Genomic DNA, 57,671 nt, shown 5'->3' with positions numbered 1-57,671 from the left:
CGCGGCGTCGACATCGGCGGTGGAGCCGGCCGGAACGGTGTCGATGACCTGCTCGGTCGCAGGGTTGATCACGTCCAAGGCCTCGTCGGAGGTGGAGTCGCGCCAGGCGCCATCGATGTAGAGGGATCGCATGACACCACCTTCGCAGAACCGGATTCGGGTTGGCCAGGCCCGGGAGTGCGAACGACCCGGTATCCGTGGTTCCACGGATACCGGGCCCTATCTTTTCGCGCCTCCGCCGGCGCTTCGGCGCGTGTCGGGAGCGCCGGGGTCAGCCCCAGTGCGGGGGCCGATCGGCGATCAGTCGCGCCGTGGAGTCCTCCTCGGTGTCGCCCCACCCCTCGGCGCGTTCGTCACCGGTGATGTCGGGCAGGATCTCCAGGTCGTCGAAGAAGTCGACGCGACGGTCGTCATCTGGCCCGGGCATGGGTTCCTCCAGGGTGGCTCAGTCGAAGATGGGGTCGCGGGTACGGGTGCGCTTGAGCTCGAAGAACCCGTCGGTCCCGGCGACCAGACGCACGCCGTCCCACAGCTTCCCGGCGTCCTCACCACGCGGGGTGGGAGAGACGACGGGGCCGAAGAACGAGACGCCCTCGACCTGGACGACGGGGGTGCCGACGTCCTCGCCGACCAGCTTCATCGCCTCGGCGTGCGAAGCGCGCAGGGCCTCATCGTATTCGGTGGAGTCCGCGGCGTCGGCCAGGTCGGCCGGCAGGTCGGCGTCGGCCAGCGCGGCGCGGATCGTCTCGATGGTCTGGGGCTCGCCCTTGTTGTGGAAACGGGTGCCCAGCGCCGTGTACAGGCGATCCAAGACCTCGGGGCCGAAGCGCTGTTCGGCGGCGATGCACACGCGCACGGATCCCCAAGCCCGGGTCATCGCCTCCCGGTACTGCTCGGGCAGGTCCCGGCCCTCGTTGAGGACTCCCAGGCTCATCACGTGCCAACGCACCCGCACCGGGCGGACCTTCTCCACCTCCAGCAGCCAGCGGGAGGACATCCAGGCCCACGGGCACGCGGGGTCGAACCACATGTCGGCCCAAGCGACCTGATCGCCCTGCTGTTCGGGGGTCTGCGTCATTTTCCGGTACTCCTCGTCGAGTGGATCGAGAACTTTCGCCGCGTAGATCCTCAACCACGCGCATCGGTTGCGCATTCCGCACCCGCGCGTGGCAGGATCGAAGCCGAAGGACGACCTCCGGCCCGACGAGGCCCACCCCCGGCTCATCCGCTGGTCGGCGGGCTCACCGTGGCCGACAACGAAACTCCGGCCGGCGATGACGGCGGCCGCGAAGGGAGCTTTGCGTGGCAGGGAACCTCACAAGGGACGAGGCCCGGGAGCGGGCGCGCATCCTCAGCGTCGACTCCTACGACGTGGAGCTGGACCTGACCACCGGGGGCGAGACCTTCCGGTCCACCACCACGGTGCGTTTCTCCTCCTCCGAACCGGGTGCCCGGACCTTCATCGACCTCGTCGCCCCCACGACGCGGGAGGCCACCCTCAACGGTGTGAAGCTCGACGTGGCCGCGCTGTTCGACGGTGAACGGCTGACCCTGCCCGAGCTCGCGGCCGACAACGAGCTGACCGTGGTCGCCGACGCCGCCTACATGCGCACCGGCGAGGGCCTGCACCGATTCGTCGACCCGGTCGACGAGGCGGTGTACCTGTACTCCCAGTTCGAGACCGCCGACGCGCACCGCATGTTCACGTGCTTCGACCAGCCCGACTTGAAGGCCGCGTTCGAGCTGACCGTGTACGCGCCGCCGTCCTGGGAGGTCATCTCCAACAGCGCCCCCGACACCGAGCGCGAGGCGGCCGGGGACGAGCGCGTGCGCTGGCACTTCCCCGCCACCCCGGTGATGTCCACCTACATCACCGCGCTCATCGCCGGCCCCTACCACGTGGTCCGCGACGAGCACGACGGCATCCCGCTGGGCCTGTACTGCCGCGCGTCCCTGGCGGAGCACCTGGACTCCGACGCCCTGTTCGAGGTCACCAAGCAGGGCTTCGACTTCTTCCACGACCTGTTCGACGTGCGCTACGCCTTCGGCAAGTACGACCAGCTGTTCGTCCCGGAGTTCAACGCCGGGGCCATGGAGAACGCCGGCGCCGTCACCTTCCTGGAGGACTACGTCTTCCGGTCCCGGGTCACCGACGCCCGCTACGAGCGTCGCGCCGAGACGATCCTGCACGAGATGGCGCACATGTGGTTCGGTGACCTGGTCACCATGCGCTGGTGGGACGACCTGTGGCTGAACGAGTCCTTCGCGACCTACGCCAGCGTCTACTGCCAGTCCAACGCCACCAAGTGGACCGACGCCTGGACCACCTTCGCCAACATCGAGAAGGCGTGGGCGCTGCGCCAGGACCAGCTGCCCTCCACCCACCCGATCGCCGCCGACATGGTCGACATCCAGGCGGTCGAGGTGAACTTCGACGGCATCACCTACGCCAAGGGCGCTTCGGTTCTCAAGCAGCTCGCGGCGTACGTGGGCGTGGACGCGTTCTTCACGGGCGTGCGCGCCTACTTCAAGGAGAACGCGTTCGGCAACACCGAGCTGAAGGACCTCCTCAAGCACCTGGAGGCCGCCTCCGGCCGTGACCTGGCCGGCTGGTCGCGCGAGTGGCTGGAGACCACCGGCGTCAACACCATGCGCCCGGAATACGAGGTGGACGCCAACGGCGACTTCACCTCCTTCGCGGTCCTGCAGGAGGCCCCCGCCGAGCACCCGACCCTGCGCTCGCACCGTCTGGCCGTAGGCCTGTACGACCGCACCGAGAACGGCATCGTGCGCCGTGAGCGGGTGGAGCTGGACGTGAGCGGCGAGCGCACCGAGGTGACCGAGCTGATCGGCAAGGCCCGACCCGACCTGGTGCTGATCAACGACGACGACCTCACCTTCACCAAGATCCGTCTGGACGAGCGTTCGCTGCGCACCGTGGTGGAGGGTGTCGGCGAGATCCGTGAGTCCCTGCCGCGGGCCCTGGCCTTCGGTGCCGCCTGGGACATGACCCGCGACGGCGAGATGGCCGCCCGCGACTACGTCGAACTGGTCATCTCCGGGATCAGCGGCGTGAGCGACGTCATGGTCGCCCAGACCCTGCTGCGGCAGGCCGCCGGCGCCATCGTCAACTACGCCGACCCGGCCTGGCGTCCCGTCGGCTTCGAGAAGCTGGGGACCCGCCTGCGCGAACTGCTGTCCTCCGCCGAGTCCGGCAGCGACCTGCAGCTGGCCTACGTCAACGCGCTCGCGTCGGTGGCGGTCACCGAGGCCGACCTGTCGCTGCTGCGCGGGCTGCTGGACGGCGCGCTCACCGTGGACGGATTGACCGTCGACACCGACCTGCGCTGGACCCTGCTGCACCGACTGGTCGCCGCCGGTGAGGCGGGCGAGACCGAGATCGCCGCCGAGCTGGAGGCCGACCCCACCGCGGCCGGTCAGCGCAACGCCGCCGGCGCCCGGGCCTCCGTGCCCACGTCGGAGGCCAAGGAGGCCGCCTGGGAGCGGATCGTCGGCGGTGACCTGGCCAACGCCGAGTTCCGCTCGGTGCTGCTGGGCTTCACCGACCCGCTGCAGTCCGACCTGTACCGGGCCTTCCTCGACCGGTACTTCGCTCAGCTGGCCCCCGCTTGGGACAAGTGGACCGGTGAGTTCGCGCAGACCTTCGCCGAGGTCGCCTACCCGAGCCACGTGGTGGAGGAGGGGACGCTGGAGCGCACGGACGCCTACGTCGCCGAACACTCCCCCGCCCCGGCGCTGCGCCGGCTGCTGATCGAGGGCAAGGCCGGGGTGGAGCGCGCGCTGCGCGCCCGCGCCACGGACATCGCCGCCGGTCAGGCCTGACCCCGGTTCGAACACCCACGGCCCCGGAAGGGATCTTCCCCTTCCGGGGCCGAGACCGGGACTACTAGAGGACGTGCCCGGGGCCGCCCAGCGGTCCCAGGGTGCGCCGGATCCGGCCCACCGTGCGCGGATCGGCGAGCAGCTCGTCCACCAGCACCGGTTCGCCCTCGCCACTGGTCAGCGGAATCCGCCAGTTGGGGTATTCGGTGCTGGTGCCCGGCTGATTCTGCATGCGCCGCTCCCCGACCACGTCGGTGAGCGCCACCCCGATCATGCGGGCCGGGGTGGCCTCCAGATAGGTGTGCATGGCCGCGACCACCGCCGACGGGTCGGCCAACGGGTCGACGTCGACATCCAGGAACCCCAGTTCCACGAGCAGGTCACGCCACCGGCCCACGCGTTCCTCGGAATCCGCCCGTTCCTCGGTCACGGGGCGGTCGAGCAACCCCAGGCGGTCGCGCAGTTCGACGTGTTCGGCGGACAGGAACGACGCCACCGGTGGCAGGTCGTGAGTGGCGACGGTGGCCAGGCAGTCGGAGCGCCAACGGTCGGGGGTGCGCGGCCGCCCTTCCTCGTCGTTCTCGAACCACAGCACGGAGGTTCCGAGGATGCCTCGATCGGACAGGTGTTCGCGCACCCACGGCTCCACCGTGCCCAGGTCCTCACCGATGATGACGGCGTCCGCCATGTGCGCGGCCAGGGTCAGGACGCCCACCATGCCCTCGTGGTCGTACTTGAGGTAGGTGCCCTGGTCCGCGGATGCGCCCTCCGGTACACACCACAGCCGGAAGAGTCCCATGACGTGGTCCATCCGCAGGCCACCCGCGTGTCGCAGGTTGTGCGAGAGGATCTCGTGCAGTGGACCGTACCCCTGCCGGGCCAGGGCGGTGGGGTGCCAGGGCGGCTGTCCCCAGTCCTGTCCGCGTCGGTTGAACTCGTCCGGGGGCGCACCCACGTGCAGCCCCCGCACCAGCGCGTCCCGGTACATCCACGCGTCGGCGCCGCCCGCCTGCACCCCGATGGCCAGGTCGTGCACGATGCCCAGGCTCATCCCGGCGTTGAGGGCACCGTCCTGGGTAAGGGCGAGTTGTTCGTCGAGGATCCACTGCAACCACCGGTGGAACTCCACTCGCGGCCAGCGTCGGAGCGCTTCCTTGCCGACGGCGAGCGCGTTGACGTCGCGCAGGTGCGCGGGCCAGAGGCGATGGTCGGAACCGTGCTCCTCGGCCAGGGTGGACCAAGTGGCGAACTCGACCAGTGAGGGGCCCTCGCTCTCCAGGTACCGGCGCAGCGCCTCCTCCCGCCCGGGTGCGCGCGGCACCTGGAAGAGCACCTCCAGGGCGGACTTCTTGGCCTCCCAGACGGCGTCCCGGTCGAGGAGGTCGGCGGTACGTCCGCGTTCGCGCAACGGTCGGGCCAGGCGTTGGACACCCTCGCGTTGGGCCGGGTCGAGCCGCGCGTACTCGGGCACGTCCTCGATCCTGATGTACAGCGGACTCGCGTAGCGACGGCTCACCGGCAGGTACGGCGAGGGTTCGACGGGGGTCACGGGTTCGGTGGCGTGCAGGGGGTTGATCAGGGTGAAGTCGGCGCCGAGATCGCGGGCGCTCCAGTCGGTGAGTTCGGTGAGGTCGCGCAGGTCGCCGATGCCCCAGGAGGCGCGCGAGCGCACGCTGTAGACCTGTGCCATCAGCCCCCACAGGCGCGGGTGGTCGCGCAGCGCACCGGGTTCGATCCGATCGGGGACCACCAGCAGTGGCGCGGCGTGGTCGACACCGTTGTCGGTGACCCTCAGGGTGTGCACGCCCAGTGGCAGGCCGGGGTCGAAGGGCAGCAACGCCCCGTCGGCGGTCTCCACGACGCCGCGCGCCCCGGCGGGCAGCACCAGGTCGGGCGCCTTCCCCTCCCGGACCACCACGGCCGGCGGCAGCGGCCCTCTTTCCGTACCGGGGCCGGGATCGGACGGATCCACCCCCATCGTCGTCAGGACATGACGGATCGTGTCGAGACCGACGGGCACCCGTCGTCCCCGCCAGTCCTCGTAGGTGGTCGCGATCCCGTGCTGCTCGGCGACTCGGGCCAGCTGAACATCCCTCACAGACACCGATCATGCCCCACCAGGGCGTGTGTACACCGGAGGTCGCCCCGGCGTGGGAGCGAAAGGTCGTCGGTGGACCCCTATCCGGTCGGCACGTGACCCCGGCTTTTCGGCGACTTTCCGGTACGAACGGTGGCCGGGACCGTACATTCCGTTCACTCCGTCGCCGTACTCCCCGGTGGACTGCATAATCGAGAGCGTGCTCGCCAACTACCGACGGCTCTTCGCCGTGCCCCACGTCAAGTCCCTGCTCGTGTGGTCGCTGATCGCGCGGTTCTACACCCCGGGGCTGATGATCGCGGTCACCTTCCTGGTGCAGGGGTGGACCGGTTCCTACACCCTGGCGGGGCTGGTCGCGGGCGCCTTCACCCTGGGAATGGCACTGGTGGGGCCACTGCGCGGGCGCATGGCGGACCGTGGCGGCGGTGATCGGCTGGTGCTGGTGTGCGGTGTGGTGTTCACCGTGGGGCTGACGGCCCTGGCGCTGCTACCGGCGTCGCTGTGGTGGCTGTCGATGCCGTTGGCGTTGGGGACCGGGTTGTTCGGCACCCCGGCCAACCAGATCGTGCGAGCGTTGTGGCCGCGGTTGACCCGCGGCCCCGAGCGTCAGGCCATCTACGCGGCCGAGGCCACCACCCAGGAGCTGCTGTTCGTCTTCTCCCCGATCCTCACCGCCGCCGTGGTCGCGTTGGCCGGTCCGCGGTACGCCCTGTTGATGTTGGGTCTCCTGGGGTTGGCGGGCGCGTTGGGGTTCGCGTGGGCGCTGCGGCGGGCCGGTGTCACCGGCCCGGCGTCGGTCGAGCACGAGTCACCCGACACGACCGGAACGGACGCGTCCATCACCCGCCCGACGGCGCGGCGACGGAGCCTGCTGACGTCCCCCGCGATGGGCCTGTTGTTCGTGATGTGCCTGCTCATCGTCTCCGGTGTGGTGGGCATGGACCTGGTGATCGTGGCGTGGGCCAACGAGCTGAACGCGCCCCAGTACGTGATGGTGCTGGCTTCGGTGTGGGCCCTGGGTTCGTTGGTGGGCGGAGCGGTCGCCGGCGGTCTGAAGGGCGCACCGCGCCTGCCGCTGCGGGCGTTCGGCGCCGCGGCCGGCCTCGCGCTCCTGGTTCCGTTCGTGCCGCCCATCACGCACCTGCCCACACCCCTGCTCATCACCCCGCTGCTGTTCGTGTCCGGACTGGCGCTGGCGCCGACCCTGGCCGCGGTGATGGGACGGCTCGGCGACACCGCGCCCTCGCACCGGCGGGCGGAGGCGTTCGGGTGGATGGCCACGGCCATGAGCACGGGTGGCGCCCTGGCCGGACCGCTCACCGGCGCGCTGGTGGACTCCAACGGGATCGCCGGCGGGGTGCTGGGCGCGGTCGGTCTGGTGACCCTGGCCGCGGTGCTCACCCTGTTCCTGCGGCGCCCGCCCACCGATGAGGGGACCTCCCCGGTCGAGGGGGCCCCGGCCGGCACGGCTCCCACCGAGGAGGCTCCGATCGACGGTTCCGTGGTCAGTCCCGCCAACCCGGCGGGAACCGGTGCGCCCATGGACGTGCCTTCTCCAACTGGGCCGACAGGGACAACAGAGTCCCCTCCCCGCCCATGCGGCCCGTGAGCATCACACCGATCGGCAGCCCCTGCTCGGACCAGTGCAGTGGCACGTTCACGGATGGCTGTCCGGTCACGTTGTAGACCGAGGCGAACGGTGTGAACTCCATCATTCGCCGGAACTCGACCTCGGGGCCGTCACCGGTGAAGTGGCCGACGGGGACCGGGGGCGAGGCCAGGGTGGGGCTCAGGATCGCGTCGTAGGGCCGGGTGGCGGCCAGCAGGGAACGCACGCCGCGTTGGAGTCGGGCCCAGGCCGCGACGAGGTCGGGACCGGAGGTGGCCCTGGCTCGTTCGCGCAGCCAACGGTTGATGGGGGTCAGTTCGCCCTCGCGGGCGGGGTCCACCGGGGTCGCCGCGCTCATCGCCTCCCACAGGTATTGGAAGTCGTCGCCGTAGGCGCCGGCGAAGTGGGCGTCGACGGGGGCGTCGACCTCCACCACCTCGTGTCCCAGGTCCACGAGCAGCCTGGTCGTCTCCTCGTAGGCGGTCAGTACGTCGGGGTGGACGGGGATCCCGGTGGAACCGGTGTCGGCGTAACGGCCGATCCGCAGCCGTCCCGGTTCGCGTCGGGCGTGGTCGGCGAAGGTCGCACCGGGTGCCAAGGGTGGGGCCGTGTAGACGTCGCCGGGGTGATCTGCCGTGATGACGTCCAGGAGCAGGGCCGCGTCCAGGACGGTGCGGGTGATCGGCCCGGAGGTGGACAGACCGAACAAATCCACCCGGTCGGGGCCGACGGAGATCCGCCCCCGTGTGGGCTTGAGTCCGAACAGGCCGCAGACCGAGGCGGGGATGCGGATCGAGCCGCCGCCGTCACTGCCCTGCGCCGCCGGGGCGAGTCCGGCGGCCACCGCGGCCGCGGCGCCTCCGCTGGAGCCACCGGCCGACAGCCGGGTGTCCCAGGGGTTGCGGGTGGGCGGGGCGATGTCGTTCTCGGTGTAACAGGTCGACCCGAACTCGGGGGTGTTGGTCTTGCCGAGGAAGACAGCGCCGGCCTCGCGGAGCCGGGCGACCACAGCGGAGTCGGTCGAGGCGGTGAGACCCGGGTACAGGCGTGAGCCGAAGGTGACGGGCGCCCCGGCCAGGGTGTCCAGGTCCTTGACGGGCAGGGGGATCCCCAACAGGGGTGGGAGTGCGGCCGGCGTGTCGGAAACGACCCGTTTCTCCGCTTTTCGGGCCTGACCGAGCGCGCTTTCTTCCAAGACCGAAATATAGGCGCCGGAACGTTCGTCGAACCTGCGAATCCGTGCCAGATAGTGCTCAGTGATCTCAACAGGCGACAGTTCACGACTGCGGATCGACGCTATGAGCCGATGAAGGGGAAGTTCGTACATTCGGGTCATACGGCCCGAGGTTAACGGGGTAGGGCAACGGGCACCACGCGAATGAGGTGAGTTTCTCTAGAGAGACGACGAAAAGTCAATCCTTCCCCGGCTTCAACATCCGAAAACGCGCGGGTGCAAGGGCGCAAGGTAAGAAAATTGTGAGAAGTAATGCACTAGGACTCGGATATGGATGGAACTAACCTGTCCGACGTGGAATCGGCAACCAGAGTGAACAGTCGCAACCCATCGTCCGGAAGGTCCGAACCCGAAGGACACCAAGCCCTCTTCTTCCCCAACCAACGCAAGACCGACGGGATCGGCGGCAAGGCCCTGTACGGGGCCCTCAAGTCCAACGACGCCCTCCGCAGGTGGATCATCCGGAGTTCGATCGCCGCGCTCGTCGCCGGCGGCATCGGCATGCTCACCGGAGAATGGCGGGTCGGCGTCACCTTCGGACTGGTCGCCCTGGTCTCCGTCATGGTGTGGAGCTCGCGACGGGAGTCCGAGATCCCGCGCTGGCGCAAACCCTCGGCGGCACAGCGTCGCACCGAGGTCCAGCTCAAGGTCATGAAGCAGCTCGGCTACCGCGTCCTGCACGCGCGCGCCGTGCCCGGCGGCAACGGACAGATCGACCACTTCATCGTCGGTCGCCGCGGCGCCTTCGCCATCGACTCGGAGTCCTGGGACAAGCGTCTCCCACTGCGCAACAAGCTGGAGAAGCTGTACCACGGTCGGTTCAGCAAGAACGAACGGATCGACGAGGCCCTGGAAGAGGCCGAGCGCGCGGCGGAGCTCGTGAGCAAGGAGCTCGGCCGCGACATCAAGGTCCGCGCCTCACTGGCCATCTACGGGCCCGGTATGCCCTGGGACAGCCACCGACTGCGCGGAGTGGACATCATCACCGGCACCAAGGTCCGCAAGTGGCTGCGCACCGGCCGCGACCGGCTCAGCGAATCCGAGATCGAGGAGATCCACCAAGCCGCGAAGAAGGCACTGCCGCCCCGCTACTGAAAACCCCGCCCCCGCCGCCGATCGGCCCGGAAAAGCGCCACAGCGTCGTGGTTCCGGGCCTTCCGTATGCCCGAGGCCCAGGGCCCCGGGATCGCCGAGGAAGAGCCGTCCGGCGCACGAACAGGAGCGTGCCCGGACGGAACACCAGGGCCCTGACCGGGGCGAATCCATCTCGATGTCTCACTATCCGGAACACCCGTCTTTCGGGGCGAGACCAAAGCGGCCTCCGATGGGGACTACCATCGCAGGGAAACACCCGTAACGATGGGAGTCCACCCATGCCGCCCCTACGCTCACGTACGGTCACCCACGGCAGGAACATGGCCGGTGCGCGCGCTCTCATGCGCGCGACCGGCGTGGAGCGCGAGGACTTCGGTAAGCCCATCGTGGCCGTTGCCAACAGCTTCACCGAGTTCGTTCCCGGCCACATTCACCTGCGTGAGGTCGCCGAGGTCGTCGCCGACGCCATCCGCGAGGCCGGTGGCGTGCCGCGCGAGTTCAACTCCATCGCCGTCGACGACGGCATCGCCATGGGTCACGGCGGGATGCTGTACTCACTGCCCAGCCGCGAACTCATCGCGGACTCGCTGGAGTACATGGTCAACGCGCACTGCGCCGACGCCCTCGTCTGTATCTCCAACTGCGACAAGATCACCCCGGGCATGCTGCTCGCGGCGATGCGCCTGAACGTTCCCACCGTGTTCGTCTCCGGTGGTCCCATGGAGGCCGGCAAGGTCACGGTGGTCGACGGCACCGCCGTCACCGTCAAGAAGCTCGACCTGATCAACCCGATGATCGCCGCGGCGGACGAGAGCGTCTCCCAGGAAGAACTGGACGAGATGGAGGAGAACGCCTGCCCGACCTGCGGCTCCTGCTCGGGCATGTTCACCGCCAACTCCATGAACTGCCTCACCGAGGTGATGGGCCTGGCCCTGCCCGGCAACGGCACCGTCCTGGCCACGCACACCGCCCGCCGCGCCCTGTACGAGGACGCCGGACGCCTGGTCGTCGAGGCCGCGAAGCGTTACTACGAGGACGACGACGACTCGGTGCTGCCGCTGTCCATCGCCACCCCGGCCGCCTTCGGTAACGCCATGGCCCTGGACGTGGCCATGGGCGGCTCCACCAACACGATCCTGCACCTGCTGGCCACCGCCACCGAAGCGGGCGTGGACTTCGGGCTCCCCGAGATCGACGAGGTGTCCCGACGCGTCCCCTGTCTGTGCAAGGTCGCGCCGAACACCGAGAAGTACCACATCGAGGACGTGCACCGGGCGGGAGGCATCCCCGCCATCATGGGCTCGCTGGCCCGCGGCGGACTGCTGGACACCTCGCTGCCGACCGTGCACGGCAAGACCATCGGTGAGTTCATCTCCGAGTGGGACATCACCACCGACACCGCGAGCGACGTGGCCGTGGAGCTCTTCCACGCCGCCCCCGGTGGCCGCCGCACCACCAAGGCCTACTCGCAGAGCACCCGCTGGGAGACCCTGGACACCGACCGGGAGAAGGGCTGCATCCGCTCGGTGGAGCACGCCTACACCAAGGACGGTGGCCTGGCCGTGCTGTTCGGCAACCTCTCCCCCGACGGCGCGATCGTCAAGACCGCCGGCGTGGAGGAGGAACTGTGGACCTTCTCCGGACCCGCCAAGGTGTTCGAGTCCCAAGAGGACGCCGTCGACGGCATCCTCAATAAGCAGATCGAGCCCGGCGACGTGGTCGTCATCCGCTACGAGGGGCCTCGGGGCGGTCCGGGCATGCAGGAGATGCTGTACCCGACGAGCTTCCTCAAGGGGCGTGGCCTGGGCAAGGCGTGCGCCCTCATCACCGACGGGCGGTTCTCCGGCGGTACCTCGGGCCTGTCCATCGGCCACGCCTCACCCGAGGCCGCGGCCGGCGGCGACATCGCCCTGGTGGAGGACGGCGACACCATCAGCATCGACATCCCTGGCCGGGGTCTGGTGCTGGAGGTCCCCCAGGACGAACTGGACACCCGACGCGAGCGGCTGCTCAAGGAGCTGGGCCGGTTCAAGCCGCGCGACCGGCAGCGTCCGGTGACGGCGGCGCTGCGCGCCTACGCCGCGATGGCCACGTCGGCGTCCACCGGGGCGGCGCGCGACGTCAGCCAGATCGAGAAGTAGAGATCGACCTTTCGGGACTTCCGGGCATTTCGCCACTTTCAGGACAGCACTGAGCCGGGCGAACGCGAAGCTCCCCCGAGAACGAGTCGATCATGGAAAGGGGCGGTCCCACCAGGGCCGCCCCTTTCGGCTGTGGACAACCCGGGCGCGGGTGAGGCGAACGGACGTGTGCCGCGGGCGGGTGAACGGTCCGGACGGATGGAGGGCCGGAGGTCAGCCGCAGCAGCCGCCTCCGCAGCAACCGCCCCCTCCGGACGGGGCCGGGGCGGCGGCGCGTCCTCCCACGGCGACGGTGGACAGAAGACGCACGGTGTCGTCGTGCCCTTCCGGGCACGCGGCGGGGGTGTCGGACTCGGCCATGGGCCGGGACAGTTCGAAGGTGTCGCCGCACTCGCGGCAGCGGAAGTCGTATCTGGGCATGCCCCCAGAATAGGACTCCGCGCACCGTCCGTGGGGGTTCCGGTGCTCCGCTTCTCCGGGAAAGCGGGTGCCCCCGGGTTCGAAGGGGGATTCGATTCCCGGGGGCACCTGAGGGGCCGGGTGTTGGGACGCCCGGTACTCCGACCCTCACGAACCCTTTCAGGCGGCCAGGTGCGCCATGTACGGCTCCCACTGTGGATCACCGTGCAGGTCACCGTTGATCAATCGCCAGTGGGGGCCCTTGGGCACCTTGGGGGTGATGTGCAGTTCCCAGCTGATCTCGTCCAGGAACTTGTCCGCCTTGCGGTGGTTGCACGGCTTGCAGGCCGCCACGACGTTCTCCCACACGTGTGGACCGCCGCGGCTGCGCGGGATGACGTGGTCGATCGTCTCAGCCTTCTTCCCGCAGTAACCGCAGGTGTGCCGGTCTCGCCGCATCAGGGCGACACGGGTGAGCGGCACCCTGCGGCTGTACGGAACCCTGATGTAACGCCGCAGCCTGATCACGGACGGCACCTCGTAAGCGCGTGTCGCCGAGTGCAGCAGCGCTCCGGCTCCGTCCCCGTGCACGACATCCGCCTTCTCTCGGAGCACGAGCAGAATCGCCCTGCGCAGTGGAAGTGTCGTCAGTGGTTCAAAACTGGCGTTGAGCAGCAGCACATGACGTCGGGCGGCGCCTGTACCGCCCTCCTTGCCGTGCCGGCCGCTCATCGCGTCACCTCGGCCGTCGCGAGCGACGACCGTGTCTCTTCCCCGGCCAGCCGTTCGGCCAGCCAGGAGACCTCCCTGTGCACCGATCCCAGGATCGGTGTCTTCTTACGCCTTGCCACACGGACCTCCCGGTGGTTCCCGCCGAGTTGCGTCCCGCATTCAGTTTGCTTGGTGGGAGTACTCCGGCGCCACCCCAATTTACGTTGGGCTGCCCAGAAAACGCCCGTTGTCGCTTTCTCGAACCCATTGTGCGGCCGACACGGCGAGTTCCATGGTGACGCCGCGCCGAACACGCAGAGTGAGATATGGGTGGATAGGGTGCAAAGCATGCGCGAACTCCGCTATCCCCCGGCCAAACGGCTGGACATCGAAGAGAACCTGCACGGCCACACGGTCCACGACCCCTACCGGTGGTTGGAGGACGCCGATTCCACTCCGACCAAGGAGTGGGCCTCGGCGCAGGACGCCCTGTACCAACGGATCGGCGTCGAACAAGACACTCGTGAGGTGTTCGCGGAACGGCTGCGTTCCCTCATGGGCGCGGGCGGCGTCGGTGTACCACTGTGGCGGGGCGAACGCCGCTTCGGCGCACGACGCGGCCCCGACCAGGAGCACGCGGTGTTGTACGTGCGCGACGGCGACGGCCCCGAACGTACGCTCATCGACCCCGGGGCCATGGACCCCTCCGGTTTGACCACCCTGGACTCCTGGCGGCCCTCCCCGGACGGTCGGCTGCTCTCCTACCAGCTCTCCGAGGGCGGTGACGAGGAGTCGCTGCTGCGGATCATCAAGGTGGACACCGGCGAACTCGTCGACGTCCCCATCCCCCGCACCCGGTACAGCCCGGTGGCATGGTTGCCCGACGGATCGGCGTTCTACTACGTGCGCCGGCTGCCCGAGAGGGAGGTCCCCGAAGGCGAGGAGGCCTACCACCGCCGCGTCTACCTGCACCGTCTGGGCACCCCGGCGGAGGACGACCCCATCATCTTCGGCGAGGGCCGGGACAAGACCGACTACTACGGTGTCTCCCTCAGCCGGGACGGGCGTTGGCTGACCCTGACCTCGGTACGGGGCACCTCGTCCGCCACCGACGCCTGGGTCGCCGACCTGAACGCGAGCCCGCTGGAGAATCCGCGCCTGGTCGCCGTCCAAGAGGGCGTGGACGCCGACCTCAGCCCCCACGTGGGCCGGGACGGCCGTCTGTACCTGCTCACCGACCGCGAAGCCCCGCGCGGACGTCTGTGCGTCGTCGACCCCACCGCTCCGGCCTACGAGAACTGGACCACGCTGGTCGCCGAGGACCCCGAGGCGGTCCTGGACGGTTACGCCCTCCTGGACGGGGCCGGGCTCGACTCCCCCGAGCTCCTCGCCACCTGGGGACGGCACGCGATCAGCGAGATCACCCGGCACGACCCGGGCGACGGCACCCTGCGGGGCTCCGTCTCCATGCCGGGGCTGGGCAGCCTCGCCGGTCTCACCTCCCGTCCCGAGGGCGGCCACGAGGTGTGGTTCGGCTACACCGACAACACCCACCCCTCGTCGGTGTACCACTACGACGCCCGCACCGGCACGGTGGAACTGTGGGAACGCGCCCCCGGTGACATCGACGTGCCGGAGGTGCGCACCGAACAGGTCGCGTTCACCTCCAAGGACGGCACCACGGTGCGGATGCTGGTGGTGTCCCCGCCCGAGGCGGCGGACGGGCCGCGACCGACCATCCTGTACGGCTACGGCGGTTTCCAGATCTCGCTGACCCCCGCCTACTCCGCGACGATCCTGTCGTGGGTGCGCGCGGGCGGCGTGTACGCGATCGCCAACCTGCGCGGTGGTCTGGAGGAGGGCGAGGCCTGGCACCGCGACGGCATGCTCGCCAACAAGCAGAACGTGTTCGACGACTGCGCCTCGGCCGCCGAGCACCTCATCGACACCGGGGTCACCGACCGCGACCGGCTGGCCGTCATGGGCGGCAGCAACGGCGGGCTGCTCGTGGGCTCGATGGTGACCCAGCGACCGGAGCTGTTCCGCGCGGCCGTGTGCTCGGCGCCCCTGCTGGACATGGTGCGCTACGAACGGTTCGGCCTGGGACAGCTGTGGAACGTCGAGTACGGCACCGCCGACGACGCCGAACAGTTGGGCTGGCTGCTGGGCTACTCGCCGTACCACAACGTGCGCGAGGGCACCCCGTACCCGGCGATCCTGTTCACCGTGTTCGACAACGACACCCGGGTGGACCCGTTGCACGCGCGCAAGCTGTGCGCGGCCCTGCAACACGCCACCTCGGCTCCGATCGCGGAACGCCCGGTGCTGCTGCGCGCGGAGGCCGAGGTCGGGCACAGCTCCCGTTCGGTGAGCCGGAGCGTGGCGCTCAGCGCCGACCAGCTGGCCTTCCTCGCCCACCACCTGGGGCTGAACGTGAGCTGATCGACCTGGTCATCGCACCGCTCGGGGCCTGGGGAGAGCAAGGACACAAGCTCACCCGGGCCCCCGCCACTCCCCCTTTGGGAGAATGGGCGGATGGCTGTCCCCGTGCGCGCCGCGCCGGGCAGGCCCGCGCACGACCCCCGTCTTCGGGGGCGACACCCCAGGGAGAGGACCCCAGACGTGACCCAGACCCAGGACGAGGCCTCCGCCGTGTCCAAACGGCACGTGCACCACCAGCAGGTGCGCTACGCCGACCTGGACCCGCAGCAACACGTCAACAACGTGCGGATGCTGACCTACCTGGAGGACGCCCGCGTCTCGTTCCTCGATTACGGCGGGAGGGACGGTGGCCACGGGTTCGGCGCCATGGTCGTGGCCCGGCAGGAGGCCGACTACGTCGCCCCACTGCTGCCCCGCAACGAACCGGTGCGCGTCGAGCTGTGGGTCACCGAGGTGCGCCACTCCAGCTGCACCCTGGCCTACGAGATCCTCGATGAGGAGAGGGTCTACCTGCGCGCGAAGACCGTTCTGGTCGGTTTCGACGTGCCGACGCAGAGCGCTCGGCGTCTGAACGACACCGAGCGCGCCCTGCTCGCCGAATACTCCTGAACCGACGTCACCGCTTCAGGGAGATGGTGATGGCCTCGCCATCGTCGCCACCGTCGTCTCGACGGGTCTCCCTACTGGCCTGACCGTCACTGCCGATGGTCGTCGAGGTGGGGCGAGCCACCGGCGGTGGCGTGGCCTCCTCCGCGACGTTGACCATGCTGTGCGCGGCCATGACCATGTACTCCCACATCTGGCGGTCCAGCACCTCGTGCAGTTCGAGGGAGTCCATGGCCACACGCATGTGCTTGAGCCACAGGTCACGCTCGGCCGCGCCGATGTGGAACGGCACGTGGCGCATGCGCAGGCGGGGGTGACCACGCCTCTCGTTGTAGGTACGGGGCCCACCCCAGTACTGGATGAGGAACAGCCGCAGGCGTTCCTCGGCGGGACCCAGGTCCTCCTCCGGATACATGGGCCGAAGCTCGGGGTCCTCGGCCACCTCCTCATAGAAACGACGAACCAGGCGGACGAAGGTGTCCTCGCCGCCCACGGCCTCGTAGAACGTCATCTGCACGGGCTCTTCGCCCGCGCCCTGGTGGTCATCACGCGCGGAAGTCATCAGCACCAGGGTATGCGACGTTCGCCGGCCCTCTCCGGGACCGAGGGCCCGAGGAGCATCCGCACAGGTCACCGGTGTACCGGGGTCGAAATTCCCCGTGGTGAGGCCGTGAGACCCACCGGGTCGCGGCGGTGCCCCGGAACGGCGAAGGCCCCGCCTTCCGGACGAATCCGGGTGGCGGGGCCTTTCGGCGTCGACTACCGCGATCAGTCGCGGGTCAGCTTGCGGTGGGTGACCGCGTGCGGACGCGCGGCGTCCGGGCCCAGACGCTCGATCTTGTTCTTCTCGTAGGACTCGAAGTTTCCCTCGAACCAGTACCAGTTGGCGCCACCCTCCCAAGCGAGGATGTGGGTGGCGACGCGGTCCAGGAACCAGCGGTCGTGGGAGGTGATCACGGCGCAACCCGGGAAGTCCAGGATGGCGTTCTCCAGCGACCCGAGGGTCTCCACGTCCAGGTCGTTGGTGGGCTCGTCCAGGAGCAGCAGGTTGCCGCCCTGCTTCAGGGTGAGCGCCAGGTTGACCCGGTTGCGCTCACCACCGGAGAGCACACCGGAGGGCTTCTGCTGGTCCGAGCCCTTGAAGCCGAAGGCGGCCACGTAGGCGCGGCTGGGGATCTCGACCTTGCCGACCTGGATGAAGGTCTCGCCGTCGGAGATGGTCTCCCAGACGTTCTTGGTGTCCTTGATCCGGCCTCGGTACTGGTCGACGTAGGAGATCTCGACGGTGTCACCGACGGTGATCTTGCCCTCGTCGGGGGTCTCCTCGCCCACGAGCATCTTGAACAGGGTGGTCTTACCGACACCGTTGGGGCCGATGATGCCGACGATGCCGTTGGGCGGCAGCGAGAAGCTGAGGTCCTCGATGAGGACACGGTCGTCGAAGCCCTTGGTGAGGTTCTTGACCTCCACCACGGTGTTGCCCAGACGCGGACCCGGCGGGATCTGGATCTCCTCGAAGTCCAGCTTGCGGGTCTTGTCGGCCTCGGCGGCCATCTCCTCGTAGCGGGCCAGACGGGACTTGCTCTTGGTCTGGCGGGCCTTGGCGTTGGAGCGGACCCACTCCAGCTCCTCCTTCAGGCGCCGGGACTTCTTGGCGTCCTTTTGCCCCTCGACCTTCAGGCGGGCCTGCTTGGTCTCCAGGTAGGTGCTGTAGTTGCCCTCGTAGGGGTAGAACTGGCCGCGGTCCAGCTCCAGGATCCAGGTGGCCACGTGGTCCAGGAAGTACCTGTCGTGAGTGATCGCGATGACGGTACCGGCGTACTTGGCCAGGTGCTGCTCCAGCCAGTTCACGCTCTCGGCGTCCAGGTGGTTGGTGGGCTCATCGAGAAGCAGCAGGTCGGGTGCTTCCAGCAGGAGCTTGCACAGCGCGACCCGGCGCTTCTCACCACCGGAGAGCTGGGTGACGTCGGCGTCCCCGGGCGGGCAGCGCAGCGCGTCCATCGCCTGTTCGAGCTGGCTGTCCAGGTCCCAGGCGTTGCGGTGGTCGAGCTGCTCCTGGAGCTTGCCCATCTCCTCGAGAAGATCGTCGGAATAGTCCGTCGCCATCTTCTCGGCGATCTCGTTGAAGCGGTTCAGCAGCGCCTTGGTCTCGGCGACGCCGTCCTCGACGTTCTCCAGGACGTTCTTGGACTCGTCCAGGCGCGGCTCTTGGGAGAGCAGGCCCACGGTGAAGCCGGGCATGAGTCGCGCCTCGCCGTTGGACGGCTGCTCGATGCCGGCCATGATCTTCAGCAGCGTCGACTTACCCGCGCCATTGGGGCCTACGACGCCGATCTTGGCTCCGGGCAGGAACGAACCCGAAACGTTGTCCAGGACGACCTTGTCGCCGTGCGCCTTGCGCACGTTTTGCATGGTGTAGATGTACTCCGGCATACCTCCCAGCCTAGGCCGTCGGGGACCGTGCCCCCGCCACTTCCGTCTCGGTGCTCGGAACACGCGCCCACACCCGGTGGGCACCGGATGTGGACACGGTGGTCAACGTGTCGGTGGGACCCGGCCGGGACCGGGTCCCACCTCACCCTCGGGCTCTCCCTCGATCTCGAACGCGTCCGCGTTCTCGGCCATGTGACGGGCCCAGCGTTCGGCCGACAACCCCCAGCCCAGCGCCCGTTCCATCAACACCGCCATCGCGTAGCCGGGCCGCGCCGCCAACGCCGTCTCGACCGCCGCCCGGGCCAGGGCCGTGTCGCCCGCCTGCCAGGCGGCCACGGCCAACAGGGACGCCGGGCCGGCCCGGTGGCGGCGAGGGACGTGCCTGGCCACCCGGGACCACAACCGCCGGTGGAGCGTGGCCTCGTCCGGGGTGATCCGAGCCCAGACCGCGTCGCGCACCCGCAGGTCGAGAACGCCGACGCCGAGCATCGCCAGGGTGGCGGGGTCGCGGACCCGCTCACTCTCCTCCCGGCGCACCACCGACCGCATCTCTCGGATCCGACCTCGGGAGGCGTCCCGGTTCCTCTCCGCACGGAAGCGTTCCTCCAGGAGCACCGCCGCCTCGGCGACGGCCTCGCTCTGGGCGCCGACCGCGGGTTCCAGGAGCGCCCGGACCCGGAGGAGTGCCGCGTCCTCGGTCTCGGGCTCGACGGCCTCGGGAACGGTCGGCCGGGGCGCCCCGGCCCGCTGTTCGGGGACGAGGTCCGGGGGTTTCCACAAGGTGGCGCGGGCGTTCGGGTCGAAGGGCAGCCCTTCGACCGGGCAACAACCCGGTTCCTCGCACAGGTAGGACCAGAACCGGCGCCCCGTCGCACGGTAGGCCGCCAGGACCGGCAGCCCCGCCGCGGCGGCCTCGATCAGGAACGCCCGCGCGTGCGGGTCCACGCGTTCGGGTGGACCGAATCCGGCCAGCAGAGCCGCGCCACCGGACAGTTCCAGGGCCGCTCGGACGGCCACCGCCCCGCTGCGCGCCGGGGTCAGGGCGTGGTCCAGGTGGTCGAGTGCTCCGTGCAGCACCCCGCGTGGGTCGCCCCGGTCGACGACCAGGACCATCACGGAATCCTCCACCGGGCGCCGTGCCATGGCGGGCAGGGCTGCCAGGAAGGCGCGCGGATCGGCCAGGTGGGAGGGCGGGAGCGCCGAGCGGGGTGGGGGGACGGCCCGCCCTGCGGGGCGGGCGTGACTGTGTCGGGAGGATGAGCCGTCGTCGGGTCCATGCTGATCACAGGGCATGTATTCACGTTCGGTCACCGAGGCCCGCACGGCAAGCGGCAACCTCCGAGCCTGTGGAAAACCCACACCGACTCGGAGGTCTCAGCAGGTCAGGGCCTGTTCTCGGCGTCTCCACCATCGTGGATCCCGCCGGCGCGCGGGCCGGGAATCCGACTGCTCACCTCGGGCCGCCCTACCGGCAGGCACACGCGGTCACGGCCGGTCTCCTTGGCCCGGTACAGCGCCAGGTCCGCGGCGGTCAGCAATTCGACGAGGTCGTCACCGTGGTCGCCGACCACCGCCACCCCGATCGAGATGGTGATCGAGACGGGGACCTCGTCCACCGCGATCTCCATCCGGCCGACCTGGGAACGCAACCGTTCCGCCGCCTGCCAGGCCTCGGTGATGTCGGAGCCCGGTAGAAGGACGACGAACTCCTCACCACCGAACCTGCCCAGCAGGTCCGACTCCCGCAACTGCTGGGAGATCGTGGTGGCCACGCCCAGCAGGACCTGATCACCGAAGAGGTGCCCGTAGGTGTCGTTGACCCGTTTGAAGCGGTCGATGTCGACGATCAGCACCGCCGCCGGACCACGGGACTCCCGCGCCCGAGCGATCTGGCTCGCCGCTTCCCGCTCCCAGGTGGGCGCGTTGAGCAACCCGGTCTTGGGGTCGGTCCGCGCCGCGGTCTGCAACTGCTGGTAGACGAGGCTGCGTTGCAGCAACAGGACCGGTGGAACGGCGATGACCAGAAGGAACAGGGAGAGCTGGGCCAGGATGGCGACGGTGACGCCGACACATAATTCGACGCAGTCCACCAGGAACGCCTCGCGGTCCCACATGCTCGGTGTCCCTCCGTCGGGGCTGAGCCGAGCCGCGAGGAACACCAGTCCCGTGTTGAAGAGGGTGAAGACGGCGCAGCACAACAGGGCGAGGAAGACGCCGTTGACGCTGGCGAGGGTGGAGTGCGCGGTGCTGGAGCCCCCGAGTCCCGCGACCGGGCCGGCCTGTGCGCCGTGCCAGAGCAGCGAGGCCACGAACCCGGAGACACCGACCGAGGCCGTGTTGAACACCTGCCGGTGCAGAATCGCGGGCCGTTTGCGGCGTTGGAGCAGGAAGACCGGGATCGGGATGAGCAAGGAGTACAGGGGTGGCAGCAGGAGCATGGCGGGGAGCCACCACGCGCCCAACAGGTCACGGCTCAGCCCCTCGGGTACACCGATACGGCGTATCGCCTCCAAGCACACCAGTGCGCACAGGACGAGGGCGACGAAAAGCACGAGATCGAAAGTCGTGATGGCCGTCTGGGCGACGGTCACGCCGATCAGGAACAGCGCGGCGACCACCAGCAGGACCAGGTAGACGATCAGCCCACGAGGCTGTTGGAAGACCGGCCAGGACCGTCGCTGTCCGGGTGGATTCTCCTCGGGGGCCATTGGCTTCTCCGAGATGCTCACCGCTCCGTCCTCCTTTCCCGCCACGCCCTCTGTCGTCCGTTCACGACTATCGACTCTGATGTGCCCACCGCCTCTCACGGTTCTCACTACGACGAACCGGACTCGCCCCCCGTTCCCCAGCGGTGCCGCTCGGTCACCGGGATCGACGGAGAACCTCCCGGTTCGAAGACCAGCGAGCACACCCCCGCACTTTACATTACTTTGGGTAATAACTTAATCGCCGATTGTATGTGGCTCGCAGGTTGTGCCTACGGTAGCCGTCACCCTGTGTCTCTGGGGCATTTACAAGCGTCACGATTTGTCCTCTACTGGCCGTGAACCTCCCCCCAGGACACACGGACGGGGACGGTGCCATCGGCATCCGTCCCCGTCCTCACAGCGTGTTTCGAGGTTTCCCCGGTCAGTCCCTGGGCCGAGCCACCTCGTAGGCGGCGCGGAAGGCGCGGTAGCGCGCCAGTTCCTCCTCCATCGGAGTCACCACACGCACCCCGGCGATCTCCCGGACCCGTTCCTGAGCGTCACGCTCCACGTCCTCGCGGCGCTGGACCGCGGCGACCTCCACGAGGTTGCCGCACCCCACCCCCGTCAGCCAGCCCACCAACAGGCTGGCCAGGGCCACCGCGCCGGCGTAGGCGATCGCGGCCGGGTCGTCGAACACCGGCAGACCGGTGATGCCACCGCCCGACCAACTGACCACCGACCCCAGGGCCCACAACAGACCGATTCCGGCCAGGGTCAACAGCGCGTACTGCACCATGCGCGCGGTCCGCCACCAGGAAGGGGTACGGTCCGGATCGCCGACCGCGGCGGTCACCGCCTCGCCCAGCTCCGCCGGCAGCTCCGGCACCCCGGTACGCGCGACGCCGCGCATCCGCCGGCGCCACACCGCGGGCATACCCTCCGAAACCTCGTCGGCCGCCTCGCCCAGGACCGTCTCCAGCTCGGCCTCGTGCGCGTCGACCGGCCCGCCCACACCGGGTGTGTCCCGACGCAGGAACTCCAGCTGCACCGCGGCGAGGGGATCCTTGCGCAACTTCAACGCACGACGGGCGACCGGCCAACCGACCCGCCGTCGCCCACGACGCACGTCGTTGGTCTCCACCACGTCCGCCACCGCGGACACACCGGCGGCGTCGGCCAGCCCCTGTTGGATCCGGGACCGCAGCTGAGCGGGCACGGTCCCGGGGGCCTCGTCCTCTCCGTGGAACTCCTCGAACGGTCGGATGACCTGGTCCAGGTCGGCGACCAGGCGGTCCACCAGAGCGTGCTTCTCGGTCACCGACTCGCTGAGGAACTCACGCAGCTCGTCGATTCCCTGGTCGGTGATGGTGGAGGTGGTGATCACCCGCGGGTGCACCCCGGACTCGGTCTCCAACAGGCGACGCAGGTCGGTGAGGAGCTCCTCCAGTTCCTCCGGCTGGACCTTGTCGACCTGGTTGAGCACGGCGACGGTGACGGCCCCGTGTCCGGCCATGTTGGCCAGGTAGCGGTGGTGCACGGCCGCGTCGGCGTATTTCTGCGGGTCCAGTACCCACACCAGCAGGTCCACCGAGCCGATGAGCCGGTCCGCCTCGGCGGTGTGCATGCTGCGCACCGAGTCGTGGTCGGGCAGGTCCAACAGGACCAGACCGGTCAGTCCCGATTCCCCACTGTCCAGGACGCTGGTGCGGGAGTGACGGTAGCGGGTGGGCACGCCCAACCAGCTCAGCAGAGCGTCGGCGCCCTCGTGCCCCCACACGCAGGCGTGCGCGTTGGAGGTGGTGGGACGGGTAACGCCGGTCTGTGACAGTTCCAGCCCGCACAAGGCGTTGAACAGGGAGGACTTGCCACTCCCGGTGCCACCGGCCAGGGCCACGACCGTGTGATCACCGGACAGGCGCAGCCGTGCCCCGGCGTGATCGAGCAACTGCCCGGCCCGGCCCAGCACCTCTTCCGGCAGGTCGTCCTTGCCGACCTCGACGAGGGTGCTCAGCGCGTCCAGGCGTTCGATGAGCTCGGCACGGCTGGTGGTGTTGGTGGACTCCCACCGGTCGTGATTGGTGGGGCGGTACTCCTCGTCGTCGGCCGAAGAGTCCTCTTCGGCCGTAGCGGGGGCGGGGGCGGGAGCCCCGACCGCCCGGAAGGCCCCGGAGACCGCGGAGGGCCCGGGGACCCGGCGGGGCAGTGGCGGGGGCGCGTCGTCGTCGACGGCCTCGCCGGTGTCGTCGTCCCGCTCGGCGGTGTCGACCGGTTCCGGGCGGGGCGGACTCGTGTCCTCGATGGGCGCCAGGACGTCACCACCGTCGGCGTGGGCGCCGGGACCCTCGGGTTCGGCGCGCCAGACCCTCGACCCCTCGGTCCGGCCCTGTTCGGCACGGGGAACGTCCCGCTCGGGGTCGTGGTCCGTGGTCTCCTGCGCCCCGGGGTCACCCGAGAGTTCCTCCTCGTCGGGGCGGATCACCGGGAAGGATCCGGTGTGACGACCGGCGATGCGGGTGTCGTCGGCGGCCTCGCTGAGGCTGCCGACCCATCCCGCGAGGTTGTCGGGATCGTCCTCGCGCTCTTCGGTGCCCGGGACACGGCGTCCGGTGCCGGGCTGTTCCGCCGAGGAACGCGAGTGCCGGCCGTGGCGCCGCTGCGCCGCCCGGTCCTGCTCGTCGGGCTCTTGGGCCTCTGGCCGCTCCGCTTCCGACGGGTTCTGCGGTCCCTCCGGGTTCTGTAGTCCACCGAGGGCGGCGCCGGCCCCGGACGGGTCCGGGTAGCCGGTGATGCCGTCGTAGGCGGCGGGTTCCTCCGCACCGCGTATCCGTTCCCGAGCGTGCTCGGGGTGTTCGGGCACCGGCATGGTGTAACCGCGCCAAGGGTTGCTCTGGTAGGGCTCCGGCGCCGGGTCGTCCGCCCACGGTCGGGGGGTCGACGCGCTCTCGCGCTCGGTGTCCTCATCGGGGGCGTGCGATTCCCCGGGGCCGCTGTCCCCCGCCTGCGCGGGGTTCCACTGAGTCGTCATCTGGCAATCTCGAGGTTGTACGTGGCCTGGTAGAGCTGGACGGCACTGTCGTCGGAGGGGATGGCGGCGGAGGCCAGGACGGTGTCGAAGGGGACCCGTTCCCGGGTGAGCAGTCCCAGCACGCGCCGGCGCAGGTTCTCCCGCGCCGACCGGCCGATGCCGCGCAACGACTGCGCGGTGAACAGCCCCTTCAACAAACGCTGTGGGGACGGGCCCGAGGTGTCAGCGGCATGGGCGCCTCCTCCGGAGTGGGAACGTTCGTATCCCAGCAGGTCGATGATCATGACCAGGGCGACGACGTCGTGGTCGAAGGTGACGAAACGGGCGACCGAACGCTTGGTGGCGCCGTCGACCGCGGTCATCTCCGCGATCTCGACCCGCCACTCGTCGATCTCCTTGCGGAGCTCTTGGGCCAGCATCCCGCTTCCGGGCACTTGGAGCGCCTTGGCGGCCAGGTCACCGCCGCCGGACACCTGGCGCCAACGCTGTTCGACCTGTTCGGAGGCGCGCTCACCGGTGGAGACCACCAGGGCCTCCAGGGCGTCGCGCACCGCGCGTTCCAGGGCTTCGATCCGCTCGCCGCGCTCCACCTGGACCTCGTGGGCCTTACGGGAGCGCTTCTTCTTGCGCGGGCGCATGCTCTTGGCGAGCTCGCCGCCCGCGGCGAGTTCCTGCCAACGGGCCAGCAGCGAGCCGCGCAGCAGCGAACCGTCGCCCAGGGAGGTGTCGATGTGCTTCTCGGCCGCCGCGTAGGCGTCGTCGACGGCGGAGGACAGGGTGCGGCCGGTCTCGATCTGCGCCTCGACCTGGCGGGCCAGTTCCGGCACCCGGGTGCGGAAGCTGTCGATGACACCGATGAAGGTGCGGCGGGAGACCCGGTCGCGCTGTTCGGCCTCACCTGCCACGTCCGCCAAGAAACCGCGGATGTGGTCGGCCACGTTCGAGGTGAAGCGTTCGCCCTCGATCTGATCGGTCTCGGGGATCGCGAACCGGGCGGCGTTGCTCAGACCGTTGGCCTCCAGCATCGCGCCGAAGTGGTCGAGCAGCTGACGGCGGCCCTTGCGCGGCACCCGAGAGAGCACCACGGCCAGGGAGGTGTCCCGGTCCCTGGCCACCTGGAGGAACTCCCATACCCGCGCGTCGGCGTAGCGGCCGCTGGTGGTGACGAACACCCACAGGTCGGCGGCGTCCAGGAACTTGGCGGCGAACTCGTGGTGGGCGGCCACCGCGGAGTCGACGTCGGGGGTGTCCAGCAGCGCCACACCCGGAGGCATGGCCTCGGTGGCGGCCAGCACCAGCATGCCGTCCTTGCCTGGCATGGCCAGACCCTGCTGGCGCACACGCGGCAGGGTGGGGATGAAGGACGCCTCACTGAACCAGTCCACGTCGGCCGGGTTGCAGGCCAGCACGGGGCTGTTGGTGGTGGGGCGGCGCACGCCCGTGGTGGTCACCTGTTCGCCGACCAGGCTGTTGACCAGTGTGGACTTACCGGCGCCGGTGGAACCGGCCACGGCGATGAGCAGAGGAATGTCGGGGCGGCGCACCCGGGGCAGGACGTAGTCGGACAGCTGGGCCAGCACGTCCGCTTGGAGTTCCTTGCCCTCGTCCGCGCCGGCCAGTCCCTCGGCGAAGCGGAGGTCGCGGATCTGCTTGCGCAGCGACTCCAGGACCTGCTCGAAACGGTTGTCCTCGTTGCTGGGCGCCCGATGTTTGGCGGGGCCCGAGGACACGGGCACGGTGGGACCCCGTCGACCATGGTCCGGGGTATCGGCCCCGTGCACGGCTGACGATTCCGCGGTGGGTCGCGTGGAGGTGGCGTCCGGTCCGGTGGCGAACCGGTCCGGGGCATCGGAACCGGAGGTGTCCGGTGCGGCCGACGGCCGGGTCATGATCGGTGTGCCCTCCTCATCGCTGCTGATGGTCCCCGTCGACGGGCCTGGAGTGCGCCGTCGTCGGAGTTCTCACTCGAGATCGCGCCCGGTCGCCAGTCGATCCAGGTCGCCCTGGGCTCCGGTGTGCAGTATGTCAAGTTCCCGCGCTGTTCGGACCACTTCTCCGATGATCACCACCGCGGGGGGCCGCATTTCGGCCGATCGGACCGTGGCTGCGATGTCCGCCAGCGTACCGGTCACGGTTCGTTGCGACGGCAGGGTCGCTTCCTGGACCACCGCGACGGGGGTGTCCTCTCCACGACCGTTCGAGGTCAACGCCTCGGCGATCGCCTCGATACGTTCCAGACCCATGAGAGCGACGATCGTACCGCCCGAACGGGCCAGGCCACCCCAATCGACGGTCGAGCGTGCGTCGCCCGGGGCGACGTGCGCGGAGACGATGTGCACGTCCTGCGAGACTCCGCGGTGGGTGGCGGGAATGCCCGCGCCGGCCGGTGCGGCCAGCGCGCTGGTGACCCCGGGGACCACGATGACCGGAATTCCGGCGGCGGCGCACGCGGCGGCCTCCTCCCCTCCGCGACCGAACAGGAAGGAGTCACCGCCCTTGAGTCGGACGACGAACCTGCCCTCCCTGGCCCGTTCGACGAGGACGGAATTGATGTCGTCCTGGGTCATGGAACGCCCGTAGGGGATCTTCGCGGCGTCCACGATCTCCACGTCCGACGGCAACCCGTCCAGTAGGGAGGTGGGGGCGAGTCGATCGACCACCACCACGTCCGCCTGGGACAGGAGCTGTCGGCCGCGGACCGTGATCAGACCCGGGTCCCCCGGGCCCCCGCCGACGAGGGCGACCCCTTTAAAGCGTTCACGTCCGCGTCTGGCGTCCAAGGTGCCCTCGGCCAGGCCGTCGATGATGGCGTCCCGAAGTCCGGCGGAACGTCTGGGGTCACCGGAGGCCACCACGCCCACGGTGATGCCGTTGGCGTTGCCACTGGCCGGGGTCCACGCGGAGGAGGCGTGCCGGTCGTCGGCGCGCACGCACCAGATCCGGGAGTCCTCGGCCTCGGTGGCCACCGCGGCGTTGACGTCGGCGGAGTCGGTGGCGGCGTGCACCAGCCAGTAGGCGGGGGCGTCGGTCCCGGCCACGTCACCGGGTTCGAAGGGGCGACGCACCCAGGTGAGTCGGCCCCCGTCGGCGAGGTCCTCCAGTGCGGCGGAGACCTCCGGGGAGACGAGGGTGACCCGGGCGCCGGCCTCCAAGAGGACGGGGACCCGCCGTTGGGCGACCCTGCCACCGCCCACGACCAGAACGTCACGGTCCCGCATGCGCAGGCCAAGGAGATAGGTCACGGATCGCACCTCTCACGGTCCTCCGCACCGGCCCCCGGCATCGGCGGCGGGGTGCGCGCGAGGCGAACGCCTCACGCGCCGCCGGCGAATTTCGGCGTTTGCTCCAAAGTACCTTGTCAAAACGGTGTTACAGCTGGGTAAAGGGGCGAACACAGAGCGGGGTGACTCACACCGCATCGACGCGGGGGACCCCGTCACCGGATCAGGTGGCGGAGCCCCGTCGTCATCGTTCCATGTCGCTGGTGATCAGGTCACTGGGCGGTGGAGACCCCGGCGGAGTCGAAGGTCGCGACGGTGCGCAGCGCCCGAGCCGAAGCCTGGAGCAGCGGCAGCGCCAACAGCGCCCCGGACCCCTCGCCCAGGCGCATCTCCAGGTCCACCAACGGGGTCAGGCCCAGGTGGTGCAGGACGATGCCGTGGCCGGGCTCGGTGGACCGGTGCCCGGCGAAGCAGGCGCTCAGCGAGTCCGGGGAGATCGCGGCGGCGGCCAGCGCGGCCGAGCCGGCGATGACCCCGTCCAACAGCACCGGCACCCCCAGCGCGGAGGCGCCCAGGATGAACCCGGCCAGCGCGGCGTGCTCCAGACCGCCCAGGGCGGCGAGGGTACCGATCGGGTCCTCGTGGTCCACCGGGTTGGCGACCAAGGCCTTGCGGACCACCTCGACCTTGTGTTCGTAGGTGGCGTCGTCCACACCGGTGCCCCGCCCGGTGGCGTCGGCCGGGTCGGCGCCGGTGAAGGCGCACACCAGGGCCGCGGCGGGGGTCGTGTTACCGATCCCCATGTCCCCGGTGACCAGGCAACGGTTGCCCGCCGACACCAGGTCTCGGGCCACCTCGATCCCACCTTCGAGGGCCTGTAGCGCCTGCTCGCGGCTCATCGCCGGACCCTGGGTGAAGTCGGCGGTCCCTCGCGCGACCTTGCGGGGCAGCAACCCGGCGGCCGAGGGCAGGTCACCGACCACGCCCACGTCCACGACGGTCACCTCGGCGCCCACCTGTTCGGCGAAGGCGTTGACCACGGCACCGCCGTCGATGAAGTTCTGCACCATCTGCGCGGTGACTTCCTGCGGCCAAGAGGTCACCCCTTGGGCGTACACACCATGGTCGCCGGCGAACACCGCGACGGCGGCCGGTTCGGGGATGGGCGGCGGGCACTCCCCCGCCAACCCGGCGAGCTGCACCGACACCTCTTCGAGCACCCCGAGGGACCCCGGCGGCTTGGTCATCCTGGCCTGCCGGTCTCTGGCCTCCTCCACGGCTCGGGCGTTCAGCGCTCCGATGGCGGTGATGGTCTCCTCCAGGAGGGTGATGGGCTCCTGGCCGGGCAGACCGCGGCGACCGTAGCGGTCACGGTGCACCGCCCAGGACAGGGGGCGTCCCTTCACCCAGCCGCTGAGGCTGAGCTCGGGTTCGGTGGGGAATTCGTCGACGTAGCCCACACACAGGTAGGCGACGACCTCCAGGTGGGAGGGGAGGGCGAGGACATCGGCGACACCGCGCTCGTCGGTGATGCCGACCCAGCCCACGCCGAGTCCCTCGGCGCGGGCGGCCAGCCACAGGTTCTCGACGGCGAGCGCGGCCGAGTAGGAGGCGGGCTTGGCGTGGCGCCCGGGCGCGTGCGCGCCCCGGGTGGGGTCGACCGTCACGGCGATGTTGAGCGGGCTGTCCAGGATCGCCTCGACCTTGAGGCCGGAGAAGGCGTGGGCACGGGTGCCGGGCCGGTCTCCGGCGTGGGAGTCGCGCTCCTGCTCGGCGAGGTGACGGACCCGGGTGCGCAGGTCCCGGTCGTCGATGACCAGGAAGTCCCAGGGCTGGGTGTGTCCGACACTGGGCGCCTGGTGGGCGGCCTCCAGGACACGGGTGAGCACGTCGGCGGGGACCGGGTCGGGCCGGAAACCCGCACGGACGTCGCGGCGTTCGCGGATGGCACGGTAGACGGCGGCGCGTTCGGCGTCGTCGAAGTCGTGGCCGGTGTGCCGCCAGGCGTCGTCGGCGGGCGCTTCGGGGACCGGGGCGGGCCGGCCGCGGGCGTCCCCGGCGGGCTCACCCGCCCGAGGCGGCCCGGTGTGCCGCGGTTCCGGGAAGGAGGCCGCTGCTTCGTGTGCGTGCACGGTGTCGCTCTGCTCTGCTGGTTCGGTGGCCTCGGGGACCTGGTCCGTGTGGCCGACGTTCATGGCTGTGTCGGGTTCGGTGGAGCCCTGCGCGGAGGGCGGCTCTTGCGCCTGTTCCGGCGGGGGATCGGTCCGGGGTGCGAGGGGTGACCGCGGCTGTGTCGCCGGGTGGGACCCGCCGCGGAAGGGGATGACGTTGGGCCGGGGGGGGCGTGCCGTCTCCGGTGCCCGTGCGGGGGCGGGTTCAGGCGCCGGTTCCGGTGCGGGTTCGGGCTCCGGCGCGGGCTCCGGCTCCGGCGCGGGTTCGGGTGCCTGCTCCGGTTCGGGTGCTGGTTCCGGTGCCATGCCTCTGGGCGGCACGGGCAATGGCGCGGGACGCACCTGCCGGGTGGGCGCCACCGGTTCCTGGAGGATCCGTCGGAAGGGGTTGTCCGGCGCGGACCGCGTCTCCTCCCCCTCCGCGGCCGGTGCGCCCGAGGTGCTCTGGGCGCCCTTGCCACTCTCCGGTAACCCGTCGAGCAGACCGCCCAGTCGTGGGCCGAGGCCCGGCGAGGTCCTGCCACGCCGTCTTTCGGAGGATTCGTCCTCCCCGTGACGGGCGTCCTCGCGGTCATCGTTGGTCATGGTCGCTCCCCGAAGGCAGAGGTCCGTGGGCTGCCCGTTCCGGCCCGGTCCGGCATGGATCCGAACCAGCGTAGTCCGCGGCGTTCGCGCCGCTCAGCGGGGGTCCCTCCGACCCCCGGGCAACCCGTTCCCGGCACACCGCCGGGCCCTCAAGTCACCATCAACTGTGCCAGAGTCCGCGTCAGCGCGTGTCGTGTACCGGAGTCCCGCACGGCCACACGGAACCACTCGGGTCCCAGTCCGGGGAAGGTGTCACCGCGCCGGACCGCGATGCCCGCGTCTCGCAACCGTAGCCGCAACGATTCACCGTTCATCGCCCTGACCAGCAGAAACGATGCCCTCGCGTGAGGGGCCACGGTGAGCCCGGAACGCACCAGGTCCTCGGTGAGCGCTCGACGTTCCTCCCCCAGACCACGGGCCCAGTCCTCCGCCTCCGCGAGGGCCTCGGAGGTGACGCACGCCTCCATCGCGACCAGGGCCGGGGTGGAGACCGACCACAAGGGCCGGGCCTCGCCCAGCCGGGCGACCAGGTCCGGTGCGGCGAGCACGTAGCCGGCCCGCAACCCCGCCAGCGACCAGGTCTTGGTGAGGCTGCGGACCACCACGAGCCCGGGCACGTCCGTGCGGTGCGCCAGGGACTCCGGTTCGCCCGGAACGCAGTCGGCGAAGGCCTCGTCCACCACCAGGATCCGCCCCGGGCGGGCCAACGCCGTGATCGACTCGGCGGGGTGCAGGACCGAGGTCGGGTTGGTGGGGTTGCCCACCATGACGAGATCGGCGTCCTCGGGGACCTCCAGCGGGTCCAGGAGGAAGTCGGGCGCCGGCAGCAACACCCGGTCCACCCGGTGGCCGGCGGCGCGCAGCGCCGCTTCGGGCTCGGTGAACTGGGGGTGGACCACCACCGCCCTGCGGGGGTTCAGCGCCCGGGCGATGAGCACGAAGGCCTCCGCCGCGCCGGCCGTCGGCAGGACCTGGTCGGGATCGCGCCGATGCCGCCGGGCCAAGGCCGCGCGGGCCCGCGCGGGGTCGGGATAGGAGCCGAGGTCGGTGAGCGAGTCGGTGATCCGACCCAGCAGCCAGGCCGGCGGGGTGCGACCACGGACGTTGACGGCCAGGTCGAGCAGGCCGGGACCGACCTCGGAGTCGCCATGGTGCCGCAGGTCGTGGTGGCCGTCGTCGATGTGCCCGCCGGTCTGTTCCAACGCCCCGCCCGTTCCCACGTACCGATGTCGCTTCTGGTGCCAGTGTGGCCGTTGTGTTCGACCGTGTGCCCACCGGACCGGCACGAACGGTGCGGAACGGGCACCGGAAATCCGTTTTCGTGCCGTACCTCACACGCTTGTGGCAGGCTGTTCCGGTCCCCGTCCCCTGACGCCCTGCCCCGCGAAGGACACAGTCGGCGAAAAGAACGGACACACATGCGACGGCGTACCTTCCTGACCACCGCCACAGCGGCGGCGGGCCTCGGCTCCTTGGCCCCCGCGCTGCTCACCCCTACGGCCGCTTCGGCACAGGGCTCCGACACCCGGGCCGTCCCCCGGGTACTCACCGAGACCACCACCTCCACCGGCTCCCCCGTACGCCCCGACCGCCGGTTCGACCTGGTCTCCGTCTCCCGGTCGCCCCAGCGGGCCTCCGGCGCCTCGGTGCGCTTCGAACTCCCCGACGGGTGGGGCTCCTGGCGGGAGCTGCACTTCCACACCGAAGGACCGGACCACCTCGACCCGAACTCCACCGCGATGGTGCGCGCCCCGGAAGGCGCGATCGGCTACCAGGTACGCGGCGCCGACGGTTCCGACCTGACCGCGGTGAACGTCCGCGACGGCGAACCGCTCGCCTTCGGTGGACCGGAGCGGACCACGCTCTCCGCCGAGGGCGGTGAGTACCGGTCGTTGTCGGGCACCTCCCTGTTGCCGGTGCGCACGCGGGCGGGCTGGGGCGCGGACGAGTCCCTGCGCTTCGGCGAGGACGGCGACGACCTCTGGCCGGCCGAGTTCCATCGGGTCCAGGCGCTGACCGTGCACCACACGGCCATGGCGACCACCGACGACCACGCCGCCGACGTGCGTGCGGTGTATCGACTCCACGCGGCCGAGCAGGCTTGGGGCGACATCGGCTACCACCTGCTCATCGACCCCGACGGCGTGGTCTACGAGGGTCGGCACTCGGGCGAGGACGGGATCCCGGTCTTCTCCGGAGTGCCGCTGCCCGGCCACGCCCGTTCGGTGACGGCCGGCCACGCGGCGGGCTTCAACCACGCCAACATCGGGGTGTGCCTGCTCGGCGACTTCACCGAGGAGGTGCCCACTCGCGCCGCCCAGGACTCACTGGTGACGGTGCTGCGGGTGCTGTGCGCGCTGACCGGCGTGGACCCGGCTCGGGAGATCGAGTACGTGAACCCGGACACCGGCGCGGTCACCCCGCAGGAGGCGGTGGCCCGGCACCGGGACTGGCTGGACACCGAGTGCCCCGGCAACGCCTTCGCCGACGTGTTCGACTCCGCCATCCGAGAGCGGGTGGCCCGCGGCCTGCTCTAGCGCCCCTGTGACGGAGGCCTCTTTTTGCAGGTCACGAGGGTGATCACCTCGATATCCGGTTGCGGCGACCCTGGCCGGCGCGGCTATCGTGAGCGCTGCCGCCGCGCCGTCGGTGCGTGACGCGTTTCGAAGAAGGAAGGGCCGAGCCCACCATGACCATCGTTCAGAGCACCCCGATCATGCCCGCGGCCATCCTGGAGACCGAGCGGCTCCGGCTGCGATCGGTACTCGAACGCGACATCGAGGACGTGTACGCCTCGTGCGTGGACCCCGACCTCCAGCGTTGGGTGCCGTTGCCGGCCCCCGGCGAGCCCTACACCCGGGAGAGTGCGGAGAGCTTCTGTCTGCACGTGGCGCCGGCCATCCGTACCTCCGGCGACGGCCAGCACTGGGCGGTACTGGAACGCGAGAGCGGCCGGTTCGTCGGTTCGGCGGCCCTGCTGCGCACCGAGTGGCCGGCGAAGGTCACCGAGGTCGGTTACTGGATCTCACCGTGGGGACGGGGCCATGGTTACGCCGCCGAGGCGGTCGTCGCGGTGTCCCGTTGGGCGATCGAACAGGGCTTCCAACGGATCGAGATCAAGGCCGCGGTGGGCAACACCGCCTCCCGTCGGGTGGCGGAGACCACCGGGTTCGTCCATGAGGGCGTGGAGCGCAACGCGATGCCGTTGAACGAGGGCCGCACCGACCTGGCCGTGTACAGCCTCCTGCCCACGGACCTGCCCACGGACCTGAAGACGACCCCGTAGACGAGGGCGGCCGGGTCGGTGGTGGCACCGGCCCGGCCGCCCCCTGATCTCCCCCGGGTCATCCCCACACCCGGGAGAGCAGCCACTCACCCGTGGTGGTGTCGTGCCGTAGTTCGTACACCCCCTGGGAGTAGGCCGAGCCGGCCTCCACCCTCCAGTGCCGGCACTCGGGCACCTGAGAGCGCTTACCCGGTGTCCAGTCCCGGCGCAGGGTCACCCACTGGTCGATGATCCTGCGCACCCCGTAGACCCGTCCGTCCCACACGAAGCGGGTAGGCCTGCCGTCGTCCTCCACGACCGTGACGTCCGCTCCGTAGTACCGCCCCACAACCGTTCCCCCCAGCATCGACCGACTCCTCCATTGGCGTCCGGCGGTGTGCGGGCACACCGCCGGGGTGCCCATTCGCGGGGAAGTACGAACAGGCATTCGAACGTGTGATCGAATACTAGCGAAGAGGAGGCCCTCGTGGAACTGTTTCCGTCTCAACGGCATCGGCGACCGGGAGGCCCTCCGTTCCACGGACGTGCGAGGATCGTGGCCTCCCGGCGCCACCCGACGACCCCCCACGAGGCACCGCACATGTTCAACGGGCACGACGGCCCCACCACCCCGTATCCCGGCGACCCCACGGAGATCGGCGGCTACCGCGTACTGCGCCGACTGGGGCGCGGCGGCATGGGCACCGTGTACCTGGCCGCGGCCCCCTCCGGACGACAGGTGGCGCTCAAGGTCGTCCATCCCGACCTCGCCGAGGACCCCTCGTTCCGGCAGCGCTTCGCCCGTGAGGTCCACACGGCCCGCAGCGTGGCCCGCTTCTCCACCGCCGGGGTCATCGACGCCCGTTTGGACGGGGACCCCCTGTTCGTCGTCTCCGAGTTCGTCCCGGGCCCCGACCTGTCCCGGGCGGTGCGCGAACACGGCCCGCTCCACGGCGGCGACCTCGAAGGACTGGCCATGGGCGTGGCGGCGGCGCTCACCGCCATCCACCGTTCCGGGGTGGTCCACCGCGACATCAAACCGGCGAACGTGCTGCTCTCCCCCGTCGGCCCGAAGGTGATCGACTTCGGCATCGCCCGCGCCTTGGAAGGAGCCGGCGGCATCACCCGTTCCAGCCGGCTCATGGGCACCCCCTCCTACATCGCGCCCGAACTCCTGCACGGCCACCAGGCCACCCCCGCCGCGGACGTGTTCGCCTGGGGCTGCCTGGTGGCGTTCTCCGGCACCGGCAGGGCGCCCTTCGACGCGGCCACGGTCCCGGCGGTCCTGCACAACATCACCACGGCCGCACCCCGGCTCGACGGGCTGGACCCGGCCGTGGTGGACCTGGTGCGCCAGGCCCTCAACAAGACCCCGGAGAACCGACCCAGCGCCCAAACGATCCTGGATCGGCTCGTGGGGCGATCCGGCGTCTCGGAGGAGGAGGCCGATCGCACCATCAGCGCCACTTGGACGCCGCCGCCGGTCACAGCCCCACCTCCGGCCCGGACCGCACAGGGCTCCGGCGGAGCCCCCTCCCTACGCCGCGGGCTCCTCATCGGGGTCGGCGCCGGCGCGGGCACCGTGGCCCTGATCACCGGTCTCACCTTCGCCTTGGCGGCGGGGAACGACGCGCCCCCGGAGAATCTCACCACCCTGTACGGCTCCGATTTCGCCATCGATCCCGGGTGGGGCGGCTCCCTCTACGACGAGGACGAGGACCCCTATGCCAGCGGCTACGCGCCGGGCGAGGGGATCATCATTGCGATGGACCCCAACGCGGAGTTGGATCCGAGCGTCGGAGGCAACTGGATGGCCCCCTACACCCAGGATGTGAACACCACCGAACGGCTCTTGGTCACCACCGACGTCCACGTGCTGGAGGGCTACGACTACCTGACCGTCGGCCTCCGCTGTATCCGCGACCTGCACCCGGCCGACGCCGAACTGGACGAGGACGACACCAACGGCTCCCCCGACCACCCGGACCAGGACTACACGGCGACCTACCGTGCCTGGCTGCGGGCGGACGGCGCGGAGGCCGTGATCGACAAGATCTCGGGCACCCTGGCCGACGATTCCTGGGATCCCGAGGAACTGGCCAAGGGCGAGGTCTCGGAGTTCCGCCCCTACCCCGCCGTCCCCACCGACGGAGCGGACCAGGCCGCGACCCGTGGGGAGGAACCGGAGCCGGTGAGCAACAACATCAAGCTCGCCTGTGAGTTCACCCCGGGCGAGGAGGGTGCGGCTCCGACCGCCGAGGTCCGGATGTGGGTCAACGACGAACTCGCGGTGAGCGCGGTGGACGAGGAGCCCTACCCGGACGACTACGCCGACCACCAATACGTCCAGCGCCAAGCCGTGCAGTACCACCGAGGTCAGAGCACGTCCCCGTTCCGAGTGCTGTACGAGAACTTCCGGGTCGAGCGGATCCTCGAAGAGTGACCGTGGATTCCTCGCCCCATGTCCCGTCCGACCCGGTGCTCCTCACCGGCAGAACCGTTTCGCCTCCAGCGGGATCACACCCCACCGAAACGCGCCGAGGTGCGGACATCGGTACGCTGATAGGCGCTTATCACACGATTTGTGAGGACCCCCGACTGTGACGTCCAACGGCAACCCCAGCGGCAAACCCCTGCGCGCGGGCGACCCGCGTGAACTAGGCGGTTACCGCCTGATCAGCCGGCTCGGACGCGGCGGTATGGGCACCGTCTACCTCGCCGAGGATTCCACCGGCCGCTCCGTCGCCGTCAAGCTCATCCACCCGGACCTGGCCGACGACGAATCGTTCCGCAAACGGTTCGCCCGCGAGGTGGACTCGGCGCGACGGGTGGCCCGGTTCTCCACCGCCGGGGTCATCGACGCCCGGTTGGAGGGCGAGCCGCTGTTCATCGTGTCGGAGTACGTGGCCGGACCGAACCTGGACGAGGCGGTGCGCGCGCAGGGGCCGATGCGCGGCGGCACCCTGGAGGGTCTGGCGATGGGCGTGGCCGCGGCGTTGACCGCCATCCACGGCTCCGGGGTGATCCACCGCGACCTCAAACCCGCCAACGTCCTGTTGTCCACCGTGGGACCGAAGGTGATCGACTTCGGCATCGCCCGCGCCTTGGACGACTCCAGCGGTGGCATCACCCGTTCCAGCCAGCTCATGGGCACGCCCTCCTACATGGCGCCGGAACTACTCCTCGGTGAGCAGGCCACACCCGCCGCCGACATCTTCGCCTGGGGATGCCTGGTGGCGTTCGCCGGCATCGGGAACGCGCCCTTCGACGCGGCGACGGTGCCCGCGGTGCTGCACAACATCTCCTCGGCCGAACCCAAGCTGGACGGGTTGGACCCGAGCCTGCTGGAGCTGGTCGGGGGCGCGCTGGACAAGAACCCCGCCAAACGCCCCTCCTCCCAGCAGCTGCTGGCCAAGCTGACCGGCCAGGAGACCCCGCAGGAGTCGGAGATCCGGCGCACCATCAGCACTTCCTGGGCGCCGCCGAGCAGCGCTCCGGTGGCGGGCGCCCCGCCCTCGGGGGAATCCGGTCCGCAGTGGACGGGTGCGGTCCCCACGGACCAGGTGCCGACCGAACACCTTCAGGGCCCCGGCCGGGAGCAGACGCCCAACGGGGGCGTCGCCCCTCCCATCGGTGGTCCGGTCATGCCGCACACTCGACCCACGCACCAGGGCGGGCCGGGCGCCCCGGGGCAGCCCGGGTTCCAGGGTCCTTCCGGCCCCCAGGGGCAGCCGGGCGTCCCCGGTGCGCCCGGGACCCAGGCCTTCCACCGGCAAGGGCACCAGCAAGGCCCCATGGGAGGTCACGGCGCCCACCCTCAGTCCGGCCCCCAACACGGCCCGGGACAGGTGGGGTGGCAAGGGCAAGCGCCCACGTACGGTCAAGCCGCCTACGGGATGCACAGCGGCCCGAACGTCCCCGGTGGTCCCGGCCTCCCGAACGGCCCCGGTGGCCCCGGCGTCCCGAACGGCCCCGGACAGCCGGCGAACGGCGCCTCCGGTGCCGGCCGGCGCAAACTCATGATCATCGGTGGTGGTGCGGTGGCGCTGGTGTTGGTCGCCACCATCGGCGGCGTCGCGCTGTTCTCCGGGTCGGACGCCCCTCCGGAGAACGTCACGAGCATCTACACGACCGACTTCGCCACGGACCCCGATTGGCCGAGCGCCTACGACTTCGACCCCGAGTACCCCGACATGAACGACGTCGGGTACTGGGACGAGCAGAACGCCATGGTGCTCTCGCTCGACTCTTCGTTCGAGGAGAGCCAAGGCGCGACCGTCCCCTCCACCGGAGAGACGCCCCCGCAGGTCCTCATCAGCGCCACCATGGCGCCGCTCTCGGGCCCGAGCGAGGCGACCACCGGCGCCTACTGCTGGGGACAGAACGACGACGAGGGCACCATGTACGAGGCGCAGATGCGCCTGGATGGTGGCGAGGCCCAGATCCGTCGGGTGACCGAGGACAGCGGCAACACCGCGCTCGCGTCGAACACCGAGATCGAAGGGTTCCAGACCTACGACCTGTTCGACGAGGAGAGCGAGGTCGGGGGCCTTCCCTACGGCGCGAAGCTGGGCGACCTGGTCACCAACAACCTCAAGTTCGCCTGCGAGTACGTGGCCGAGGAAGGCGAGGACCCGTACATGGACCTGCGCCTGTGGATCAACGACGAACTCGCGCTGAGCACCGTGGACGAGCAGCCGCTACCGGACAACCGGGACCTGGAGGACGACGAACGCCGCATGATCGGTCTGATCCAACGGGCCGCGGGTGGCAACGACCCGATCGCAGTGGCGTACACCGACTTCGCGCTGCACCGCATCGACGTCGAGTAGCGAATCCGCCCCGGCCCTTTCCGGGTCCGAGGCGGGCGTTCCCTCTTGGCGGCGGGCACGTTAGCGTCAAGGCCACGGTCACCGCGACAGGGAGGACGAGACGACATGCGCGCCATCGTGATGGAGGAGTTCGGCGGACCCGAGGTCCTGCGCCCACAGGAGATCGACGACCCCTCCCCCGGCCCGGGGCAGATCCTGCTGGACGTGGCGGCCCGCGGAGTCAACTTCATCGACGTCTACCAGCGCAGCGGCGCCTACCAGGTGGACCTGCCGTACGTTCCGGGGATGGAGGCCGCGGGTTCGATCGCGGCGGTGGGCGAGGGCGTCACCGACTTCGCGGTGGGGCAACGCGTGGGCTGGGCGATGGCGCCCGGCGGGTACGCGGACCGCGCCACCGTCGACGCGAATCTGGCGGTCCCCATCCCCGACGGGGTCTCCGACGAGCAGGCCGCCGCGCTGCTGCTCCAGGGCATGACCGCCCACTACCTCACCTACTCCGTGCACCCGGTGGCCGAGGGCGAGACCATCCTGGTGCACGCCGCCGCCGGAGGTACCGGTCTGCTCATCACCCAGCTGGCCAAGGCCCGGGGTGCCCGGGTGATCGGCACCGTCTCCACGGAGGCGAAGGAGGCCGTCGCCCGCGCCGCCGGCGCCGACGAGATCATCCGCTACACCCAGGCCCCGGTGGCCGAAGCCGTCCGTGACCTCACCGGCGGCGAAGGCGTCGCGGCGGTCTACGACGGCGTCGGCAAGGACACCTTCGACGCGAGCCTGGCCTCGCTGCGTCCGCGCGGAGTGCTGGCCCTGTTCGGGCAAGCCAGCGGCCCGGTGGAACCGGTGGACCCGCAGCGGCTCAACGGCGCCGGTTCGGTCTACCTCACCCGTCCCTCGCTCGCGCACTTCGTCGCCGGCCGCGAGGAACTGCTGGGCCGGGCCCGCGACCTGTTCGAGCTGGTCGAGCAGGGGCGTCTCGACGTGCGCGTGGGCGGACGCTTCCCGTTGGAGGAGGCGGGCCGGGCCCACGAGGCCCTCACCTCTCGCGGCACCACCGGCAAACTGCTGCTGGTCTGAGGCCCCACGAGTACGGCGGTGGTCGTCCCTGGTGTCGGGCGGCCACCGCCGTCGTCTCCTCGCGCGACCGGAACCCGTGTTCCGGTCGGGCTCACTCGCTCTTACCCGAGGACGGGGTCGAACCCATGCTGGCCCCGGCCCTGCGCACGTCGTCCCGGGCGTCGGCGACCGCCTTCTCCGCGGCCTCCGCGGCCTGCGCCGCCGCCTGCGAGGAGGTGGATCTCGCCGGATCCGGGCCGGTGATCTGCGCGGGTCCCGAGTCCCCCTCCTCCTGTTGCTGTCCCTTCTCGGTGGAGGGGGTCGACTTGGCGGCGTCGCCCGCGAAGGCGTGCGAGACGTTCTTGACCGCCTCGGTGAACTCGCCGGGAATCACCCAGAACGTGTTGCCCTCGCCCTCGGCGAGGCTCGGCAGGGTCTCCAGGTACTTGTACGCGAGCAGCTTGGCGTCGGCGTTGTTGGCGTGCACGGCCTGGAAGACCTGTTCGATCGCCTTGGCCTCACCGTCGGCCCGCAGGATCGCCGCCTGCTGGTCGCCCTGGGCCTCCAGAATGGCCTGCTGGCGGGCGCCCTCCGCCTTGAGGATGCGGGACTGGCGTTCACCCTCGGCGTGCAGGATGGCCGCGCGCTTGTCGCGGTCCGCCCGCATCTGCTTCTCCATCGCCTCCTTGATGGTGGGCGGCGGGTCGATCGCCTTGATCTCGACCCGATTGATGCGGATGCCCCACTTGCCGGTGGTCTCGTCGAGCACCCCGCGCAGCCGGGTGTTGATCTCCTCGCGGGAGGTCAACGTGCGTTCCAGGTCCATGGAACCGATGACGTTGCGCAGCGTGGTGACGGTGAGCTGGTCTATGGCCTGGATGTAGTTGGCGACCTCGTAGGCGGCGGCCCTGGGCTGGGTCACCTGGTAGTAGAGGACGGTGTCTATGTTGACCACCAGGTTGTCCTCGGTGATCACGGGTTGGGGACGCGAGGTGAAGACCTGCTCGCGCAGGTCGAACTTGGAGTTGACCCGATCCACGCCCGGGATGATGAAGTTCAGTCCGGGGTCGAGGGTACGGATGTAGCGGCCGAAGCGCTCGATGTTGTAGGCGCGGGCCTGCGGAACGATGCGGATCGCCGACAAAGCGATGGCGACCAGGAGAACGGCGATGATGATGAGCGGTATCGCAGGATCCATCTTCTGCACCTGTGCCTAGATCGGTTGGTGGCTGTACGGCTCGGTCTCGGATTGCTGTGGATTGCTGTGGATTGCCGTGGTGGCCGTGGTGGCCGTGGTCAGTCCGATTCGGGACGCTCCCGTCCCGGTCGGCTCTGGTCGGGCCGGGTCTGATCGGGGCCGTTCGGTTCGATGGGTTCGGGCAACGCCTCACGCGGATAGACCACGGCGGTCGCTCCGTCGATCTCCACGACGTCGACGTGCGCGCCCACCGGTATGACGAGGTCCTCGTCGAGGGATCGCGCCGACCATTCCTCTCCGCTGAGCTTGACGAGCCCGTGGTCGGCGTCGACCGGTTCCAGGACCAGGGCGGAGCGCCCCACGAGGGCGGCGGTTCCGGAGCGGACGTCGGGGCCGCGGGTGATCTGCCGCTCCATGATCGGTTTGACCAGCACGATCCCGGCCGCAGAAGCCGCGGCGAATCCGATGATCTGCACGACCACCGGTAGTCCCAGGGCCCCTAGGAGGCCGGCGACCAGTGCGGCGGTGGCCAGCAACCCCAGGACGAATGTCAGGGTGAAGAACTCGGCGGCACCGAGGGCAGCCGCGAGAATGATCCAGATCAGCCAAGCAGGCATGTTCCTGTCGGCCCTCCCGCTGTGGTTTCGGGTAGTTCTTACGCTACCCATACAACCCTGACGAACCACAAGAATCCGGTAATGGATACAGGATCGCGGCCCGCGGTGTCCCCCGTCACCGGGGTACCACGGGCCGCTCTCGTCCCTCTGTGCCTTGAGGCCCCTCCTACCTGAGCCTTTTCTCCTCGGTGGGGATCACCTGCCGCCGGAGAACTCGTAGACGAGCTGGTAGGTGGGCCGGTTCTGCCAGGCGATCGGCCACATGTCGATCCCGCCCACGGACTGGTGGATCACGGTGTCCGCGCACAGCTGGTCACCGGCCGAGCAGTGCTCGTCCCCGGGGTAGACCTCCTCCGCCGGGGTGGCGGCCGCCTCGGCGAGGCTGTCCAGCAGCACCGTCCGGCAGTCGCCGAGATCGCCCTCGCCGCAGTAGACCCGGTCGCCGAGCGTGCCGTCGACCTCCTGGTCCAGGACGGTGCGCAGGTCCTTGTGCACATAGGACCACCAGCCGTACTGGAACGCCGAACCACGGTGCGGCTGCCCCTGGTTCACGCTGCCCGGTTCGCCACCGCCGATGGACCCGGAAGGTGACTCGTCGGTCTGGACGGCGCGGGTCAGCTCCTCGTACAGGCCCTCGCCCAAGCCGGGCTCGAACTGGGACCGCACCAGGATCGGCCACCAGGCGTCCAGCACCCGGATGGCGTCGGCGTGCTCGTAACTCCCGGCGTCGCGTTGGGGTTCGCGACGCAGGGCGCCGGAGTCCACCCACGTGCGCAGGGACTCGACCTCCTCCGCGAGCTCGGGGTCGTCCACCTCGGCGGTGTCGATGACCTCCAGCAACAGCGGAACGACCTGTTCGGCGCGCAGATCCGCGACCCCGGCCTCCATCATCGTGCCGGTGAGCGAGGCCGTGGTGAAGCGGTGCCCGTCCTCGATCAGCCCGGAGACGCGGCCGTCCAGCAGGTCGTTGCGGTGCACCGAACCGGTCGACCAGCCCGACGTGTAGCCCTGCGCGGGCTTGTTGTTCCAGTTGACGATGTAGTCCGGGTTGATCTGCTGCGGGTGGTCGGACTGCGGGTGGTGGTCGGCCCCGTTGGTGACCGGGTCCCAACCGGACCAGCCGGCGTCGGAGTAGGCGTCGATGGGCATGTTGGGGTCGGTGCCCTCGGTCCGGACCGGGTTGTCCCCGGAGTTGATGAACGCGATGTCCTGGTCGTCGACGTAGTGCCAGTTGAACGCGTAGGCGATGTCGTAGGCGGCCTCGGTGAAGGTCTCCGCGGAGGTGATCAGATCGGGGTCGTTGAACTTCTGGAACCCGATGATGGAGTCGACCTCGCGCATATAGGTGGACCGCAGCTCGGTGAAGGCCACGGGTTCGCCGTCGACAGTGGCGAAGGAGTTCACCAGCCCGTACTCGGAGCGCAGCGAGGTGAGCGTGTAGCCGCCCTCCTCGGTTCCGTCGGCGATGGTGGGCGTCCAGTCGTTGCTGACGCTCAGGGCCTCGAAGTCCACGCAGTCACCGGCGGAGTCCACGTAGGAACGCGAGCCGGTGGTGGGCTCGGAGCCGTCGGTCTCGCACAGGTCCACGGCGAAGGTGTCGGTGATGTCCTGGCCCGCCGAGGTGGCACTCCAGGCGTAGTCGACCCCGCGGCCCATCTGGACGTAGAAGCTCACGCCCGCGAAGGAGGCACCTCGGGCGCTGATGCCCGGCCCCTGGAGTTCCTGGAGCATGAGCAGTTGCGGGGAGAAGTACCCGGTCTGGGGACCCATCACCGCGACGGGGTTGCCGCTCTCGGTGTGTTCGCCGGACACCAGCAGGGCGTTGGACATGCCGCGCGGGTCCAGGAAACCCTCGGGCAGCACACCATCGTCGAAGATGCCCTCGGCGGCGGACAGGTCGCCTTCCTCGGCCATCTTCTCCAGTTCCGCCCGCTGGTCCTCGGGGAGTTCCTCGACGGTGGGCGCGTCGGCCTCGGGTGCGTCCCGGGTCTCGGTGGTGGAGGCCTGGGAGGCCGCGTCCGGGGCCGCCGATCCGTACTCGTCGTGGACGATGTCGTAGGGCTCGACGGAGCCCGGGTCGGGAACGGCCCGGCCGATCGGGTCGTCGGGGGTCTGGGCGTAGGGGAACTCGCCATCGACGCTCACGGTGGCCTCGGGGTCGTTCTCCATGCGCCAGGCGTGCCAGAGCTCCATTCCCTCCTCGGCGCCGTAGCGGTCCTGGAAGTTGGCCAGGACGATCGCGGCCTGGATCTCACCGCCGCCACCGCCACCGAAGATGCCGCCGACCATGGCGGCGATGCCCACGACGTCCGTGGTGGTGAAGGGCTCGATCTCGCCGGAGTTGGTGATGGCGTCCTTGTGCCCGGTCAGGACGTACTCGCCGGGGAAGTAGCGCCCGCTGTCGGCCTCGTCGATGTAGGCGTTGACACCTTCGAGGTAGGCGTCGACGTCGGTGAGGGCCTGCTCGCCGCGTTCCCCGCCCTCACTCGCGACCCGCTCGATCTGGGTCTGTTTGTCCTCCTCGGTGTAGGGGGCGGTGGACCACAGGTCCTGTTCGAGCCCCCGGTTGCCCTCGGCGCCGCCGGCGAAGGAGGTGAGTTCGCCGCGGCCGACCCGGCGCAGGACGTCCATGAGGAAGAGGCGGTCCTCACCGGCCGCGTACCCGGCGCCGAACATGGTGCCGTCGCGTGTGGTGCCGGTGATGTGCGGGATGCCGTGTGCGGCGTCGCGGACGATGGTGACGTCCTCGCGCGGCTGGTACTCGCGGTCGACCTCCGCGTCGTCGACACCGTAGGAGGCGTCCTGGAAGAAGTCGTCGAGACCTTCCTCGGTGAGTCCGTCGTAGTGGTGCACGAGGTCGTCGTACATGTCGAGCTGGCTGGAGGAGTGCTCCGGGCGGGTGCCGAAGACCTGGTGGCCGAGGATCTCGACCAGGGTGGCGTTGCCGTTCTGGCCTGGAGGAAGGATGTCGTGGCAACCGGAGGGCGCGCAGTAGTCCTCGTAGGCGACGGGCTCGGCCATGACCGGGGTGGCCGGCAGAGCGGCGGCGAGGGAGGCCGTGACGGCCAGGGCCGTTCCCATGGCGCCGGCACGGAATCGGGTCCTGCGCGAGGGAGATCGAAGGGTCGGGGGTGCGGGAGACATGTACGTCACCACCTGGGGGTTCGGGCGATGGATCAGCGGCATGTTACGCACGGGTAAGGAAATCGCGAAAGACTTTCATGTTTTTCGGGAGGGTCCACCACACACCGGGCCGGAGCCCCACGTTTGCAGTGACCTGTGCCACACCAGGAGAAACGATCGCGTACGCCCCGTACGGACAGCGCCACGCACTGTCGATAATTGGCCACAACCGGCCACAACCCGACCTCGCCCGACCGCCGAGCATCGACGACGACGGGGGCTTTGACACAATCCCCACATGAACGAGTACCCCGATCAAGGCCGCCCCTGGCAACAGCCGGACGCTCAGCCCCCCGGCTGGGGCCTTCCCCCGGAGCAGCACACCGGCGGGCAGCTGGAGCCCTACGGAACCCCCACCGGCGGCTACACACCGGCCGAGGCCGGCAACCCTTATCCCCACCCCGCCCCCGAACCCACCCTGGTCACCATCGGGGACATCGCCGTCACCCAGACCAGCGTCATCACCCCCGCGGGCCGCTTCCCCATCAAGGGCAGCGTGTGGACCATGTCGGATATGAGCCGTACCGAGCAGTCCACCCCCACCTGGGCGATCATCGTGGCCATCCTCATCTTCTGGTGGACCTGCCTGCTGGGTCTGCTGATCCTCCTGGTGAAGGAGAGCAAGACCTCCGGGCACGTGCAGGTCACCGTGCAGGCCGACGGCAAGTACCACTCCACGCAGCTCCCGGTGAACAGCCCCGTCCTCGTGCGGCAGATCAACCAGCAGGTCAACTACGCCCGTTCCCTGGCGGCCTGATCCCTCGTCCGTTCCGGGGCGCCCTCGGTGTTCCGGGGCGCCCTCGACACGGGCGGCCCCGGACATGAGGGCACCTTTCTGCGCGGGGGGTACCCCCCGAATTGGGGGGTACCGCCCAAGGCCGGGGTACGGTTCGAGACCAGGGGTACCGCCCGAGACCGGAGGTACCGCCCCGGTTCACGCCGGCGGCGCTCCGGGCGGAACGAAGGGCAACCCCTTCGGTGCACCCTCTCGCAGCAGCCGCCACACCGTGTCGGTGTCCAGGTGTTCCGCCACCAGATCCCCCAACGCGTCCAGCCGTTCCCCACGAGCGGCCGCGAAGTCCGTACCCGGCGCCACCACGAAGTCCCGACCCGCCACGCGCGCCACCTCGGTCAGGAAGGCGCGGCGGAACCCGTCGTTCTCCAGAGCGCCGTGCCACGTGGTCCCCCATACGCGGCCACGCCGGCAACCGTCCAGGAACGGCTCTCCTCCGTGCACCGTTACTCGGCCCTGGTGGATCTCGTAGGCCTCCACACGCTGCCCGTAGGCCTCCCCCACCGGACGCCCCAACGTCTTCTCCGCCGCGAACTCCACCGTCGTGGGCAGCAGACCCAACCCCGGCACCGAACCGGCGTCCGACTCCACCTCATCCCGGATGGACTCCGCCAACATCTGGTAGCCGCCACAGATCCCCAACACGGGCCGATCCGACAACACACGATCGATGCCGCGCTCACGTACCCAGGCGAGATCCCGCACGGTCGCCCGGCTGCCCGGCAGCACCACCAGGTCGGCATCGGCGGCCTCCGCCGCGGAGGTCACGAACCGCACGTCCACCCCCGGCTCCACCGCCAAGGCATCGATGTCGGTGAAGTTGCTGATCCGGGGCAGCCGCACCACCGCGACCCGCAGAGTGCGGGCGAGCGGCGGCGCCATGGGGCCCCTGTCCACGCTCAGCGCCAGGGAATCCTCCACGTCCAACCAGAGGCCGTCCAGCCACGGCAGGACCCCCAACACCGGGCGGCCGGTCAGGTTCCGCAGCATCTCCAAACCCGGCTCCAACAGCGACCGGTCACCCCGGAACTTGTTCACGACCAAGCCCGCGACCAGCGCCTGGTCCTCCGCATCCAACAACGCCAACGTTCCGAACATCGACGCGAACACCCCACCGCGGTCGATGTCACCGACCACCACCACGGGCAGATCGGCGGCGCGCGCCAGCCCCATGTTCGCGATGTCGCCGGTCCGCAGATTGATCTCGGCCGGGCTGCCCGCCCCCTCGCACACCACCACGTCGTAGCGTTCACGTAGCCGGGCCAGGCCCGCCAGGGAAGCGGCGCGCATGCGTTCGCGCATGGCGCCGTAGCCCAAGGCGTCGACCTCCCCGACCGCCCGGCCATCGATCACCACCTGGCTTCCGCCCGCCCCGGGCTTGAGCAGCACCGGATTCATGTCGGCGGTGGGTTCGATCCCACAGGCGGCGGCCTGCATCGCCTGAGCCCGGCCGATCTCCGCGCCGTCCGGCGTCACCACGGAGTTCAACGACATGTTCTGCGCCTTGAACGGGGCGACGTGCACTCCCTGCCGGGCCAGCCACCGGCACAACCCCGCCGTGACCACACTCTTGCCGGCGTCCGATGTGGTGCCGGCGACCAGGATCGCGTTCATCGGGCCACCGCCGCCAACAACGCGCCCAGGTTCACCACGCGTGCCAGACGCACCGCCCGCCGGATGTCCACCACGGCCGGCTCGGCCCCCTCCCCCATCACCGGTCGGTGCTCCACCCGATCCCCGTACACGTTCGTGCCGCCCAACCTAAGACCCAGGGCACCCGCGAACGCGGCCTCGCACTGCCCGGCGTTCGGGCTCGGATGCGCGCCATGGTCCCGCCGCCACACCCGCCACGCCCGACCGGGGCTCCCACCCACCACCGGAGCCGCGGCCACCGCCAACAACGCGGTCAACCTCGACGGAGCCCAACCGGCCACGTCGTCCGAGCGCGCGGCGACCTTGCCGAACCGTTCGTACCTGTCATCGCGATACCCGACCATGGCGTCCAGGGTGTTGACCGCCCGAAACCCCACCAACCCGGCGGGGCCGCACAGCGCACCCCACAACAGCGGGCCCACCACGGCGTCCGAGGTGTTCTCCGCGACCGACTCGACCACTGCCCGCGCCACCCCGCCCGCGTCCAGGTCATCGACCTCACGCCCGCACAACCCACGGACCAACGTGCGCGCACCGTCCAGGTCCCCACGCTCCAAGGCGTCGGCGACCCGTTCGGCCTCTCGACCCAGCATGCTGCCGCCCAGGACCGCCCAGGTCGCGAGTGCCACGGGCACCGGGCCCCGCAACCGCGAACCCACCGTCACCATCGGCAGCACGGACACCCCCACGAACAGAGCGCCCGCCGCCACGGAGTCCCGGTAAAGTCGACGTTCACACCACCCGGCGGCCGCTCCGAAGAGCGCCACCGGATGCCCCCTCCGGGGGTCCGGCACCAGCCTGTCCAGCACGAATCCCGCGATCAGTCCCCGTTTCACCCCTTCAGTCAACAGCACCTACGAGGGTGTCCAAACCGCGGTAAACCGGGGTTTGCCACGCAATGCAATGGCCCATACACCTAGAGGCCCTAGAGTCGAGGGAGAGGGGAGCGCATGCTGTTCGCGGTGGCATCACTGATGATCCTGGCAGGTCAATGGTGGGTCTTCTGACCCTCCTGGCCGCCCCGCGCCGGGGCGGCCAGTTCGCGAAACACCGACCGCACAGCGGCGCACCCGGGGTTAATCACGGGTAACGTGGGGCTCGACGCCCATAGCGACCGATTTGGTGGAGCGCGCGTGGTAATGAGACGCAACTGCGAATCACCGTAGTTGGTGAGGCTTTGCCCTCCCGTGAGCGACATCTGACGAATACCCTAGAATGTCTGCCCGGGACGCCACTGCCCCGAACCACCCACCCATAGGACCGCCGCACCACCCCACCAAGCGTCACACCCTGACCACGCCCAGCGACGTCAGGCCACAACCAAAGCGAGCACCCGTAGCTCAGTGGATAGAGCACCGGACTTCTAATCCGACGGTCGCAGGTTCGAATCCTGCCGGGTGCGCCACAAAACCCCAGGTCAGACGGGGTGCATGAGGACCTCGGAAGAGGTCCTCGCGGCGTTTGGGGCCCATGTGTGCTCCTCGTGTGCTCCCCAGTACAAGGTGGGTGCAGGTGGGGATGGATCTCCCGGAGCACTTTGCCGCCCTGTGACCCTGTGGGGCGGCCCTCTGTGCGCCCGCCTTCGCCCCACAGTCGCCCTAACGTCCGCGCAGCTATGCCCAACGCACCCCGGGCACGGAACCGACACTGTAACGCCCTGTCCCTACAAACCTGCGCCCGCTTCCCCAGTGGTACTGCCCCAGAGTGTCAGCCGTTGAATCCTTCGCCAGATAAGGCCCTGGCGTAGGCTCGCCCCGAACAGCCTCACCGAGACGACCACGGCCAGCCCTCAAGGAAAGCGAGCCAAGGTTGAAGCCCTTGCAGCCGACTGACCCCTCACACATAGGCCGCTATCGCCTCAAAGCACGCCTCGGCATCGGTGGTATGGGGCAGGTCTACCTTGCGCGCACCCCGGGTGGCAGACCTGTTGTCGTCAAGGTCATCCGTCCTGAATATGCAAATGACACCGGCTTCCGTATCCGTTTCACCCGCGAAGTGGAAGCCGCCCATAGGGTGGGCGGCTTCCACACCGCGCAGGTCGTAGACGCTAATACCACAGCCGAAGAACCTTGGATCACCAGCGCCTACATCCCTGGCCCCTCCCTCCAGCAGGCTGTGACCGCACACGGCCCGCTCCCAGAGAGCTCCCTGCAGGTTCTCGCTGCAGGACTCGCCGAAGGGCTGGAAGCTGTACACGAACACGGCCTAGTGCATCGCGACCTCAAACCTGCCAACATCATCATGGCTGAGGACGGGCCGCGCATCATCGACTTCGGAATCGCGCGCCCCCCAGAGGACACCCGCATCACCCATTCCGGCGCCCTAATGGGCACCCCCGCCTACATGGCCCCCGAGCAGGCCGAGGGTAAGCTCCCAGAACCAGCCGTCGATGTCTTCAGCCTGGGAACCGTGCTGTACTTTGCCGCGACTGGGACCAATCCCTTCCAAGCCCGCACGATAGTGGCCACCTTGCGCCTCCTAATCGGTCCCGCCCCGACCATTCCCGACGAGGTGCCCGAAAACCTAGGTGACCTGATCATCTGGTGCTGGAACCACGACCCGGCCAAACGTCCCGCTCTAGCCGAAGTTATCGACATCCTCAGCGAGGTCGACACACAGGCCTGGCCACCGTACCCACATGCATCCGTAGTCAGCGCCGAGGTCCTGGATGAGCGATTCAACGTGTTCAGGAAGCTCTACAACCAGAGCAGGTATGAATCTGCCCTTCCTGGTTTGGAGCAACTCCTCCCCCAGTACTGCCAGACCTTGGGAGACGATCACAAGGACACTCTGCGTATCCGCCAGCTCATCGCGCGCTGCCAGGACCATACCGGGAGGCACAAGGCTGCAATGGATGGGTTCCGTCAGCTCCTCCCCGACATGATCCGTGTCTACGGTGCCGACCACCCCCACACCCTCGAGGCTCGCACGCAGTTCTACCTCTGTCTCGGTAATTCCGGGAAACTCCAAACCGCACTCGAGGCACACCAAAAACTCCTCCCCGACATGATCCGTGTCTACGGCGTCGACCACCCCTACACCCTCACAATACGTGCGGCAATCAACGGTTACTTGGCCCGAACCGGTAACCTCGAGGCCGCTCTTGAGGATCACCAACAACTCCTGCCCGACCGCGCTCGTGTCCTGGGCCCCGATCACCGCCACACCCTCGGCACCCGCCTCAAAATCGCCGTGTGGACGCACATGTCTGGTGACACCGCTAAAGCCGTCGAGCTTTTCTCAACCCTGGTAAACGATCAGACGCGAGTGCTCGGCACTGACCACTCCCAAACACAGGCCAGCCAACGGTTCCTGAAACGCTGGCAGAACGAACTACTTGAGGAATGACCCTGCCCTGGAACCTTTGATTCGTTCGACCACCCCCTGCACAGTAAGTGAGAGCTTAGATTCGAAGTCTCCACCGGACTCTGAATATCATGGAGTGACCAGGACCAGAAAGATCCCATGGAACCGAGGGCCTTATCCGCGCATTTAGCCACTCTCGGATCCTGCATAACAAGCAGGCTCGTGTTTCGAAAGGAGCGGGCAAATCAGACATCGACCCGGGCACCGAAATCACACTTCTGAGGAGCTTCAGTACGAAATCCTCACATTAGAGGACATCCCTCATCAACCACGCCCACAAACCACCTCGAGAGCCGACCAGCCACTGGCAAACCCCAACCTCAGGTCGCCACATCAATGATTATTATTCTGCATGAATATTCGATCGACAATAAAATCTGCAAGCCTTGAAACTTCTCCCAGCGGCGGATACATTGTATCGAAAGATATCTCAGGCTCATGGGCCTGAAGCCTTGCCATGAGACCTTCCTTCCAATCGGCCTTCACTAGCAAAACCCAAGCAGTTCCACCCCAGCTTAAATTGGGTCTATGAATTTTACTCCTCAAGAAATTAAGATTCAAGCTAGATATATCAGGGACATTCTCAACCGGAACTCTCGGGCCGCCATTTCCATGAGCAGACAAATTCCCTGACAGCCTCATTTTTTGACCTGGAAAGACTCGAGAAAGCCCTCCGACTAAAAATTGTCCATTCTGGGCATGCATCCTAGGGTCGAGTGATTTGTGAGGGGTCAGGTATACAGCAGATGTCCACTTTTCCACCCCCCCATCTTTGCCGCCAGCCCATGGTAGATTTTCGGTCTCCCAGAGCCTAAGTTCATTATCTTGACCATCTCCATGTGGATGAATCAAGAAAAGGCACCCGTCTTTCCGATGTAGATCATTGACCGCAAAAAATAGGCTCTCAAATGGGCTGCCACAAACATCCAGCAAGCGTGTAGGAGTGCCATGATGCTGCAGCACCATCAGAAGCTGACCGTCGGTCATGCGGCGACCGATTCCCTGCTTTCGCATCTGACACATTATTGAACTCTCAGCAAGCTCGAGGTCCCGCTCCTCGACTCTTCTTGATTCGAGCAAAGATCGACATTTACGATAAAGAGAAGAAGTTAGACCGAAGCCAGAATTTGCCTGGCCCCGAAAGAACAAGTTTTCCCCGCCCTCAAGGTGCCAGTTCGCCACTTTGCAGTACCCCTCTTCCAGGATCCACTTCCACAAATCATCCTCGTTTTTAATTCCCCATTTAGCATTAATGCTTCGTCCTCGAAAGAACGCATCTGCAAGATCCACCACGACACCCACTCACCCAACCAGGCAATCGCTACTAAGACATGAACTCCTCCAAGGCGGGCAGTTTCCCAACAGAGAAGACCCTCATGTTGACAATGATGATCGATAAATTGGAGTGAGCAACATTTTTCGAGCAAAGCTATATGAAATCAAGGCAAACCACTGAGTGTGCACTGCGGCACCGGACCTTTGATCCGATGGTTAACGCACCCTGACCACGAGGAAACCCCAGGCCAGGGCGGGTGAACCCGTATCCTCACCTGGGGCCGGAGCCCCTGTAGGGCTCCTGGTGTGCTCGGCGGTACCGGCTACCGCACCGGGGCCAGATTGCTCACCTGGGACGAAGTTCCTCGCAGCAACGCGGCGGTCGCCTCCGCCGCTGCTTTGGCCACCTCGGGAAACACCGTCTGGTAGGTGTCCTGCGTGAAATGGGTCGTGGAGTGGCCCAACTCGGCCGAGACCACCTTCACGTCCGTTCCCGCCGCCAGGGCCATCGAGGCCGCCCCGTGGCGGAGCCCGTGCAACGTGATCGGCGGGAGTCCGGCCGCTCGCGCGATGCGGGCGAACCAGTCACTCACATGCGAGGGGTGCCACCCCTGCCCGTCCTGGCGGGTGAACACCAACCCCGAACCCGACCACTCCGGCCCCGCCTGGAGCCGGGCCTGGTTCTGGAACTTCTTCCACCCCCGCAGCACTTTCACCGTGTCGGTGTCCAGGGTGATGGTGCGCTGGCCCGCCTCGCTCTTCGGAGTAGAGGTGAAGGTCTGCCAGGACAGCTGCACCACCTGGGTACGGATATCAGCCTCTCCATCGGTGAGGCGGGTGTTCGACCAGGGCAGGCCCACCGCTTCACCTCGACGCAATCCTTTGACGGCGATGAGGTGGAACAGCGGGTGCAACCACACGTACTTCCGCGCATGGGTGAGGAAGGTGCGGGTCTGCTCAGGAGTCCACACCATCACCTCCCCCGGGATGGTGCCGTCCTTCTCCCACTGACGGACCCGGCCCGGGGTCCACACCAACGGCTTCTTCCTCGGACATGACGGCAACCTCGCGTGGGAGGCCGCGTTGATGTTCACCGGCTCCTCGGGGTTGCGTACCGCGTCCGAGAGCGCGCTGCGCAAGGTGGCGCGGATTCGGTGCTTAGTGGACAGCGAGACCACCCGCTGATTGCGGACCGAGGCCCGCACCTTCGCATCCTCGGACTCTCGGCATTCCAGGATGTGGACGTTGTCGGCCTCGATGGAGTCGAACATCGCCTCGACCTGGCGTGAGGTGAGCCGGTCCAACCGCACCTTGCCCAAGTGCGGGATCAGGTATTTACGGATGTGCCCCTGGTAGGAGGCGCGGGTGCCCTCGGCCAGATCCGGCTTCGCCTGGATCCACGCCTTCAGGTAGGCCCCCACGGTGGGGGCTTCCTTGCGCACATCCGCCCCTGTCCCCAGACGCTTGCGCACCTCCTCGACCGAGGGGAAGCGGGTTCGGTCTTTGAGCGCGTTCTGGATCAGGTCGGCGATCTGCACCTCCACCTCTCCTTCCCCTTCGGCCAACTCCAGCAGAGCCTTGAGATGGTCCAGCACCTCCCACGCCTGTTCCTGGCTGTCCAGTCCGGTGCGGCGGGCCTGACGACGCTTTCCCCCACTGGCTCGGGGTAGTTCGAGTTGGTAACCCCAGTCACCGTGGCGGGGGTTGAACGCCCCGCCCTGGCGGCGCAGCTTCGGACACCGCACCCCCAACGCCCGACCGGAGTTCTCATCCCGACATCCGCAGCGTTTGAACACTCGTCCCTGGTGAGAAGCCATCTACGACTCCCCCTCCTTGCGGTGGTCACCGCGCACACCACACCGTGCACAGCCACCCGAGGTGGAAGGTGTGGTCAGGCCCAGGTGGGCCAGAACCCCCGCGGTGGGGATCTTCCAGGACCTGCCGGTCCGGTGAACCGGCACGGGGAAGGCCCCCTGGCGCAGGAGCCGGTAGGTGGTGGTGCGACCCAAACCGAGCATCCGCCCAGCCGCAACCGGGTCCAACACCACCGGCAACGACCCCACCTCGTCCAACCGAACCGGAACATCCGACCTCACCTGCCCCACCTCCCCACCACCTCTGATCTGCACGTTTGCGGTGCGCGGCCCCGCACGGTGCGGGGCACCACGCATCCACGCTCGACCTCGCCGAGAAGTGCAAGCGGATTCGTCAACAAGCCCACCGGATTTTCCCTCCGCCACCCGCCCGCCATCCGATACGGGCGGTTTGCCGTTTTCGCTGGTCGGGGCCACCACCGGCCCCGTGTAGGCCCGCTCCCCCGGGTTCCGCTCCCTTGGGCGGGGCCGGGTAGTTCAGGGCGGTGTGGGGCCGCTGGTGGCCCCACACCGCCCCCACCCGGATGTCACACCCGGCAACCCCGGCTGGCCTGTCCCCCACCGGGGCCGACGGGTCAGTCCTGGCGCACGTGTCCGCTGTAGGTCAACCAGGACCGGTACCGGGCCCGCACCCGTGCCGGAATGGCCACCACCCGATAGCGGCCCGCACCGTGGTGGTGTTCGACCAGGTAGTGGTCGCCCTCCCAGGCCGGGATCCGCCCCAAGTGGGATCCGGCCTCGACCACCTCAGCGATCGCGGCCTGGTCACTTTCGGTACGGGGGAAGTAGGTCACCTCCACACTGGTGTGCGGGCTGATCGGCAACTGCGGGTGTTCTTCCAGAAAATTGGCCAGGGTGCGCATGTCGGTGATGATGCGCTCGCGCAACTCAGGGCCGGCTGCGTCGGTGAAGAACTCCCGCTCGGGCAGGAACACCCCCGGCACGGTACGACGCTTGTCCTCTTCGGGTTCGGTGTTGCTCACGCCGCCGCCCTTCCATCCAAGGTGTGCTGGTCGGGGTTGGTGAAGATCAGTACGTCCTCGTGCTGGATGATGTGCACCGGCCAATCGGCCTTGCGCAATCGGCGGGTTTCGATGAGTTGGAAGAACGAGGTGCGCGAGACCACCTGACCGTCGCGCACCGCGCACAACAGAGCGGCGCACCGATCCACCTGCACCAGCCCCGCCCGCCGTCCGGCTTCGGCGACCTGCCCGGGGAAGTCGAAGAGTTCCCCGTTCTTGCGGTAGGGGCGGGTGGTCACCACGACCACCCCGCCCGGGGCGAGCAGGGTGCGGCAGGCCGCCATTATCTGTGTGAAGGAGTCCGCGAGCTTCTCGGGGCGCTGGTAGGCGAGGTTGGCCGCCCGGCGGTCCCGGTCTCGGGAGTAGCGGTGCGCGTACTTCTCCACCGCGCGGGCCCCGTCCCGGCGGGAGCGGACCTGGCCGTGGGTCATCGCCCCGTATGGGGGCGAGGTCACCACCAGCCGCACCTCTCCGGCCAATGAGGTGGCCGCCAGTTCAGTGGCGACCTGGGCCCCCTCCCCCGTATACACGCGTCCTTCACCACGCGCTCCCTGGACGGTGGCGGTTTCCAGGTTCAGCCGGGCGATGGAAGCCCACTTGGGCTCCAACTCGATCCCCACCGCGCGACGATCGAGGTGGGCGGCTTCGACCAGGCTGGTACCGATCCCGCACATCGGATCCAGCACCACATCCCCCGGCCGGGTATAGGCGGTGATGGCATGGCGGGCGATCTCCGGCAGCATCTTGGCCGGATGTTCCACCGACAACCGCGAATACCGGATCCCACGCTGACGCTGGGCCTGTTGCTGGCCGGTGAACCACACCGACCACCCCGTATGGGCACCGGTGCCGGTGCCACGGTCGGCGCCCTCGCCGCTCTCACGCTGCCCACCCGGTGCGTCCTGGTCGAACCTCACATTGTCGAGGTCAGCGCTGTTCTGGTCCTGGTTCACGCGTCCACCTCCCCCTGGGTTTCCGCGGGCGCGGTGCGTCCCTTCTTGCGGAACACCGACACGTTCAGGTGAGCCGGTGAGGTGATGGTGGCCGCCGCATCGGAAACCGAGGTCGGCAAACCCACCTCGTTCTCCTCTCCCCCTGCTCCGGGGTCCTGATCGGGACCGAGCCCGCCCTGGCCGCGTACCGGGATGGTGGCGCCCAGACCCTGCTCGCAGATCGGCACCGTCAACGCGATCACGTGCTGCAGGTACACCAACCCCGCACAGGTAGCGGCGCGCACCACCCCCGGGGCCGGGTCCACCACCCCGGACGGGGTGCACCTCACCGGAGTGATGACCGCGACGATGCCCCCGGGGCGGGTGATCAGCGCGGCGAACTCCACCTTGGCGCGCGCACGGCGGCGCCGGCTTCCCGCCGAGGTCACACAAAAGGTCGGAGTGGTCATGGTTGCCACGGTCAGATCCGCCCACGCCATCTCGTAGTCGATGGCCGCGGTCGCGCCCGGGGCATCCAACGTAGGACTGAGGTTCTCCTGGTCACGGCCCTGGGCCCGGGCCTGTTCGGCCACCTGACCGGTGCCGGTCAGATCCGCGACTTTGTGACCGGGGCGGGTGTACTCGGCCACCAAACGGTGGGCGAGCCGGTCCGGGATGCCCACCTCGCCATCGTGATCGCGAGGTGGCCGGTGTCGGGTACTGGGTGCGCAGGGCCAGACCGCCAACGGCGGCCGGCCCCGGTCGTGGTAGGAGGCGGCAGTGTGTGGGGTGTTCCCCAAGGCGAGTCCCCTCTCGGTCGTGTTTCGCCCTTCACTTGGTGAGAAACACACCCCGCCCCCGAGATTCGACACCCTCCCCTCAAACCCATGGGAAAAGGTGAAGGTCCCCGGCCCCGACCCAGGTGTCTGGGTCGGGGCCGGGGACCTTCACCCGGTGCATCGTAGGCAGGTCAACACCTCCAGGCACGGAGCCGGCACGCACAACCCGGCTGTTGCACCAGGGCGCGCATCCTGCGGGGTAGGGGCAGGGCGATGCACACCGCGAGTAGTTCCATCGGGGTGCCGTAACAGCATCGGCCGGTAAAGCGGTCGTGCACGGCCAGGTGGTGCCCGCACGCCCCGCACACCGTGCCGGGCCCCTTCTCGGTGTGGTGCACCATGCCGGGCCAGTCCCCGCGTACGTAGTAGGTCTGCAGCAGGCGGTGGGTTCGGCTGAGGGTGCCCAGCAGGACGATCAGCGCGCTTGCCCCGTTCAGGGCCAAGGCCCCTGTCAAAGCCTGCCCGCAGGACAGACCGGAAAGAGGTGAGGCCAGGTATGGGTAGACGAGATCGAGCACGGAAATACTCCCTAGGGGTATTGGGAAGGTGGGGGTGTGCCCTGATGTGGAACACACCCCCGGGGTGGTGGGTCAGTTGGCCGAGGTGGCGAACCGGTACCGGCGCGGTTTGGCGCAGGCCAGCTCGATCTTGTTCTCTTCAGCGAGCTTGGCGAGGTTGTTCTGGATAGCTCCGATGGAACGCCCCTGGAGAATGTGGCTGAGGGCGGTGGCGGTGAACTCCTCACCCGGGGAGTTCTTGAGCAGGGCCCAGACCATGGTCTTGAGCTCTCCCGGCGCGAGCCGACGCGACCGGCTGATCGGGTTCAGGGCCTGCTCATCCGTGCCGGTGGGGGCAGGGTCCCGTACCGGTGTGGTGCTGGTCCGGGGCGCAGGTGCGCTCGAGGTCGGTACCGGCACCGGAGCGGTATCGGCCAAGCGAGGACCAGGGGCGGGTGCGGGAACCTGGCCAGTGTTCGGGCACTCGGTCTCGGGGGCGGGTTTTTCGATCGGGTCCTGCGTTTGCGTTTCACCGATGTCAACCGAGGTCGAGCTCACCTGCTGCTCGCAGACAGTGACCTCGACCGTGGTGGCAGGTACGGTGTCGGGGTCCTCGAGGTCATCGGGAGCGCTCGACTCCTGTTCGGGCGAGGTCGTTGGTGCGGCCTGCCACTGGTCGGGCAGGCGACGTCGTCCTTCCCGCCCTCCGGGGGTGCGCAGTGCAGCCCCGTTCTTCTCCAGGGTGGGCAGGTACTTGGACACGGTGGACCGTCCCACCCCTGCTTCCTCGGCCAGTTCGGTTACGGTCACCGGGGTGGTGGCTTGGGTCAGTGCGGCCATGATCAGGTCGGGTGCGGGTACACGGGTAGTGGTCATGTCGGCTCTCCTTGTGTGGGTTCGCCCGCCCCGACCCACCCGGGTCGGGGCGGTGAGGGTCAGCGCTGGTCGAAGACTCGGGTGATGTTCGTGCGT

At 69.0% G+C, this 57,671-nt stretch carries 45 protein-coding genes and 1 tRNA gene (2 of these 46 cut by a window edge); 14 read left to right on the top strand and 32 right to left on the bottom strand.

Annotated features, from left to right (window positions below):
* The 3 genes from BQ8420_RS22215 to BQ8420_RS22210 all read right to left on the bottom strand — a co-directional run.
* A protein-coding gene (locus BQ8420_RS22215; RefSeq protein ID WP_087101088.1) for an aldehyde dehydrogenase family protein crosses the window boundary here: on the bottom strand, nucleotides 1-132 show its beginning. Its footprint begins 1,290 nt before the window's first position; the window shows 132 of its 1,422 coding nt (coding positions 1-132); the start codon lies at nucleotides 130-132; its stop codon lies beyond the left edge, outside the window.
* Nucleotides 133-271: 139 nt separating this feature from the next.
* Nucleotides 272-427 (bottom strand): hypothetical protein, encoded by a 156-nt coding sequence (locus BQ8420_RS32420; RefSeq protein WP_200816045.1) that lies wholly within the window; start codon nucleotides 425-427, stop codon nucleotides 272-274.
* Nucleotides 428-445: 18 nt separating this feature from the next.
* Entirely contained in the window at nucleotides 446-1,078 is a 633-nt protein-coding gene (locus tag BQ8420_RS22210; protein ID WP_087101087.1) for a DsbA family protein, read from the bottom strand.
* 224 nt (nucleotides 1,079-1,302) lie between these two features.
* Here BQ8420_RS22210 and pepN point away from each other — a divergent pair, with 224 nt between their 5' ends.
* Nucleotides 1,303-3,843, top strand: coding sequence for an aminopeptidase N (pepN, locus tag BQ8420_RS22205; RefSeq protein WP_087101086.1), 2,541 nt, complete (start codon nucleotides 1,303-1,305; stop codon nucleotides 3,841-3,843).
* 64 nt (nucleotides 3,844-3,907) lie between these two features.
* Here the strand turns inward: pepN and malQ are convergent, their stop codons facing one another.
* A complete protein-coding gene (malQ, locus tag BQ8420_RS22200; RefSeq protein WP_087101085.1) occupies nucleotides 3,908-5,941 on the bottom strand; it encodes a 4-alpha-glucanotransferase in 2,034 nt (677 codons plus the stop codon).
* A gap of 199 nt (nucleotides 5,942-6,140) precedes the next feature.
* On the opposite strand from malQ, the gene BQ8420_RS22195 reads away from it, so the two are divergent.
* Entirely contained in the window at nucleotides 6,141-7,550 is a 1,410-nt protein-coding gene (locus tag BQ8420_RS22195; RefSeq protein ID WP_087101084.1) for an MFS transporter, read from the top strand.
* Here BQ8420_RS22195 and BQ8420_RS22190 read toward each other — a convergent pair.
* Nucleotides 7,447-8,886 (bottom strand): amidase, encoded by a 1,440-nt coding sequence (locus tag BQ8420_RS22190; protein WP_087101083.1) that lies wholly within the window; start codon nucleotides 8,884-8,886, stop codon nucleotides 7,447-7,449. The two genes, BQ8420_RS22195 and BQ8420_RS22190, sit on opposite strands and share 104 nt — an antisense overlap.
* A 210-nt stretch (nucleotides 8,887-9,096) precedes the next feature.
* Between BQ8420_RS22190 and BQ8420_RS22185 the strand changes: the two genes are divergently transcribed.
* Nucleotides 9,097-9,879, top strand: coding sequence for a nuclease-related domain-containing protein (locus tag BQ8420_RS22185; RefSeq protein ID WP_087101082.1), 783 nt, complete (start codon nucleotides 9,097-9,099; stop codon nucleotides 9,877-9,879).
* A gap of 278 nt (nucleotides 9,880-10,157) precedes the next feature.
* Complete coding sequence (gene ilvD / locus BQ8420_RS22180) at nucleotides 10,158-12,020, top strand: dihydroxy-acid dehydratase (protein WP_087101081.1); 1,863 nt, start codon at nucleotides 10,158-10,160, stop codon at nucleotides 12,018-12,020.
* A gap of 213 nt (nucleotides 12,021-12,233) precedes the next feature.
* On the opposite strand, the gene BQ8420_RS22175 is transcribed toward ilvD, so the two are convergent.
* The 3 genes from BQ8420_RS22175 to BQ8420_RS33080 all read right to left on the bottom strand — a co-directional run bounded on the left by BQ8420_RS22175 (nucleotide 12,234) and on the right by BQ8420_RS33080 (nucleotide 13,270).
* The gene (locus BQ8420_RS22175) at nucleotides 12,234-12,440 is read right to left on the bottom strand and encodes a zinc ribbon domain-containing protein (protein ID WP_087101080.1); all 207 of its coding nucleotides are present in this window, start codon (nucleotides 12,438-12,440) and stop codon (nucleotides 12,234-12,236) included.
* Nucleotides 12,441-12,599: 159 nt separating this feature from the next.
* Entirely contained in the window at nucleotides 12,600-13,100 is a 501-nt protein-coding gene (locus BQ8420_RS22170) for an HNH endonuclease (protein WP_087101079.1), read from the bottom strand.
* A gap of 47 nt (nucleotides 13,101-13,147) precedes the next feature.
* Nucleotides 13,148-13,270: a hypothetical protein gene (locus BQ8420_RS33080; RefSeq protein WP_255404896.1), complete on the bottom strand. Its 123-nt coding sequence runs from the start codon at nucleotides 13,268-13,270 to the stop codon at nucleotides 13,148-13,150.
* 208 nt (nucleotides 13,271-13,478) lie between these two features.
* On the opposite strand from BQ8420_RS33080, the gene BQ8420_RS22165 reads away from it, so the two are divergent.
* Nucleotides 13,479-15,572 (top strand): prolyl oligopeptidase family protein, encoded by a 2,094-nt coding sequence (locus BQ8420_RS22165; RefSeq protein WP_087101078.1) that lies wholly within the window; start codon nucleotides 13,479-13,481, stop codon nucleotides 15,570-15,572.
* Nucleotides 15,573-15,752: 180 nt separating this feature from the next.
* Nucleotides 15,753-16,181: a thioesterase family protein gene (locus tag BQ8420_RS22160; RefSeq protein WP_200816044.1), complete on the top strand. Its 429-nt coding sequence runs from the start codon at nucleotides 15,753-15,755 to the stop codon at nucleotides 16,179-16,181.
* 7 nt (nucleotides 16,182-16,188) lie between these two features.
* Here BQ8420_RS22160 and BQ8420_RS22155 read toward each other — a convergent pair whose 3' ends face one another.
* The 9 genes from BQ8420_RS22155 to cobC all read right to left on the bottom strand — a co-directional run bounded on the left by BQ8420_RS22155 (nucleotide 16,189) and on the right by cobC (nucleotide 31,523).
* Entirely contained in the window at nucleotides 16,189-16,740 is a 552-nt protein-coding gene (locus tag BQ8420_RS22155) for a globin (RefSeq protein ID WP_235006422.1), read from the bottom strand.
* 206 nt (nucleotides 16,741-16,946) lie between these two features.
* Entirely contained in the window at nucleotides 16,947-18,611 is a 1,665-nt protein-coding gene (gene ettA / locus BQ8420_RS22150) for an energy-dependent translational throttle protein EttA (protein ID WP_087101076.1), read from the bottom strand.
* A gap of 102 nt (nucleotides 18,612-18,713) precedes the next feature.
* Entirely contained in the window at nucleotides 18,714-19,904 is a 1,191-nt protein-coding gene (locus tag BQ8420_RS22145) for a DUF4192 domain-containing protein (RefSeq protein ID WP_143847475.1), read from the bottom strand.
* An 89-nt stretch (nucleotides 19,905-19,993) separates the two neighbouring features.
* On the bottom strand, nucleotides 19,994-21,340 hold the full coding sequence (locus BQ8420_RS22140; protein WP_087101074.1) for a GGDEF domain-containing protein: 1,347 nt from the start codon (nucleotides 21,338-21,340) through the stop codon (nucleotides 19,994-19,996).
* A 400-nt stretch (nucleotides 21,341-21,740) separates the two neighbouring features.
* Complete coding sequence (locus BQ8420_RS22135) at nucleotides 21,741-24,326, bottom strand: GTPase (RefSeq protein ID WP_087101073.1); 2,586 nt, start codon at nucleotides 24,324-24,326, stop codon at nucleotides 21,741-21,743.
* Entirely contained in the window at nucleotides 24,323-26,215 is a 1,893-nt protein-coding gene (locus tag BQ8420_RS22130) for a dynamin family protein (protein WP_087101072.1), read from the bottom strand. Before BQ8420_RS22130 ends, BQ8420_RS22135 begins: the two co-directional genes overlap by 4 nt.
* Nucleotides 26,216-26,287: 72 nt before the next feature.
* Nucleotides 26,288-27,568, bottom strand: a complete 1,281-nt coding sequence (cobA, locus tag BQ8420_RS22125; RefSeq protein WP_087101116.1) for a uroporphyrinogen-III C-methyltransferase — start codon at nucleotides 27,566-27,568, stop codon at nucleotides 26,288-26,290.
* A 251-nt stretch (nucleotides 27,569-27,819) separates the two neighbouring features.
* A complete protein-coding gene (gene cobT, locus BQ8420_RS22120) occupies nucleotides 27,820-30,303 on the bottom strand; it encodes a nicotinate-nucleotide--dimethylbenzimidazole phosphoribosyltransferase (protein ID WP_087101071.1) in 2,484 nt (827 codons plus the stop codon).
* Nucleotides 30,304-30,452: 149 nt separating this feature from the next.
* Complete coding sequence (gene cobC / locus BQ8420_RS22115; RefSeq protein WP_235006421.1) at nucleotides 30,453-31,523, bottom strand: Rv2231c family pyridoxal phosphate-dependent protein CobC; 1,071 nt, start codon at nucleotides 31,521-31,523, stop codon at nucleotides 30,453-30,455.
* Nucleotides 31,524-31,721: 198 nt separating this feature from the next.
* Here cobC and BQ8420_RS22110 point away from each other — a divergent pair, with 198 nt between their 5' ends.
* A complete protein-coding gene (locus BQ8420_RS22110; RefSeq protein ID WP_087101069.1) occupies nucleotides 31,722-32,840 on the top strand; it encodes a peptidoglycan recognition family protein in 1,119 nt (372 codons plus the stop codon).
* A gap of 152 nt (nucleotides 32,841-32,992) precedes the next feature.
* A complete protein-coding gene (locus BQ8420_RS22105; protein ID WP_087101068.1) occupies nucleotides 32,993-33,589 on the top strand; it encodes a GNAT family N-acetyltransferase in 597 nt (198 codons plus the stop codon).
* Nucleotides 33,590-33,647: 58 nt separating this feature from the next.
* On the opposite strand, the gene BQ8420_RS22100 is transcribed toward BQ8420_RS22105, so the two are convergent.
* Entirely contained in the window at nucleotides 33,648-33,935 is a 288-nt protein-coding gene (locus BQ8420_RS22100; RefSeq protein WP_087101067.1) for a DUF6504 family protein, read from the bottom strand.
* A 234-nt stretch (nucleotides 33,936-34,169) separates the two neighbouring features.
* On the opposite strand from BQ8420_RS22100, the gene BQ8420_RS22095 reads away from it, so the two are divergent.
* From BQ8420_RS22095 to BQ8420_RS22085, 3 genes are all read left to right on the top strand, one after another.
* Complete coding sequence (locus BQ8420_RS22095; RefSeq protein WP_087101066.1) at nucleotides 34,170-36,011, top strand: serine/threonine-protein kinase; 1,842 nt, start codon at nucleotides 34,170-34,172, stop codon at nucleotides 36,009-36,011.
* A gap of 157 nt (nucleotides 36,012-36,168) precedes the next feature.
* Complete coding sequence (locus tag BQ8420_RS22090; RefSeq protein WP_087101065.1) at nucleotides 36,169-38,400, top strand: serine/threonine-protein kinase; 2,232 nt, start codon at nucleotides 36,169-36,171, stop codon at nucleotides 38,398-38,400.
* A 105-nt stretch (nucleotides 38,401-38,505) separates the two neighbouring features.
* Complete coding sequence (locus BQ8420_RS22085) at nucleotides 38,506-39,471, top strand: quinone oxidoreductase (protein WP_087101064.1); 966 nt, start codon at nucleotides 38,506-38,508, stop codon at nucleotides 39,469-39,471.
* A gap of 91 nt (nucleotides 39,472-39,562) precedes the next feature.
* On the opposite strand, the gene BQ8420_RS22080 is transcribed toward BQ8420_RS22085, so the two are convergent.
* From BQ8420_RS22080 to BQ8420_RS22070, 3 genes are all read right to left on the bottom strand, one after another.
* On the bottom strand, nucleotides 39,563-40,648 hold the full coding sequence (locus BQ8420_RS22080) for an SPFH domain-containing protein (protein WP_087101115.1): 1,086 nt from the start codon (nucleotides 40,646-40,648) through the stop codon (nucleotides 39,563-39,565).
* 98 nt (nucleotides 40,649-40,746) lie between these two features.
* Nucleotides 40,747-41,265, bottom strand: coding sequence for an NfeD family protein (locus BQ8420_RS22075; protein ID WP_087101063.1), 519 nt, complete (start codon nucleotides 41,263-41,265; stop codon nucleotides 40,747-40,749).
* A gap of 195 nt (nucleotides 41,266-41,460) precedes the next feature.
* Nucleotides 41,461-44,346, bottom strand: a complete 2,886-nt coding sequence (locus BQ8420_RS22070) for a penicillin acylase family protein (protein WP_200816049.1) — start codon at nucleotides 44,344-44,346, stop codon at nucleotides 41,461-41,463.
* 340 nt (nucleotides 44,347-44,686) lie between these two features.
* Here BQ8420_RS22070 and BQ8420_RS22065 point away from each other — a divergent pair, with 340 nt between their 5' ends.
* Nucleotides 44,687-45,205 carry a hypothetical protein gene (locus BQ8420_RS22065; protein ID WP_087101062.1) on the top strand — a complete coding sequence of 173 codons (519 nt, stop codon included), beginning with the start codon at nucleotides 44,687-44,689 and terminating at the stop codon, nucleotides 45,203-45,205.
* A 177-nt stretch (nucleotides 45,206-45,382) separates the two neighbouring features.
* On the opposite strand, the gene BQ8420_RS22060 is transcribed toward BQ8420_RS22065, so the two are convergent.
* The gene (locus BQ8420_RS22060; RefSeq protein WP_087101061.1) at nucleotides 45,383-46,855 is read right to left on the bottom strand and encodes a cobyric acid synthase; all 1,473 of its coding nucleotides are present in this window, start codon (nucleotides 46,853-46,855) and stop codon (nucleotides 45,383-45,385) included.
* Complete coding sequence (locus BQ8420_RS22055; protein WP_087101113.1) at nucleotides 46,852-47,715, bottom strand: cobalamin biosynthesis protein; 864 nt, start codon at nucleotides 47,713-47,715, stop codon at nucleotides 46,852-46,854. Before BQ8420_RS22055 ends, BQ8420_RS22060 begins: the two co-directional genes overlap by 4 nt.
* A 508-nt stretch (nucleotides 47,716-48,223) precedes the next feature.
* Here BQ8420_RS22055 and BQ8420_RS22050 point away from each other — a divergent pair.
* Both BQ8420_RS22050 and BQ8420_RS22045 read left to right on the top strand, forming a co-directional pair.
* A tRNA-Arg gene (locus BQ8420_RS22050) sits at nucleotides 48,224-48,299 on the top strand.
* A 413-nt stretch (nucleotides 48,300-48,712) separates the two neighbouring features.
* Entirely contained in the window at nucleotides 48,713-50,242 is a 1,530-nt protein-coding gene (locus BQ8420_RS22045) for a serine/threonine-protein kinase (protein ID WP_143847473.1), read from the top strand.
* A gap of 351 nt (nucleotides 50,243-50,593) precedes the next feature.
* On the opposite strand, the gene BQ8420_RS22040 is transcribed toward BQ8420_RS22045, so the two are convergent.
* The 9 genes from BQ8420_RS22040 to BQ8420_RS22000 all read right to left on the bottom strand — a co-directional run.
* On the bottom strand, nucleotides 50,594-51,550 hold the full coding sequence (locus tag BQ8420_RS22040; RefSeq protein WP_160049387.1) for an FRG domain-containing protein: 957 nt from the start codon (nucleotides 51,548-51,550) through the stop codon (nucleotides 50,594-50,596).
* Nucleotides 51,551-51,858: 308 nt separating this feature from the next.
* The gene (locus BQ8420_RS22035) at nucleotides 51,859-53,352 is read right to left on the bottom strand and encodes a site-specific integrase (RefSeq protein ID WP_087101058.1); all 1,494 of its coding nucleotides are present in this window, start codon (nucleotides 53,350-53,352) and stop codon (nucleotides 51,859-51,861) included.
* Nucleotides 53,353-53,631, bottom strand: a complete 279-nt coding sequence (locus BQ8420_RS22030) for an AlpA family transcriptional regulator (protein WP_087101112.1) — start codon at nucleotides 53,629-53,631, stop codon at nucleotides 53,353-53,355.
* 353 nt (nucleotides 53,632-53,984) lie between these two features.
* On the bottom strand, nucleotides 53,985-54,392 hold the full coding sequence (locus BQ8420_RS22025) for a hypothetical protein (RefSeq protein ID WP_235006420.1): 408 nt from the start codon (nucleotides 54,390-54,392) through the stop codon (nucleotides 53,985-53,987).
* Nucleotides 54,389-55,384 (bottom strand): TRM11 family methyltransferase, encoded by a 996-nt coding sequence (locus BQ8420_RS22020; RefSeq protein ID WP_143847469.1) that lies wholly within the window; start codon nucleotides 55,382-55,384, stop codon nucleotides 54,389-54,391. Before BQ8420_RS22020 ends, BQ8420_RS22025 begins: the two co-directional genes overlap by 4 nt.
* Entirely contained in the window at nucleotides 55,381-56,046 is a 666-nt protein-coding gene (locus tag BQ8420_RS22015) for a hypothetical protein (RefSeq protein WP_235006419.1), read from the bottom strand. Before BQ8420_RS22015 ends, BQ8420_RS22020 begins: the two co-directional genes overlap by 4 nt.
* Before the next feature lie 287 nt (nucleotides 56,047-56,333).
* Nucleotides 56,334-56,720 (bottom strand): hypothetical protein, encoded by a 387-nt coding sequence (locus tag BQ8420_RS22010; RefSeq protein WP_087101056.1) that lies wholly within the window; start codon nucleotides 56,718-56,720, stop codon nucleotides 56,334-56,336.
* 72 nt (nucleotides 56,721-56,792) lie between these two features.
* Complete coding sequence (locus tag BQ8420_RS22005) at nucleotides 56,793-57,575, bottom strand: HTH domain-containing protein (protein WP_087101055.1); 783 nt, start codon at nucleotides 57,573-57,575, stop codon at nucleotides 56,793-56,795.
* A 59-nt stretch (nucleotides 57,576-57,634) separates the two neighbouring features.
* On the bottom strand, nucleotides 57,635-57,671 hold the end of the coding sequence (locus BQ8420_RS22000) for a hypothetical protein (RefSeq protein WP_087101054.1). Its footprint extends 596 nt past the window's final position; only the last 37 of its 633 coding nucleotides appear in the window; its start codon lies off the right edge, out of view — the gene reads right to left on this strand; it ends in the stop codon at nucleotides 57,635-57,637.

The organism is Nocardiopsis sp. JB363 (assembly GCF_900143625.1).
In the GTDB taxonomy this organism is placed as follows: Bacteria; Actinomycetota; Actinomycetes; order Streptosporangiales; family Streptosporangiaceae; genus Nocardiopsis.
Note: the sequence above shows the minus strand (reverse complement) of the source record. Positions and strands in the feature narration are given on the sequence as shown.

Excerpts from the sequence above, each read along its gene's own strand:
- BQ8420_RS32420 (WP_200816045.1), bottom strand. The coding sequence starts at position 427 with ATGCCCGGGCCAGATGACGACCGTCGCGTCGACTTCTTCGACGACCTG.
- BQ8420_RS22210 (WP_087101087.1), bottom strand. The coding sequence starts at position 1,078 with ATGACGCAGACCCCCGAACAGCAGGGCGATCAGGTCGCTTGGGCCGAC.
- BQ8420_RS22190 (WP_087101083.1), bottom strand. The coding sequence starts at position 8,886 with ATGACCCGAATGTACGAACTTCCCCTTCATCGGCTCATAGCGTCGATC.
- ilvD (WP_087101081.1), top strand. The coding sequence starts at position 10,158 with ATGCCGCCCCTACGCTCACGTACGGTCACCCACGGCAGGAACATGGCC.
- BQ8420_RS22175 (WP_087101080.1), bottom strand. The coding sequence starts at position 12,440 with ATGCCCAGATACGACTTCCGCTGCCGCGAGTGCGGCGACACCTTCGAA.
- BQ8420_RS22165 (WP_087101078.1), top strand. The coding sequence starts at position 13,479 with ATGCGCGAACTCCGCTATCCCCCGGCCAAACGGCTGGACATCGAAGAG.
- BQ8420_RS22155 (WP_235006422.1), bottom strand. The coding sequence starts at position 16,740 with ATGACTTCCGCGCGTGATGACCACCAGGGCGCGGGCGAAGAGCCCGTG.
- ettA (WP_087101076.1), bottom strand. The coding sequence starts at position 18,611 with ATGCCGGAGTACATCTACACCATGCAAAACGTGCGCAAGGCGCACGGC.
- BQ8420_RS22145 (WP_143847475.1), bottom strand. The coding sequence starts at position 19,904 with ATGCCCTGTGATCAGCATGGACCCGACGACGGCTCATCCTCCCGACAC.
- BQ8420_RS22135 (WP_087101073.1), bottom strand. The coding sequence starts at position 24,326 with ATGACGACTCAGTGGAACCCCGCGCAGGCGGGGGACAGCGGCCCCGGG.
- BQ8420_RS22130 (WP_087101072.1), bottom strand. The coding sequence starts at position 26,215 with ATGACCCGGCCGTCGGCCGCACCGGACACCTCCGGTTCCGATGCCCCG.
- cobT (WP_087101071.1), bottom strand. The coding sequence starts at position 30,303 with ATGACCAACGATGACCGCGAGGACGCCCGTCACGGGGAGGACGAATCC.
- BQ8420_RS22110 (WP_087101069.1), top strand. The coding sequence starts at position 31,722 with ATGCGACGGCGTACCTTCCTGACCACCGCCACAGCGGCGGCGGGCCTC.
- BQ8420_RS22105 (WP_087101068.1), top strand. The coding sequence starts at position 32,993 with ATGACCATCGTTCAGAGCACCCCGATCATGCCCGCGGCCATCCTGGAG.
- BQ8420_RS22100 (WP_087101067.1), bottom strand. The coding sequence starts at position 33,935 with ATGCTGGGGGGAACGGTTGTGGGGCGGTACTACGGAGCGGACGTCACG.
- BQ8420_RS22095 (WP_087101066.1), top strand. The coding sequence starts at position 34,170 with ATGTTCAACGGGCACGACGGCCCCACCACCCCGTATCCCGGCGACCCC.
- BQ8420_RS22085 (WP_087101064.1), top strand. The coding sequence starts at position 38,506 with ATGCGCGCCATCGTGATGGAGGAGTTCGGCGGACCCGAGGTCCTGCGC.
- BQ8420_RS22080 (WP_087101115.1), bottom strand. The coding sequence starts at position 40,648 with ATGGATCCTGCGATACCGCTCATCATCATCGCCGTTCTCCTGGTCGCC.
- BQ8420_RS22075 (WP_087101063.1), bottom strand. The coding sequence starts at position 41,265 with ATGCCTGCTTGGCTGATCTGGATCATTCTCGCGGCTGCCCTCGGTGCC.
- BQ8420_RS22070 (WP_200816049.1), bottom strand. The coding sequence starts at position 44,346 with ATGGGAACGGCCCTGGCCGTCACGGCCTCCCTCGCCGCCGCTCTGCCG.
- BQ8420_RS22065 (WP_087101062.1), top strand. The coding sequence starts at position 44,687 with ATGAACGAGTACCCCGATCAAGGCCGCCCCTGGCAACAGCCGGACGCT.
- BQ8420_RS22060 (WP_087101061.1), bottom strand. The coding sequence starts at position 46,855 with ATGAACGCGATCCTGGTCGCCGGCACCACATCGGACGCCGGCAAGAGT.
- BQ8420_RS22035 (WP_087101058.1), bottom strand. The coding sequence starts at position 53,352 with ATGGCTTCTCACCAGGGACGAGTGTTCAAACGCTGCGGATGTCGGGAT.
- BQ8420_RS22005 (WP_087101055.1), bottom strand. The coding sequence starts at position 57,575 with ATGACCACTACCCGTGTACCCGCACCCGACCTGATCATGGCCGCACTG.